The 57,671-nt window shown below is 66.7% G+C and carries 44 protein-coding genes, 2 rRNA genes and 9 pseudogenes (2 of these 55 running past the window's edge); 40 read left to right on the plus strand and 15 right to left on the minus strand.

What is annotated here, in order from left to right; translation table 11 throughout:
- From U5N23_RS03490 to U5N23_RS03500, 3 genes are all read left to right on the plus strand, one after another.
- Positions 1–1,132: ribosomal RNA gene (locus tag U5N23_RS03490) — 23S ribosomal RNA — on the plus strand (it extends 1,747 nt beyond the left edge of the window).
- Positions 1,133–1,270: 138 nt separating this feature from the next.
- Positions 1,271–1,383, plus strand: a 5S ribosomal RNA gene (gene rrf / locus U5N23_RS03495).
- Positions 1,384–1,608: 225 nt separating this feature from the next.
- On the plus strand, positions 1,609–2,049 hold the full coding sequence (locus U5N23_RS03500; protein ID WP_322591452.1) for a YciI family protein: 441 nt from the start codon (positions 1,609–1,611) through the stop codon (positions 2,047–2,049).
- A gap of 103 nt (positions 2,050–2,152) precedes the next feature.
- Here U5N23_RS03500 and U5N23_RS03505 read toward each other — a convergent pair whose 3' ends face one another.
- Complete coding sequence (locus U5N23_RS03505) at positions 2,153–3,268, minus strand: MBL fold metallo-hydrolase (protein ID WP_322591453.1); 1,116 nt, start codon at positions 3,266–3,268, stop codon at positions 2,153–2,155.
- A gap of 116 nt (positions 3,269–3,384) precedes the next feature.
- Here U5N23_RS03505 and U5N23_RS03510 point away from each other — a divergent pair, with 116 nt between their 5' ends.
- From U5N23_RS03510 to U5N23_RS03550, 9 genes are all read left to right on the plus strand, one after another.
- Positions 3,385–3,780, plus strand: coding sequence for a MerR family DNA-binding transcriptional regulator (locus U5N23_RS03510; protein WP_322591454.1), 396 nt, complete (start codon positions 3,385–3,387; stop codon positions 3,778–3,780).
- A 54-nt stretch (positions 3,781–3,834) separates the two neighbouring features.
- A complete protein-coding gene (locus U5N23_RS03515; protein ID WP_322591455.1) occupies positions 3,835–4,290 on the plus strand; it encodes a PaaI family thioesterase in 456 nt (151 codons plus the stop codon).
- Between the two features lie 215 nt (positions 4,291–4,505).
- Positions 4,506–5,696 carry an isovaleryl-CoA dehydrogenase gene (locus U5N23_RS03520; RefSeq protein ID WP_322591456.1) on the plus strand — a complete coding sequence of 397 codons (1,191 nt, stop codon included), beginning with the start codon at positions 4,506–4,508 and terminating at the stop codon, positions 5,694–5,696.
- A 40-nt stretch (positions 5,697–5,736) separates the two neighbouring features.
- The gene (gene can, locus U5N23_RS03525; protein ID WP_322591457.1) at positions 5,737–6,396 is read left to right on the plus strand and encodes a carbonate dehydratase; all 660 of its coding nucleotides are present in this window, start codon (positions 5,737–5,739) and stop codon (positions 6,394–6,396) included.
- A gap of 35 nt (positions 6,397–6,431) precedes the next feature.
- Positions 6,432–8,234 (plus strand): bifunctional isocitrate dehydrogenase kinase/phosphatase, encoded by a 1,803-nt coding sequence (aceK, locus tag U5N23_RS03530; protein WP_322591458.1) that lies wholly within the window; start codon positions 6,432–6,434, stop codon positions 8,232–8,234.
- Between the two features lie 76 nt (positions 8,235–8,310).
- Entirely contained in the window at positions 8,311–9,495 is a 1,185-nt protein-coding gene (locus U5N23_RS03535) for an acetyl-CoA C-acyltransferase (protein ID WP_322591459.1), read from the plus strand.
- Between the two features lie 72 nt (positions 9,496–9,567).
- Positions 9,568–10,608 (plus strand): DUF695 domain-containing protein, encoded by a 1,041-nt coding sequence (locus U5N23_RS03540; RefSeq protein WP_322591460.1) that lies wholly within the window; start codon positions 9,568–9,570, stop codon positions 10,606–10,608.
- 31 nt (positions 10,609–10,639) lie between these two features.
- Positions 10,640–11,308, plus strand: a complete 669-nt coding sequence (locus tag U5N23_RS03545) for an SDR family oxidoreductase (RefSeq protein WP_322591461.1) — start codon at positions 10,640–10,642, stop codon at positions 11,306–11,308.
- Between the two features lie 51 nt (positions 11,309–11,359).
- The gene (locus tag U5N23_RS03550) at positions 11,360–12,490 is read left to right on the plus strand and encodes an acyl-CoA dehydrogenase family protein (protein WP_322591462.1); all 1,131 of its coding nucleotides are present in this window, start codon (positions 11,360–11,362) and stop codon (positions 12,488–12,490) included.
- 13 nt (positions 12,491–12,503) lie between these two features.
- Here U5N23_RS03550 and U5N23_RS03555 read toward each other — a convergent pair whose 3' ends face one another.
- The 4 genes from U5N23_RS03555 to U5N23_RS03570 all read right to left on the minus strand — a co-directional run bounded on the left by U5N23_RS03555 (position 12,504) and on the right by U5N23_RS03570 (position 17,467).
- Positions 12,504–14,279 carry an ATP-binding protein gene (locus tag U5N23_RS03555; protein WP_322591463.1) on the minus strand — a complete coding sequence of 592 codons (1,776 nt, stop codon included), beginning with the start codon at positions 14,277–14,279 and terminating at the stop codon, positions 12,504–12,506.
- A 21-nt stretch (positions 14,280–14,300) separates the two neighbouring features.
- A complete protein-coding gene (locus U5N23_RS03560) occupies positions 14,301–16,127 on the minus strand; it encodes a hybrid sensor histidine kinase/response regulator (protein WP_322591464.1) in 1,827 nt (608 codons plus the stop codon).
- Positions 16,127–16,792: a response regulator transcription factor gene (locus U5N23_RS03565; protein WP_322591465.1), complete on the minus strand. Its 666-nt coding sequence runs from the start codon at positions 16,790–16,792 to the stop codon at positions 16,127–16,129. The genes U5N23_RS03560 and U5N23_RS03565 overlap by 1 nt, the downstream gene beginning before the upstream one ends.
- A 195-nt stretch (positions 16,793–16,987) precedes the next feature.
- Positions 16,988–17,467 (minus strand): DUF421 domain-containing protein, encoded by a 480-nt coding sequence (locus U5N23_RS03570; protein ID WP_322591466.1) that lies wholly within the window; start codon positions 17,465–17,467, stop codon positions 16,988–16,990.
- A 112-nt stretch (positions 17,468–17,579) separates the two neighbouring features.
- On the opposite strand from U5N23_RS03570, the pseudogene U5N23_RS03575 reads away from it, so the two are divergent.
- The 4 genes and pseudogenes from U5N23_RS03575 to U5N23_RS03590 form a co-directional block, all read left to right on the plus strand.
- Positions 17,580–17,789 (plus strand): annotated as a pseudogene (locus tag U5N23_RS03575) (DUF4197 domain-containing protein); the annotation flags it as partial.
- Positions 17,790–17,903: 114 nt separating this feature from the next.
- A complete protein-coding gene (locus U5N23_RS03580; RefSeq protein WP_322591467.1) occupies positions 17,904–18,317 on the plus strand; it encodes a YchJ family protein in 414 nt (137 codons plus the stop codon).
- 33 nt (positions 18,318–18,350) lie between these two features.
- The gene (locus U5N23_RS03585; RefSeq protein WP_322591468.1) at positions 18,351–19,007 is read left to right on the plus strand and encodes an HAD family phosphatase; all 657 of its coding nucleotides are present in this window, start codon (positions 18,351–18,353) and stop codon (positions 19,005–19,007) included.
- Positions 19,008–19,041: 34 nt separating this feature from the next.
- On the plus strand, positions 19,042–20,445 hold the full coding sequence (locus U5N23_RS03590) for a patatin-like phospholipase family protein (RefSeq protein ID WP_322591469.1): 1,404 nt from the start codon (positions 19,042–19,044) through the stop codon (positions 20,443–20,445).
- A gap of 173 nt (positions 20,446–20,618) precedes the next feature.
- On the opposite strand, the gene U5N23_RS03595 is transcribed toward U5N23_RS03590, so the two are convergent.
- The gene (locus U5N23_RS03595; protein WP_322591506.1) at positions 20,619–21,287 is read right to left on the minus strand and encodes a glutathione S-transferase family protein; all 669 of its coding nucleotides are present in this window, start codon (positions 21,285–21,287) and stop codon (positions 20,619–20,621) included.
- A 70-nt stretch (positions 21,288–21,357) separates the two neighbouring features.
- Entirely contained in the window at positions 21,358–22,440 is a 1,083-nt protein-coding gene (locus U5N23_RS03600) for an AraC family transcriptional regulator (RefSeq protein WP_322591470.1), read from the minus strand.
- 142 nt (positions 22,441–22,582) lie between these two features.
- On the opposite strand from U5N23_RS03600, the gene U5N23_RS03605 reads away from it, so the two are divergent.
- From U5N23_RS03605 to U5N23_RS03655, 11 genes are all read left to right on the plus strand, one after another.
- Positions 22,583–24,301 carry an AMP-binding protein gene (locus tag U5N23_RS03605; protein WP_322591471.1) on the plus strand — a complete coding sequence of 573 codons (1,719 nt, stop codon included), beginning with the start codon at positions 22,583–22,585 and terminating at the stop codon, positions 24,299–24,301.
- 31 nt (positions 24,302–24,332) lie between these two features.
- The gene (locus U5N23_RS03610; protein WP_322591472.1) at positions 24,333–25,940 is read left to right on the plus strand and encodes a carboxyl transferase domain-containing protein; all 1,608 of its coding nucleotides are present in this window, start codon (positions 24,333–24,335) and stop codon (positions 25,938–25,940) included.
- 12 nt (positions 25,941–25,952) lie between these two features.
- A complete protein-coding gene (locus U5N23_RS03615; protein ID WP_322591473.1) occupies positions 25,953–26,753 on the plus strand; it encodes an enoyl-CoA hydratase/isomerase family protein in 801 nt (266 codons plus the stop codon).
- 20 nt (positions 26,754–26,773) lie between these two features.
- The gene (locus U5N23_RS03620) at positions 26,774–27,493 is read left to right on the plus strand and encodes a DUF4126 domain-containing protein (protein ID WP_322591474.1); all 720 of its coding nucleotides are present in this window, start codon (positions 26,774–26,776) and stop codon (positions 27,491–27,493) included.
- Between the two features lie 6 nt (positions 27,494–27,499).
- Entirely contained in the window at positions 27,500–29,512 is a 2,013-nt protein-coding gene (locus U5N23_RS03625; protein ID WP_322591475.1) for an acetyl/propionyl/methylcrotonyl-CoA carboxylase subunit alpha, read from the plus strand.
- Between the two features lie 30 nt (positions 29,513–29,542).
- Positions 29,543–30,463 carry a glyoxylate/hydroxypyruvate reductase A gene (locus U5N23_RS03630; RefSeq protein ID WP_322591476.1) on the plus strand — a complete coding sequence of 307 codons (921 nt, stop codon included), beginning with the start codon at positions 29,543–29,545 and terminating at the stop codon, positions 30,461–30,463.
- Positions 30,464–30,499: 36 nt separating this feature from the next.
- Positions 30,500–30,976 carry a DUF3592 domain-containing protein gene (locus U5N23_RS03635; RefSeq protein WP_322591477.1) on the plus strand — a complete coding sequence of 159 codons (477 nt, stop codon included), beginning with the start codon at positions 30,500–30,502 and terminating at the stop codon, positions 30,974–30,976.
- 32 nt (positions 30,977–31,008) lie between these two features.
- Positions 31,009–31,917: a hydroxymethylglutaryl-CoA lyase gene (locus tag U5N23_RS03640; RefSeq protein ID WP_322591478.1), complete on the plus strand. Its 909-nt coding sequence runs from the start codon at positions 31,009–31,011 to the stop codon at positions 31,915–31,917.
- A gap of 85 nt (positions 31,918–32,002) precedes the next feature.
- Entirely contained in the window at positions 32,003–32,527 is a 525-nt protein-coding gene (locus tag U5N23_RS03645) for a YbaK/EbsC family protein (RefSeq protein WP_322591507.1), read from the plus strand.
- A complete protein-coding gene (locus U5N23_RS03650; RefSeq protein ID WP_322591479.1) occupies positions 32,524–32,790 on the plus strand; it encodes a DUF1289 domain-containing protein in 267 nt (88 codons plus the stop codon). The genes U5N23_RS03645 and U5N23_RS03650 overlap by 4 nt, the downstream gene beginning before the upstream one ends.
- The gene (locus tag U5N23_RS03655) at positions 32,787–33,449 is read left to right on the plus strand and encodes a 2-hydroxychromene-2-carboxylate isomerase (RefSeq protein ID WP_322591480.1); all 663 of its coding nucleotides are present in this window, start codon (positions 32,787–32,789) and stop codon (positions 33,447–33,449) included. Before U5N23_RS03650 ends, U5N23_RS03655 begins: the two co-directional genes overlap by 4 nt.
- A gap of 10 nt (positions 33,450–33,459) precedes the next feature.
- Here the strand turns inward: U5N23_RS03655 and U5N23_RS03660 are convergent, their stop codons facing one another.
- From U5N23_RS03660 to U5N23_RS03670, 3 genes and pseudogenes are all read right to left on the minus strand, one after another.
- A complete protein-coding gene (locus tag U5N23_RS03660) occupies positions 33,460–34,065 on the minus strand; it encodes a hypothetical protein (RefSeq protein ID WP_416208565.1) in 606 nt (201 codons plus the stop codon).
- A 79-nt stretch (positions 34,066–34,144) separates the two neighbouring features.
- A complete protein-coding gene (locus U5N23_RS03665) occupies positions 34,145–34,330 on the minus strand; it encodes a putative nucleotidyltransferase substrate binding domain-containing protein (protein WP_322591508.1) in 186 nt (61 codons plus the stop codon).
- Between the two features lie 124 nt (positions 34,331–34,454).
- Positions 34,455–36,065, minus strand: a pseudogene (locus U5N23_RS03670) (DUF294 nucleotidyltransferase-like domain-containing protein); the annotation flags it as partial.
- A 263-nt stretch (positions 36,066–36,328) separates the two neighbouring features.
- On the opposite strand from U5N23_RS03670, the gene U5N23_RS03675 reads away from it, so the two are divergent.
- From U5N23_RS03675 to U5N23_RS03690, 4 genes and pseudogenes are all read left to right on the plus strand, one after another.
- Positions 36,329–36,625 (plus strand): hypothetical protein, encoded by a 297-nt coding sequence (locus U5N23_RS03675; protein ID WP_322591482.1) that lies wholly within the window; start codon positions 36,329–36,331, stop codon positions 36,623–36,625.
- Positions 36,616–37,227, plus strand: coding sequence for a CDC27 family protein (locus U5N23_RS03680; RefSeq protein WP_322591483.1), 612 nt, complete (start codon positions 36,616–36,618; stop codon positions 37,225–37,227). The genes U5N23_RS03675 and U5N23_RS03680 overlap by 10 nt, the downstream gene beginning before the upstream one ends.
- 59 nt (positions 37,228–37,286) lie before the next feature.
- A complete protein-coding gene (locus U5N23_RS03685) occupies positions 37,287–37,547 on the plus strand; it encodes a DUF4212 domain-containing protein (RefSeq protein WP_322591484.1) in 261 nt (86 codons plus the stop codon).
- Positions 37,547–39,675: pseudogene (locus tag U5N23_RS03690) on the plus strand (sodium:solute symporter family protein). The gene U5N23_RS03685 and the pseudogene U5N23_RS03690 overlap by 1 nt, the downstream one beginning before the upstream one ends.
- An 85-nt stretch (positions 39,676–39,760) precedes the next feature.
- Here U5N23_RS03690 and U5N23_RS03695 read toward each other — a convergent pair.
- The gene (locus tag U5N23_RS03695; protein WP_322591485.1) at positions 39,761–40,261 is read right to left on the minus strand and encodes a hypothetical protein; all 501 of its coding nucleotides are present in this window, start codon (positions 40,259–40,261) and stop codon (positions 39,761–39,763) included.
- A 315-nt stretch (positions 40,262–40,576) separates the two neighbouring features.
- Here U5N23_RS03695 and U5N23_RS03700 point away from each other — a divergent pair.
- Positions 40,577–42,243 (plus strand): annotated as a pseudogene (locus U5N23_RS03700) (MFS transporter).
- Positions 42,244–42,438: 195 nt separating this feature from the next.
- Positions 42,439–42,642 (plus strand): hypothetical protein, encoded by a 204-nt coding sequence (locus tag U5N23_RS03705; protein WP_291472404.1) that lies wholly within the window; start codon positions 42,439–42,441, stop codon positions 42,640–42,642.
- 141 nt (positions 42,643–42,783) lie between these two features.
- On the opposite strand, the gene U5N23_RS03710 is transcribed toward U5N23_RS03705, so the two are convergent.
- Entirely contained in the window at positions 42,784–43,902 is a 1,119-nt protein-coding gene (locus U5N23_RS03710) for an ABC transporter substrate-binding protein (RefSeq protein ID WP_322591486.1), read from the minus strand.
- A 194-nt stretch (positions 43,903–44,096) separates the two neighbouring features.
- Entirely contained in the window at positions 44,097–45,212 is a 1,116-nt protein-coding gene (locus U5N23_RS03715; RefSeq protein ID WP_322591487.1) for an ABC transporter substrate-binding protein, read from the minus strand.
- 183 nt (positions 45,213–45,395) lie between these two features.
- On the opposite strand from U5N23_RS03715, the pseudogene uvrA reads away from it, so the two are divergent.
- From uvrA to U5N23_RS03735, 4 genes and pseudogenes are all read left to right on the plus strand, one after another.
- A pseudogene (gene uvrA, locus U5N23_RS03720) lies at positions 45,396–51,229 on the plus strand (excinuclease ABC subunit UvrA).
- A gap of 173 nt (positions 51,230–51,402) precedes the next feature.
- A complete protein-coding gene (locus tag U5N23_RS03725) occupies positions 51,403–51,909 on the plus strand; it encodes a hypothetical protein (RefSeq protein WP_322591488.1) in 507 nt (168 codons plus the stop codon).
- Positions 51,910–52,067: 158 nt separating this feature from the next.
- Entirely contained in the window at positions 52,068–53,921 is a 1,854-nt protein-coding gene (locus tag U5N23_RS03730) for a hypothetical protein (protein ID WP_322591489.1), read from the plus strand.
- Positions 53,922–54,211: 290 nt separating this feature from the next.
- Positions 54,212–54,550, plus strand: a complete 339-nt coding sequence (locus U5N23_RS03735) for a hypothetical protein (protein WP_322591490.1) — start codon at positions 54,212–54,214, stop codon at positions 54,548–54,550.
- A gap of 50 nt (positions 54,551–54,600) precedes the next feature.
- On the opposite strand, the pseudogene U5N23_RS03740 reads toward U5N23_RS03735, so the two are convergent.
- Both U5N23_RS03740 and U5N23_RS03745 read right to left on the minus strand, forming a co-directional pair.
- Positions 54,601–55,176: pseudogene (locus U5N23_RS03740) on the minus strand (arginine deiminase-related protein); the annotation flags it as partial.
- Between the two features lie 266 nt (positions 55,177–55,442).
- A pseudogene (locus U5N23_RS03745) lies at positions 55,443–55,787 on the minus strand (arginine deiminase-related protein); the annotation flags it as partial.
- A gap of 176 nt (positions 55,788–55,963) precedes the next feature.
- Between U5N23_RS03745 and U5N23_RS03750 the strand changes: the two are divergent.
- The 3 genes and pseudogenes from U5N23_RS03750 to U5N23_RS03760 form a co-directional block, all read left to right on the plus strand.
- Positions 55,964–56,395 carry an Lrp/AsnC family transcriptional regulator gene (locus U5N23_RS03750; protein WP_322591491.1) on the plus strand — a complete coding sequence of 144 codons (432 nt, stop codon included), beginning with the start codon at positions 55,964–55,966 and terminating at the stop codon, positions 56,393–56,395.
- A 113-nt stretch (positions 56,396–56,508) separates the two neighbouring features.
- Positions 56,509–57,474 (plus strand): annotated as a pseudogene (locus U5N23_RS03755) (Bug family tripartite tricarboxylate transporter substrate binding protein).
- An 80-nt stretch (positions 57,475–57,554) separates the two neighbouring features.
- Positions 57,555–57,671, plus strand: a pseudogene (locus tag U5N23_RS03760) (NYN domain-containing protein); its annotated part runs 713 nt beyond the window's last position; the annotation flags it as partial.

Raw genomic sequence — 57,671 nt, forward strand, 5'->3', positions numbered from 1 at the left:
GGTGGCTGCGACTGTTTAATAAAAACACAGCACTCTGCAAACACGAAAGTGGACGTATAGGGTGTGACGCCTGCCCGGTGCTGGAAGATTAAATGATGGGGTGCAAGCTCTTGATTGAAGTCCCAGTAAACGGCGGCCGTAACTATAACGGTCCTAAGGTAGCGAAATTCCTTGTCGGGTAAGTTCCGACCTGCACGAATGGCGTAACGATGGCCACACTGTCTCCTCCTGAGACTCAGCGAAGTTGAAATGTTTGTGATGATGCAATCTCCCCGCGGAAAGACGGAAAGACCCCATGAACCTTTACTGTAGCTTTGTATTGGACTTTGAACAGATCTGTGTAGGATAGGTGGGAGGCTTTGAAGTGATGTCGCTAGATGTCATGGAGCCAACGTTGAAATACCACCCTGGTGTGTTTGAGGTTCTAACCTAGGTCCATTATCTGGATCGGGGACAGTGCATGGTAGGCAGTTTGACTGGGGCGGTCTCCTCCCAAAGCGTAACGGAGGAGTTCGAAGGTACGCTAGTTACGGTCGGACATCGTGACGATAGTGCAATGGCATAAGCGTGCTTAACTGCGAGACTGACAAGTCGAGCAGATGCGAAAGCAGGACATAGTGATCCGGTGGTTCTGTATGGAAGGGCCATCGCTCAACGGATAAAAGGTACTCTGGGGATAACAGGCTGATACCGCCCAAGAGTTCATATCGACGGCGGTGTTTGGCACCTCGATGTCGGCTCATCTCATCCTGGGGCTGTAGCCGGTCCCAAGGGTATGGCTGTTCGCCATTTAAAGAGGTACGTGAGCTGGGTTTAAAACGTCGTGAGACAGTTTGGTCCCTATCTTCCGTGGGCGCTGCAGATTTGAGGAAGCCTGCTCCTAGTACGAGAGGACCGGAGTGGACACACCTCTGGTGTATCGGTTGTCACGCCAGTGGCATTGCCGAGTAGCTAAGTGTGGAAGAGATAACCGCTGAAAGCATCTAAGCGGGAAACTCGTTTCAAGATGAGATCTGCCGGGGCCTTGAGCCCCCTGAAGAGTCGTTCAAGACCAGGACGTTGATAGGTCAGGTGTGGAAGCGCAGTAATGCGTTAAGCTAACTGATACTAATTGCTCGTGCGGCTTGACCCTATAACTTTGATAGCGCGTAATGTGCTTCAATGATTGTTATGCCAAGTTGACGCAGTCAAAAATACAAAAATCTAATCTGATTCCATACTCTATGAATTCGTTGTCTTGACCTAAACACCAAGACAACACCCAGTTATGCCTGATGACCATAGCAAGTTGGTACCACTCCTTCCCATCCCGAACAGGACAGTGAAACGACTTTGCGCCGATGATAGTGCGGGTTCCCGTGTGAAAGTAGGTCATCGTCAGGCTCTTACAGCCCCAATCCCCCTCAGTCCCCAAAGGACTGGGGGGTTTTGCGTTTGGGGTCGCCAAAAGTGCAGCCAGGCCCGCCAGAGGCTTCCGCAGCCGCCTGGACACGCCATGCCCATGGCCGCATCATCTTTGCAATTCCTTGTCGAAATCAAAGCCCCTGGCTCGTCGTATGGACAGGGCCTGCAGCTCTGACCCTTCCACAACACCCCAAGGAGATGGCAATGCGATTCATGGTGCTGATCAAGGCCGATGCCAACAGCGAAGCCGGCGTGATGCCCAGCGCGCAATTGCTGGCCGAGATGGGCCAGTTCAACGAGGAACTGGTCAAGGCCGGCGTGATGCAGGCGGGCGAGGGCCTGCACCCGAGTTCCAGGGGCGCCCGCGTGCGCTTCTCGGGCACGGGCCGCGAAGTGATCGACGGGCCCTTTACCGAGACCAAGGAGCTGATTACCGGCTTCTGGATCTGGAAGTGCGCGTCGCTGCAGGAGGCCATCGCCTGGCTCAAGCGCTGCCCCAATCCCATGCTCGGCGAATCGGAGGTCGAGATCCGGCAGGTCTTCGAGGCCGAGGACTTCGGCGCGGAGTTCACGCCCGAACTGCGGGCCCAGGAAGATCGCCTGCGCATTCAGGTCGAAGAGCAGCAGCGGCAGCAGGACGCCTGAACCGGGGGCGTCTGCTCCTATCGAGGTGATTGGCGGTAAATACGGCTATGAATGCCGCAGTTGTCTGCTGATCGGTGCAGATCCGGCCTGGAGCCGGGGTGCCTCAATCGACGAGGCTTGCCGTGGCTTGAAGGGGCACAGCGGCCGGTGCCTGCACAGGCGCGAAGCGGTACACGCCTTCGCTGTCCAGCCACCGGTCCAGCCGCCCATCGAACCACAGCAGATGCAGGTGGGCCAACGCCTCGCCGAGGGCGAAGGTCATCTGGTGCGCGTCCAGGGGGCGCTTGAACATCACGGGCAATACATCGGTGGCCGACAGTGGCGCTGCGCGGCTGGCGTCGATGATCTCCTGCAGGCGTTCCCGGTGGTGCTTCTGCAGTTGCGCGATGCGCACATGCAGGCCCGTGAAGGGCTTGCCGTGGGAGGGCAGGGTCAGCGTACCGGCCGGCAGCTCCAGATAGCGCGTGATCGAGGTGAGGAAAAGCCGCAGCGGATCGGCTTCGGGCTCGGCCGCGTGCACGCTCACATTGGTGGAAATGCGCGGCAGCACCATGTCGCCGCTGACCAGCACCGACAGTTCCGGGCAGTGCAGCGCGATGTGCTCGGGCGCATGGCCATAGCCACCGATGCAATTCCAGGTGCGCCCGCCGATCTCGATGGCATCGCCATCCATCATGCGCCGGTAGGTGGTGGGCAGGTCTGGCACCAGCGAGTGGTAGTAGGAGCCGCGGCCGTGCACATGGCTCAAGAACTCCTCGTCGCGTGCGCCGTGGGAGAGGTAGAAATCGGTTCCGGCCTCGCCACTGAATCCGTCGCGGCTGCCGATGGCGGTGCGCGCGGCATAGTAGTCGGTGGCACTGATCCACAGGCGCGCATCCCAGCGCGCGCACAGCCAGTGCGCCAGGCCGATGTGGTCGGGGTGCATGTGCGTCACGATCACGCGCAGCACGGGCAGGCCATCGAGGCTGGAGGCGAAAACCTCCTCCCACTGCGCGCGCGTGAGCGGGTTGTCGATGCAGCAGTCCACCACCGTCCAGCCGTCCACCAGGGCGTTGCTCACCCTCTGGCGGTCGCGCAGCAGCCACAGGTTGATGTGGTCCAGCGCAAACGGCAGTCCCATGCGGATCCAGCGCACCCCGGGCGCCACATCCATCGCCACCCCGGGCGCTGGAAGGGTGTCGCCCATGGGGTAGGTGATTTGGTGTTCGAGGGGGTTCATGCAGTGCCTGCTTGGGTTAGCATTGACGTTAACGTAAACGTCAGATTCACTGCATTGTAGGGACGGTTCGCAAAGCGACTGTCGCCAGTGCGAAACCTGCATCCCCCGATTGCCCCATGGCCACCTCCTACACCATCAGTGACCTCGCCAAAGAGTTCGACCTCACGACGCGTGCCATGCGCTTCTACGAAGACATGGGGCTGCTGCAGCCCGAGCGCACCGGCCCGGCCGGGCGCAACCGCATCTACAGCGCGCGCGACCGCACGCGGCTGCGCCTGACCCTGCGCGCCAAGCGCCTGGGCCTGTCGCTGACCGAGGCCAAGGAGATCATCGACCTGTACGACAGCCCGCGCGACACGGGTGCCCAGTTGCGCAAATTCCTGGAGGTGCTCGGGGTGCACCGCAAGCAACTGGAGGAGCAACTGGCCGACCTGCAGGCCAACCTGGAGGAGGTCGAAGAGCATGAACAGGAGGCCCGCGCACTCCTGAACAAGGTGAAATCGCAAAAATGATCCATAATTGACGTTTACGTAAACGTCAATTCGTCTGCAACCCAGGAACCTGCCGTGACCAGCCCTGCTTTCGAGGTGAGAACCCCGCACTATGCGGACCGCGTGAGAGACAGCTTTGCCCTGCAAGGGGCCATGCAGACGCTGGGCGCCCGCCTGGCCCGCATCGAGCCCGGCGCGGTGGACATCGAACTGGACTGGGCTGCAGCCCTCACCCAGCAGCACGGCTTCCTGCATGCCGGCATGGTCGCCACGGCGCTGGATTCGGCCTGCGGCTACGCCGGTTTCACGCTGATGGGCGACGATGCCGCCGTGCTCACCATCGAATTCAAGATCAACCTGCTGGCCCCTGCCCAGGGCGAGCGCTTTCGCATGGAAGGCCGGGTGCTCAAGCCCGGCCGCACCATCACCGTGACCGAGGGGCGCGCCTATGCCCTGGGCGCCCAGGGCGACAAGCTGGTAGCCACCATGGGTTGCACATTGATGGCCGTGACCGGCCGCGAGATGAAATGAAACGCCCCCTGAGTCGCTTCGCGCCATCCCCCTCTCTCTACCCGCTGCGCGGGTCGGGAGGGGGACGCCCCCAGTGCGGCGGGGCGGCCCTTGCACGGGGTCACTGGCTTGGCGCGCGCCAGTTTCATGCGATGTGGGCTGTGCGTCGTGCCATGGACAACTGACATCGCTGCACCTCCAATCCTCACCATTTACTTCCTACCAGGAGACAAACCATGAGCATCCCCGCCAACCTGCCAGGCCTGAACTTCCAGCTGGGCGAAGACATCGACGCCCTGCGCGACGCCGTGCGCGATTTCGCGCAGGCCGAGATCGCCCCCCGTGCGGCAGAGATCGACCACAACGACCAGTTCCCCATGGATCTGTGGCGCAAGATGGGCGAGCTCGGGGTGCTGGGCATCACCGTGCCCGAACAGTACGGTGGCGCCGCCATGGGCTACCTGGCGCACATGGTGGCCATGGAGGAGATCTCGCGCGCCAGCGCCTCCGTGGGCCTGTCCTACGGCGCGCACAGCAACCTGTGCGTGAACCAGATCAACCGCAACGGCAGCGAAGCGCAAAAGGCCAAGTACCTGCCCAAGCTGATCAGCGGCGAGCATGTGGGAGCGCTGGCCATGAGCGAGCCGGGCGCCGGCTCCGACGTGATCAGCATGAAGCTCAAGGCCGAGGACAAGGGCGGCTACTACCTGCTCAACGGCAGCAAGATGTGGATCACCAACGGCCCCGACGCCGACACCCTGGTGGTCTATGCCAAGACCGAGCCCGAGCTGGGCGCGCGCGGCGTCACGGCCTTCCTGATCGAAAAGGGCCTGCCCGGCTTCAGCGTGGCGCAAAAGCTCGACAAGCTGGGCATGCGCGGCAGCCACACGGGCGAGCTGGTGTTCAACAACGTCGAGGTGCCGGCCTCGCAGATCCTGGGCGGCCTGAACCAGGGCGCCAAGGTGCTCATGAGCGGGCTGGACTACGAGCGCGCGGTATTGACCGGTGGCCCCCTGGGGATCATGCAATCGGTGATGGACAACGTCATCCCTTACATTCACGACCGCAAGCAGTTCGGCCAGAGCATCGGCGAATTCCAGCTCATCCAGGGCAAGGTGGCCGACATGTACACCGTGCTCCAGGCGGGGCGCTCGTTTGCCTACACCGTGGCCAAGAACCTGGACATGCTGGGGACCGACCATGTGCGCCAGGTCCGCAAGGACTGCGCCAGTGTCATCCTCTGGTGCGCCGAAAAGGCCACCTGGATGGCGGGCGAGGGCGTGCAGATCTTCGGCGGCAATGGCTACATCAACGAGTACCCCCTGGGACGCCTGTGGCGTGACGCCAAGCTGTACGAGATCGGCGCGGGCACGAGCGAGATCCGCCGCATGCTGATCGGCCGGGAGCTGTTTGCCGAGACCTGCTGAACCTGCGGGCCGATTCCACTTTTTTGAGAGCCAGAGACCCATGTCCACATCCATCGAAGAACTTTTTGTCCACAACCGCGCATGGGCGGCCCAGATGGAGCGTGAACGCCCCGGCTTCTTCACCGGCCTGCTGGCACAGCAAAAGCCCAAGTACATGTGGATCGGCTGCTCCGACAGCCGTGTGCCCGCCAACCAGATCACCGGGCTGGAGCCGGGCGAAGTGTTCGTGCACCGCAACGTGGCCAACGTGGTCGTGCCCACCGACCTCAACTGCCTGTCCACCATCCAGTACGCGGTGGACCAGTTGCACATCGAGCACCTCATGGTCGTGGGCCACTACGGCTGCGGCGGCGTGCTGGCCGCGCTGGAGGGCACGCGTGTGGGCCTGGCCGACAACTGGATCCGCCACGTGCAGGACGTGCGCGACCGCCACCGCGACCTGATCGCCGCCACCGCGCCCGAGTGGCGCCACGACGTGCTGTGCGAGCTCAATGCCATCGAGCAGGTGGTCAACATCGCCCAGACCACGGTTATGCTGGACGCCTGGGGCCGCGGCGACAAGGTCACCCTGCACGGCTGGTGCTACGGCCTGAAAGACGGGCTCATCAACGACCTGCACATGACCATCTCCGGCACCGAGGGCCTTGATTCGCTGTACAGGGCGGCCATCGCCGGCGTGGCCGCCACCCGGCGGGGCTGAGTCCACAGGTCCTCTGCAGGATCGGCAGGCAACCCATGTTCCCGCAACGACTCGACTCGCCCCAGGCGTACGACATTGCCAAGGCGATGATGGACGGCTTCAATCGCCACTACCGACTGTTCCGCACCGAGTCCGCGCGGGCCAAGCACCGCTTTGAAACCGCCGACTGGCACGGCCAGCAGCGCGCCCAGCGCGAGCGCATCGAGTTCTACGACCTGCGCGTCAAGGAATGCGTGCGCCGGCTCGAAAAGGAATACGACGCCGGCACCCAGCCCATGGACGTCTGGCACCAGGTCAAGCTGCACTACATCGGCCTCTTGGTCAACCACCACCAGCCCGAACTGGCCGAGACCTTCTTCAATTCGGTCACCTGCAAGATCCTGCACCGCACGCACTTCCACAACGACTTCATCTTCGTGCGGCCCGCGGTCAGCACCGAGTACATCGAGAACGAAGAGCCCGCCGCGCGGCCCACCTACCGCGCCTACTATCCCTCCCGCGAGAGCCTGCACGGCACGCTCACCCGCATCATCGACAACTTCCAGCTGCAGGGCGAATTCGCCGACCTGCCGCGCGATACCAGCCATGTGCTGCGCGCCATGCAAGGCCGCCTGGACAAGGTGCGCCTGCGCGCCAATTTCCAGATCCAGGTGCTGGCCAGCCTGTTCTTTCGCAACAAGGGCGCCTACGTGGTGGGCAAGATCATCAACGGCTTCAACGAAGTGCCGTTCGCCCTGCCCATCCTGCACGACGGCGACGGCCGGCTCACCATCGACGCGGCCCTGTTCGGCGAGGACGACCTGCAGATGCTGTTCAGCTTTGCGCGCGCCTACTTCATGGTGGACATGGAGATCCCGAGCGCCTACGTGCAGTTCCTGCGCAGCCTCATGCCGCGCAAGCCGCGCGCCGAAATCTACAACGCCCTGGGCCTGGCCAAGCAGGGCAAGACCCTGTTCTATCGCGATTTCCTCTACCACCTCAAGCATTCGAGCGACCGCTTTCGCATCGCGCCCGGCATCAAGGGCATGGTCATGCTGGTGTTCGACCTGCCGTCGTTCCCGTTCGTGTTCAAGCTCATCAAGGACTTCTTCCCGCACCAGAAGGAGACCACGCGCGAGCAGATCAAGGCCAAGTACCTGCTGGTCAAGCAGCACGACCGCGTGGGCCGCATGGCCGATACGCTCGAATACAGCGAGGTCGCCTTTCCGCGCGACCGCTTCGACGACGAGCTGATCGCCGAGATCCAGAAGTTCGCGCCCAGCCAGCTGGAGATCAGCGACCGCGATGGCGACGGGCAGACCGAGGTCATCATCAAGCACCTGTACATCGAGCGGCGCATGATTCCGCTCAACATCTACCTGCAGGAGGCCTTCGACACCGGCCTTTCGGACAACCGTGCGCGCCAGCAGATGGAGCACAGCGTCATCGAGTACGGCAACGCCATCAAGGACCTGGTGGCTGCCAACATCTTCCCCGGCGACATGCTGTGGAAGAACTTCGGCGTCACGCGCAACGGCAAGGTCGTGTTCTACGACTACGACGAGATCGAGTACCTCACCGACTGCAACTTCCGCCGTGTGCCCACGCCGCGCAACGAAGAAGAAGAGATGAGCGGCGAGGTCTGGTATGCCGTGGGCCCGCGCGACGTGTTCCCCGAGACCTTCGGCCCGTTCCTGCTGGGCAACGACGCCGTGCGCGCGGTGTTCATGCAGCACCACGCCGATCTGCTGGACGCCGCGTTCTGGCAGTCGCACAAGGAACGCATCCAGGCGGGCCATGTGTACGACGTGTTCCCCTACGACACCGACCGCCGCTTCACCGGGGCGCCGCGGGACTGACGGGCCTGCCCCGGCACCCCAGGCATCCCACCGCAACCCTCTCGATTCACCCCCCCACCTTTCAGGAGACAACACCATGAACCAGGATCCCATCGTCATCGTCGGCGCCGCACGCACCCCCATGGGCTCGCTGCAGGGCGACTTTTCCAGCCTGGCCGCCCATGACCTGGGCGGCGCAGCGATCAAGGCCGCCATGGAGCGTGCCGGTGTCTCGCCCGACGCCGTGGGCGAGGTGCTGTTCGGCAACTGCCTGATGGCCGGCCAGGGCCAGGCGCCTGCGCGCCAGGCGGCCTTCAAGGGCGGCCTGCCCAAGGGCGCGGGCGCGGTCACCTTGTCCAAGATGTGCGGCTCGGGCATGAAGGCGGCGATGATGGCGCACGACATGCTGCTGGCCGGCACGCACGACGTGATGGTGGCCGGCGGCATGGAGAGCATGACCAACGCCCCCTACCTGCTGCAGAAGGGCCGCGGCGGCTATCGCCTGGGCCATGACCGCATCTTCGACCACATGATGCTCGACGGCCTGGAAGACGCCTACGAGGCCGGCCGCTCCATGGGCACCTTTGGCGAAGACTGCGCCGCCAAGTACCAGTTCACGCGCGAACAGCAGGACGCCTTCGCCACCGCCAGCGTGCAGCGCGCCAAGGCCGCCACCGAATCGGGCGCGTTTGCGGCCGAGATCGTGCCCGTCACCGTCAAGACCCGTGCGGGCGAGACCGTGGTGTCGGTCGATGAAGGCCCGGGCAAGGTCAAGCTCGAGAAGATCGCCGGCCTGAAACCCGCCTTCAAGAAGGACGGCACCATCACCGCCGCATCGAGCTCCAGCATCAACGACGGCGCCGCCGCGCTGGTGATGATGCGCGAATCGACGGCCAGGAAGCTGGGCTGCAAGCCCATCGCCCGCGTCGTGAGCCACGCCACGCATGCGCAGGAGCCCGAGTGGTTCGCCACCGCGCCCCTGGGCGCCACGCAGAAGGCGCTGGCCAAGGCCGGCTGGGCCGTGGGCGACGTGCAGCTGTGGGAGATCAACGAGGCCTTCGCCGTCGTGCCCATGGCACTCATGAAAGAGCTCGGCCTGCCGCACGACAAGGTCAACGTGAACGGTGGCGCCTGTGCCCTGGGCCATCCCATCGGCGCCAGCGGTGCGCGCATCATGGTCACGCTGATCCATGCGCTCAAGGCCCGGGGCCTCACCAAAGGCCTGGCCACGCTGTGCATCGGCGGCGGCGAGGCCACGGCCATGGCGCTGGAATTGGTCTGATTTCGGCTGAACCCTGTTCGGCCAACAATAGCGCCTTCACCACCACCATCCTCCGCACCGGAGCCTGCTGCCATGGACGCCACCACCGCCGCCATCACCGCCTTCTGGCGCGAGTTCGCCGGCTCCGAGGGAGCATTGCACGCCCTGCCGCTGCGCGAACGTGTGGAGGAAGGCAATGCCCTGCTGGAGCGGCACCTGGAAGGCCTGGCGCTGGAGATGTCCGGCGGCGACCAGGATGCGGTGGTGGACCTGATCGTCACCGCCCACGGCAGCATCGATTGCTTTCCCCTGCTGGTGCAGATGGTGGCGGCCGCGCCCAGGCTGCAGCACCACGCCCCTCGGGCATTCCGCGAGCGCACGCAGCAGCCGGACTTTCCCATCGGCATGGACGACTTCGAGCTGTCCACCTCCGAGGTGCTGATCGCCTGCAGCCAGGACGACGGCCAGGCCGCGCTGGAGATCCGCTTCGGCCGCGAGATCCCGCAGGATTTTCAGGACCATGTGCGCAACATGGCGTTCATCATGATCGACCATGTGCTGGGCGAGTACGACTTTGCCGTGAAGGTCGGTGCCGTGGACTTCGTGGAAGAGTCGGCGGACCCGGATGCCGAGTGGACCCCCTTGAGCCTGCTGCCCCCCGTGTTCGATCGCTACTGGAGCGAGACCCTGGGGCGGACCGGTGATTTCCCCACGGGCGAGCATGAGTGGGAGGGCTTGACCCTGGCCTTTGCGGGGTCGGATGACCAGGAGGCTGGCGAGTCGCAGGACACGGCCATCGTCATGGTCAACCGCAGCGCCAACCCCGTCGCCATGCGCGCCGACCTGGCCTATGCCCTCACCCTGGACCTGGCCGTGGGCGACCGCGACGAGCTCGAAGCCGTGCAGGACCTGCACGACCAGGCGGCCACGCTGCTCGAGCTGCCGCAACTGGGCATCCTGGCCTACACCATGAGCCGCAACGGGCGTCGCAAGGCCGTGTACTACGTGGGCGACGAGCAACTGGCCAAGCAGACCCTGGCGCCGCTGCTGCTGCGCGACGAAGCCGCATCGCTGGAGCTCTCCACCACCTTCGATCCCGCCTGGTCCGGCTACTTCGAGTTCGCCGTCCACTGACCGATTCTTCACTTCACAAGGACACCCCGAGATGGCCACCATACTCGTCATCGGCGCATCGCGCGGCATCGGCCTGGAGCTGGTACGCCAGTATGCGCAAGCGGGCGAGCGCGTGATCGCCACCGCGCGCGACGGCGCCGGGCGTGAGCGCCTGCAGGCCCTGGGCGCGCAGGCGCTCACGGTGGACGTCGCCAACCCCGCCAGCGTGAGCGGCCTGGCCTGGCTGCTCGACGGCGAGAAGATCGACCTGGCGCTCTACGTGGCGGGCGTGATCCGGCGGCCCAATGCACTGACGCCGCCCACGCAGCAGGACTTCGATGCGGTCATGCACACCAACGTGCTGGGCGCCATGCAGGCCATCCCGCAGGTGGCACCGATGGTGGCCGATGCGCAGGGCGTGTTTGCCTTCGTGTCCTCGTCCATGTCGCAGATCGGCAGCGTGGACGACAGCGACTCCTGGCTGTACCGCACCAGCAAGGCCGCCCTCAACATGGCCGTGGCCTCGGCCCAGCACGACTACCCGGGCGCCACCCTCCTCACCATCGACCCTGGCTGGGTGCAGACCGAGATGGGCGGTGGCGAAGCGCCGCTCACGGTGCAGGAGAGCGTGCGCGGCATGCGTACGACGCTGGCCGGCGTGACTGCGGCCGACAAGGGCCGCCTGCTGCACCACGATGGCCGGCGTGCGGCGCACTGGTAGCCCGCGGCCCCTTTTTCCATTCCTTTCAAAAGACGAGATTCCGGAGACACCATGCTGCTGACCCAAGACCAGGAAATGATCCGCGACGCCGTGCGCGATTTTGCGCAAGAACAGCTGTGGCCCCATGCGGCCCGCTGGGACAGGGAGCACCACTTTCCCCAGGAGGCGCACCAGGGCCTGGCCGCGCTGGGCGCCTACGGCATCTGCGTGCCCGAAGAGCTGGGTGGCGCGAACCTCGACTACGTGACCCTGGCCCTGGTGCTCGAAGAGATCGCCGCCGGCGACGGCGGCACCAGCACGGCGATCAGCGTCACCAACTGCCCCGTCAATGCCATCCTCATGCGCTATGGCAATGCGCAGCAGAAGAAGGACTGGCTCACGCCCCTGGCCCAGGGCCGCATGCTCGGCGCCTTCTGCCTGACCGAGCCGCATGTGGGGTCCGACGCCTCCGCGCTGCGCACCACCGCTGTGCGCCAGGGCGACGAATACGTGATCAACGGCGTCAAGCAGTTCATCACCAGTGGCAAGAATGGCCACGTGGCCATCGTCATCGCCGTGACCGACAAGGGCGCCGGCAAGAAGGGCATGAGCGCCTTCCTCGTGCCCACCGACAACCCCGGCTACGTGGTGGCGCGGCTCGAAGACAAGCTGGGCCAGCACAGCAGCGACACGGCGCAGATCAACTTCGACAACTGCCGCATTCCGGCCGAGAACCTGATCGGCGCCGAGGGCGAAGGCTACAAGATCGCCCTCGGGGCGCTCGAAGGCGGGCGCATCGGCATCGCCGCGCAAAGCGTGGGCATGGCGCGCAGCGCCTTCGATGCCGCGCTGGCCTATTCCAAGGAGCGCGAGAGCTTCGGCACCGCCATCTTCAACCACCAGGCCGTGGGCTTTCGCCTGGCCGAATGCGCCATGCAGATCGAAGCCGCGCGCCAGCTCATCTGGCATGCCGCTGCGCTGCGCGATGCAGGTCGCCCCTGCCTCAAGGAGGCGGCCATGGCCAAGCTCTTCGCCAGCGAGATGGCCGAGCGCGTGTGCAGCGCCGCCATCCAGACCCTGGGCGGCTACGGTGTGGTGAACGACTTCCCGGTCGAGCGCATCTACCGCGACGTGCGTGTCTGCCAGATCTACGAAGGCACGAGCGACGTGCAGAAGATCATCATCCAGCGCGCACTGGCCTGAGCGCCGCACGCCATCAGTTGCCTTGCTGCCGCAGCCACTGCGCGAGCAGGGCGTGCAGCGTGTCGGCATCCACCGGCTTGCGCAGCACCAGATAGCCCTGGGCATCGGCCTCCTGCAATTCCGGGGCGTCAAACTCGCCACTGACCATGGCGCCGTGCGCCTCCGGGCAGCGCTCCAGCAGCGCCAGCAGCACCTCGAAGCCACTCTCGCCCGAGCGCAGCCGCTGGTCGCACAGGATGGCCTGCGGCGCGAACCCGGCTTCGATGTGGGCGAAGGCCTCGCCCGCATTGGAGGCCAGGCGCACCTCCACGTCCCAGGTGCCGAGCAGGGCCGACCAGGCGCCCAGCACATGCGGGTCGTCGTCCAGCACCAGGCAGCGCCCGTGCAGCGGGCCGTAGCGTCCCTGCGCCCCCATTGGCGCCAAGTGCTCGGCCAGCGGCGGTGCGTCTGTGGCCGGCAGCTCGATCCAGAAGCACGATCCCTTGCCGAGATGGGACTGGAGGCCTTGGCGCGCACCCATCAGCGCCACGCAGCGCGCCACCACCGCCAACCCCAGGCCATGGCCGCTGCGGTGGATCTCCCACGCATGGCGCGGGCGGTAGAAGGCCTGGTAGATCTGGCCCTGCTCCTCCAGGGCCACCCCCACCCCGGTGTCCCACACCTCGATGCGCCAGTGCCTGCCGCGCCGGCGCGCGCCCACCAGCACCCCGCCGTGCGGCGTGTAGCGCAGCGCGTTGTGCACCAGGTTGGCCAGCGACTGGCGCACCAGCGCCGGATCGGCCAGCACCGTGGCCTGGTGGGGCGGCCGGTGCAGGCGCAAGGCCAGGCGCCTGGCCCCCGCTTCTGCGGAGAACTGGGTCTGCAGGTCATCGAACAAACCGGCCAACGCCACGGGCGCGGGCCGCAGCTCCACCGCACCCGACTCGATGCGCGACAGGTCCAGCAGGGCATCGAACATGTGGCTCACCGAGCGCATGCTGAGCCGCCACTGCGTGAGCAGCCCTTCGAGCCGCGGGATGTCCTTGCCATGCAGGGCAATGGCCTCGGCCAGCAGGCCCATCGCATGCACGGGCTGGCGCAGGTCGTGCGCGGCGGTGCTCAGAAAGCGGTTCTTCTCCGCCAGCGCCGTCTCCGCAGCGGCACTGGCCTGGCGGTAGCGTTCGGCCAGGTACCGGCTGTGCTCTTCGAGCGCCACCTGGCGCACGAAGAAGCGGTGCGAGTGGATGGCACTGCGGTAGATCACCGCCATCATCACCATGGCGATGGGCAGGGTGAAGTACCAGTGGCTCTCGAAGGCCCAGGGCATCATCACGAGGCTGCCGGTCATGCCGAAGAAGAAGGCGCGGTAGATCTGCCACGAGGCAGACATCTGGGCGGCGTGGACGGCCACCGTGCCCATCAGGGCGGCATACACCAGCAGCATGAAGTCATAGCTGGCACTGCCCATGGGCAATGCCACGGCCGATGCCAGCGCCACGCCATGGGCCAGCGCCAGCCGCTGCACCCGGGGCTGCCAGGTGGCAAGCAGCTCGGCGGGGGGACTTTCGAGCTGCTCGCGCCGGTAGCGGCGCAGCAGATGCCATGCGTACCACAGGGCTGGCAGGTACAGCGCGCCCCCGACGAAAAAGCCCCAGGGGTTGCCGCCCAGCCAGGCCAGCAGCCCTCCGAACAGAAAGCCCATGGCAGGCATGGCGGCCATGCTCAGGCGCAGGCGCGCGAAGGCGGCGCTCAGCAGCCGCAGGCGGCCTTCGTCGCTGGGCATGGGGGCGTCGAGCGGGTGTTCTGGCATGTCCGTGCGCAATGGGCTTCGTCAGTGACTGTAGCGGGGCTCCAGCCACTGGGTCAGTACGGCATGCAGCCGGACCACGTCCAGCGGCTTGGGCAGCACCAGGTAGCCTTCATTTTCGGCCTCCTGCAGCTCGGGCGAATGCAGTTCGCCGCTGACCATGGCGCCGTAGGCATCGGGGCAGTGCGCCATCAGCGCGCGCAGGATGTCGAAGCCGCTCTCGCCCGAGCGCAGGCGCTGGTCGCACAGAATGGCCCGGGGGCGAAAGCCGCCGTCCACCAGGTCCCAGGCCTCGCTGGCACAGCTGGCAAAGCGGGCGTCGATGCCCCAGGCCAGCAGCAGCGCCGACCAGGCGGCGGCCACCTGCGGGTCGTCGTCGATCACGAGGCAGGTGCCTGCCAGCGAACCCAGGTCGGGCCGACCGCTGCCTTCGCCCGTGTCCCACGCCAGGCCCCGGTAGCGGGCAGGAGCGGCGTGGCTCTCGACCGGCGCGGCGCGGGGCAGGTGCAGCCAGAACCTCGATCCCTTGCCCAGGCGCGATGTCAGCCCATAGTCCGCACCCATGAGCTTGGCGCAACGTGCGACGACTGCAAGGCCGAGGCCGTGCCCGTTGTTGTCCACGGTCCAGGCATTCTGCGGGCGGTAGAAGGGCGAGTAGATGCGCAGCTGGTCCTGCAGCGCCACGCCCACGCCGGTGTCCCAGACCTCGATCTGCCAGCCGCCGTGGCGCTGGCGCGCGGTGAGCAGCACGCCGCCGCGCATGGTGTAACGCAGCGCGTTGTGCACCAGGTTCACGACCGACTGGCGCAGCAGGTCCGCGTCGGCCTGCACGGCGGCGTGGGGCCCCGGCGGGCGCACGCGCAGCCGCAGACCCCGCGTGCGCGCCTCCTCGCGAAACAGCGTGAGCACGTCGTCCAAGAGCGCATCCAGCGCCACGGGCCCGGCATGCACGGCCACATGGCCGCCTTCGATGCGCGAAAGGTCCAGCAGCGAGTTGAACATCAGGTTCACCGAGTGCACGCTGCGCTGCAGATCGGCCAGCGGTGCGTTCAGACCCGGGTCGCGGTTGCGCCGCGCAATGGCTTCGGCCAGCAGGCCCATGGCATGCACGGGCTGGCGCAGGTCGTGTGCGGCGGTGCTCAGGAAGCGGTTCTTCTCTTCCAGGGCCGCCTGCGCCTCGTCACGCGCCGCCAGGTAGCGCGCAGCCATCTGCGCGCCGCGCTCCTCCAGCCGGATCTGCTGCACGAAAAAGCGGTGCGTCGTGTGTGCGTGGCGGTAGATGATCAGGCTGTGCAGCAGCGCCAGCGGCAGGATGAAATGCCAATGGTCCGGAAACAACCAGATCAGCAGGGGCAGCGAGGCATTCCAGCCCGCCATGAACAAGCGCATGAACACGCTGAGCACGGGCGTCTGGAGTGTGGCGTTGCCGACGATGATGGCGGCGTTGGTCACCAGCAGCAACAGGGCGAAGTCGTAGCTCGCATGGCCGGCCACGATGGCCATGGGCGCGGTGATGCCTGCGCCGTGCAGCAATGCGCAGTTTTCGAGCCGGGGCTTCCACTTGCGCACCAGGGCATCGGCATCCAGGCGCTCGCGGTCGCGCAGATGGATGCGGCGCTGCACGAACATCACCCCGGCGAACAGGACGTAAAAGCCGCACCACACCCACATCCATCGTGCGTCATGCCCCTGTGCATAGAACAGTGTGAGCGTCAGTGCCAGCAGCGGCAGCACGAAGATGCTGGTGAGCAGGAGGCCAAAGGTCATCTCCAGCAGGCGGGCCCGTCCCTCCATGCTGATGGGGGCGTTGTCGGACCACTCGGCCGAGGGCGTTGCCGCCGGCGATGCCATCAGCCCGCAGGCCCTGCCAGCACCAGCCTGCGCCCGCGCAGCTGGGTGATGGCCTCGATGCGGTTGCGTGCACCCAGGCGCTGCAGGATGGCAGTGACATGCTCCTTGACCGTGCTTTCCGACAGGGCCAGGTCCAGCGCGATGCGTTTGTTGGGCTGGCCCAGCAGTACCAGGGCGAGGATTTCTCCCTGGCGCGTGGACAGGCCCAGTTCGGCCGGGGTCACGGGCAGTTCGCGGCTGCGCAGTCCGCCGGGCTGCACGCGCCCGGCGGGCACGAACCAGGTCAGGCCGCCCAGCAGCGCATGCACGGCCTGGGCAAAGGTGTTCGGGCTTTCCTGCTTGTGCAGGAAGCCGTGCGCCCCCCCCGCGCGGGCGCGCTCGCCCAGGAGCGGGTCGTCATCGCCGCTCATGACTGCAATGGCCGTGCCGGGGCAACTGGCCCGCAGTTGGGCGATCAGGCCGAGCGCTGCGCCTTCGACCAGCCAGAAATCGATGAGGGCCAGCGCCGGCGCGCCGTGCGCCGCCACCTGCTGCAGGCAGTCGGCGGCATCGGCCGCCAGCCGCACCTCCATGTCCGGGCGCAGCGAGCGCAGAAACTCGGCAACCCCGCGTGCCACCAGGGGGTGGTCGTCCAGGATGATGGCGTAGGGGGGCGTGGAAGGCATTCGTTGGTGGGTTACCCGCAGGCAGGGCAAATTCTGCCGAGTGTTCCGCAAGATGGGGGCGGCGCCAACCCTACCGGAGTAGGGTTGGCATATGCGTGCAGCAGGCTACGCACCCGACGACAGCCAGCCTGGAGCCGGCAGCCGGCAGCCGCGATGGCCGGCGGCCAGTGCTGAACCCTCCGCTGACACCGTCAATCAACCGGTGCCGCCTCGCTTGCGCAGCACCACGGTGATCTGTCCATTGGTCTCGATGGTGGCACGCTCCACCTCGTGCAGGTGCAGGCAGCCGCCAGCGCGCAGCGCGGCCTCCAGGTCGTCGTTGGACAGCAGCTCCTTGTGCATCAGCTCGGCGTGGACCTTGCCGTGCTCCACCAGCACCCGGGGGGTACCATCGATCAGGCGCTCCAGCCAGGCGAAGCGGAAGGTCAGGTTGGCCAGCACCACATGGCAGCCCATGAGGGTGCTGGCCGAGATCAGCCCGCCCACCAGCGAATTGTCGCCCGCGTTCATCGAGTTCTGCACGGCGTTGGACAGGATCAGCAGCAGCACCAGGTCGAACGGGGCGTACTGCCCCGTCTGGCGCTTGCCCGTGAGCCGCAGGAAGACCAGCAGGAACACATAGACCAACACCCCGCGCAGCACAAATTCCCACCAGGGCACGCTCATTTCCCACATGGCTCGTCTCCTCGGACATGGATATCCATGCGTGCCAGTCTACGGCGTGCGCGCGTCGGCGAAAATCGGTCCTTGCCGTTCCTTGTGTCTGACCAGAGAGAAACACCACGCCATGCTGCGTCGCGAATTCCACCACCACGCCAGCGCGGGCGCCCTGGGCGCCTGGCTGCTGGCCCTTGCCGGCCGGGCGCAGGCAGCCGTCGCCTCGCTGGGCCGGCCCGATGGCTTCCTGGGCAACCCCTGGGTGGGCATCGATGAGCTGGTCACGTCCATCAACCGCGCCGCCGAAGCCGCCGTGCCCCTGGGCAAGGACCTGCTGGTGCAGTGGAGGGGGACGCCCCCGGTGCGGTGGGGCGGTCCTTGCACGGGGGCACTGGCCTTCGCTGCGCCCGTTTCGCGCAACGCGACCGATCGTTGATATGGCAGTCTAGAGCCCATGGCATCCCCTGAATCCACCGCTGCCTGCCCCTGCGGCCAGGTCAATGCGCGCCAGAAGCCCCTGGCCTATGCCGATTGCTGCGGCCGCTATGTGGCGCATTTCGACACCACGCCCGCACCCGACGCGCCCAGCCTCATGCGCTCGCGCTACAGCGCCTTCGTGCTGGAGCGTGCCGACTACCTGCAGGCCACCTGGCATGCGCGCACCCGGCCAGCGCAGCTCGATTTCGACCCCGGCGCCCGCTGGCTGGGCCTTTCGGTGCGCAGCCAGCGCAGCACGGGCGCGGACACGGCCGAGGTCGAGTTCGTCGCGCGCTACCGTGTGGGCGGCCGCGCCGTGCGCCTGCACGAGACCAGCCGCTTCGTGCGCGAGGACGGGCGCTGGTTCTATGTCGATGGCGACCAGCAATGACCACCCTCTCTCCTTTTTTGCGAGCCTTGACCCATGACCTTTGACGCCATCCTGTTCGACTGCGACGGCGTGCTCGTCGACAGCGAGCACATCACCAACGGCGTGCTGCGCACCATGCTCAACGAGGCGGGCTGGGCCATCACGCACGCAGAGTGCATGGACTATTTCATCGGCCGCACGGTGCGCAGCGCCACGGCCCGCATCGAGGCCGAGACCGGCAAGCCGCTGACCGACGAGTGGATGGCCAGCTTCTATGCCCGGCGCAATGCCGAGCTGGACCAGCACCTGGTCGCCATAGCGCACATCCACCCGACCATCGAGCGCGTGCATGCCCACCACGGCGGGCGCATCGCCTGCGCCTCGGGGGCCGACCGCTTCAAGGTGGAGATGCAACTGGTCAAGGTGGGGCTCATGCCGTACTTCGAGGGCCGCATCTTCAGCGGCCACGAGGTGCCCCACACCAAGCCGGCACCCGACGTGTACCTGGCTGCTGCCGCCGCCTTGCAGGCCGATCCGGCGCGCTGCGCCGTGGTGGAAGACACGACCATCGGTGTGACGGCCGGCGTGGCTGCGGGCGCCACCGTGTTCGCTTATTCTCCCCTGGGCGTTGGGGACGAGGCACTGCGTGCGGCGGGGGCGTCGCAGGTGTTCCGCAGCATGGCCGAGCTGCCGGTCCTGCTGGGCTGCTGAAGCTCCGTTACGATCCGGGAAAAAGGGAGAACGCATGCGCGCAGCAAGCCTGGGAGCGAGAACACAACGCTGGATGCGGCGCGCCGCGCTGCTGGCCGCCATGGGTGTGCTGTCGGCCTGCTCAACGGTGCGTCCCTGGATCAACGAGCCCATGCCCCTGGAGGAGCAATCGGTCACGCAGCGGCCTTCGCAGCGCGATCCGACCATCCTGGTGGCCGTCACCCTCTCGGGCGGTGGGGCGCGCGCGGCGGCCTTCGGCTTCGGCGTGCTCACCGAGATGCAGAACACGGTGTTCGAGTGGAACGGCCGGCGCACCACGCTGCTCGATGCCACCGACGTGGTCAGCGGCGTCTCGGGCGGCAGCATCGTGGCGGCCTACTATGCGGCGCATGGCATCGATGGGCTGCCGCGCTTCGAGCACGAGTTCCTGCGCCAGAACTTCCAGAACAGCCTGATCACCCAGGCCCTGCGCCCGGGCAACCTGGTGGACCTGACCTCGCCCTGGCTGGGCCGCACCCACCTGCTGGCGCGGCGGCTCGATGAGCTCTATGCCGGCAAGACCTTTGGCGACGTGGAGCGGCGCCCGCGCCACCCGCAGCTGTTCATCACCGCGACCGACATGTCGCTGGGCACGGGCTTCGAGTTCACCTGGGACCAGTTCGCGCTGATCTGCTCGGACCTGCGCTCGGTGCCGCTGTCCTTCGCCGTGGCGGCCTCGTCGGCCGTGCCGCTGCTGCTCAGCCCGATGACGCTGAAGAACCATGCGGACCAGTGTGCCACCCGCCCCGCAGGGAGCCACCTGGCGCGCGCCAATGCAGGGGACTATCGTTCGCGGCTGTACCGGGTCAACGAGCAGAGCTACCTCGATGCCAGGCGCAAGCCCTACATCCACCTGGTGGATGGTGGGTTGTCTGACAATCTCGGCGTGCAGCGCCTGCTCGACCGGGCGCTGGCCGGCGGCGGCTTGCGCGAGAGCTTCAGCGAGGTGGGCATTCCGCCCGGCAGCATTCGCAAGCTGGTGCTGATCACGGTGAACGCCGAGCGCGACCCCTCGTTCAACATCGACACCAGTGACAAGGTGCCCGACATGCTGCAGGTGGTGGATTCCCTTCTGTTCGGCACCGGCGCGCGCGCCACGCGCGAGACGCAGGAATACCTGCGCGACATCACCGAGCAGTGGCGCAAGACGCTGGCGGTCAGTCCGCACAGCGGCGGCGATGTGTTTGCGCCCAACGCCGAGATCCATGTGGTGCCGGTCAACCTGCGCGACTCGCCCGACGATGTGGCGCGCCCGCGTTTGCTGCAGATCCCCACGGCCTTCTCCATCGAGCAGCACGAGGTCACGGACCTGATCGAAGCCGGTGGCAGCGTGCTCCGGCACTCGCCCGAGTTCCGGGCGCTGGTGAAATCGCTGCCTGTATATAAAGGACCACGGTAGGCGAGCACTGTCCATTGCGCTGCGCATCACCCGCAACGCATGAAGCTGGCGCGGCCCAAGCCAGTGCCCCCGCGCAAGGGCCGCCCCGCCGCGCTGGGGGCGTCCCCCTCCCGACTCGCGCAGCGAGTCGGGAGAGGGGTGAAGGCGCGAAGCGACTCAGGGGGTGTTTAATTTCAGGGTCGGGTATCCGGTGCCGGCGTGGTCGGCACATCCTGCTCCTCGGCGGCTTCGATCTGCGCGGCCATGGCGCGCTGGTAGCCGGGGCGCTGCTGCAGGCGGTGCCAGTACATCAGCGTGCGCTCGCCGAACTCGGGCGACAGGCCCAGGTGCTCGGCCAGCAGCAGGGCATAGCCCACGGAGACATCGGCCGCGGTGAAGCGGCCGGCGCACAGGTGCTCGCCATGGGCGAGGGCGGTTTCCACCGCGCGCAGGCGCGCCAGGAACCAGCGGCGGTAGTCCTCGACCACCTGGGGCTGCTGGCGGGCCTTGGGTTCGAAGCGGCCATAGCGCAGCACCAGGGTCTGCGGAAAGGTCAGCGTCGCCTCGCCCATGTGCAGCCAGTTGAGGTAGGCACCGTAGGCCGGGTCCACGGCACGCACGTCCAGCCCGGCATCGGGGTGGGCGGCAGCCAGGTACTGGCAGATGGCGGCCGATTCGGTCATGCGCACGGTGTCCTGCACGAACAGGGGCACGGTGCCCAGGGGGTTGAGCTCCAGGAAGCTGCGCGCCTTCAGCCGGGGCGGAAAGGGCAGCATGTGCAGCGAGTACGGCAGCTGCAGCTCTTCGAGCATCCACAGGGGACGGAACGAGCGCGCGCTGACGCAGTGGTACAGGTGGATCATCGGCATCGGGGACCAGTGTAGTGTGCGGCCATGGCAGCGGGGTTCCCCACGCTGCCAGTGCGGTTGCAGATCACGCCGCCATGCGGGCCAGGCGGCGGTATTCGGCCGGCGAATGCCCGGTCCAGCCCTTGAAGGCGCGGATGAAGCTCTTTTCGTTGACGAAGCCTGCCGCCTCGGCCACCTGCTTGATGGGGCGGTCGCTGCGGTGCAGCAACTCCATGGCGCGGTTCTGGCGCACTTCGTCCTTGAGGCCCTGCAGGGTGGCGCCTTCCTCCTTGAGCTGGCGGTGCAGGGTGCGCGGTGACACGTGCAGCAGGTGGGCCAGCGACTCGGCGCTGTGCGCTGCCAGCGCCTGGGCCGGGTGGCCCTGCACGGGCGCGCCCAGCAACTGGCGCACGCGCGCCACCAGCAGCCGGTCGCGCCGGTACTGCAGCACCGTGAGCGGCAGCGCATGCTGCAGCATCTGGCGCAGCGCGGCCTCGTCGCGCCGCAGGGGCAGGCTGAGGTAGCGCGCGTCGAAGTGGATGGCGGTCTGCGGGGCGTTGAAGCGCACCGATCCCCCGGGGAACAGCACGCCATAGGCTTCGGCATGCGGCGGCGCGGCAAAGGCGAACTCGGCCGCCAGCAGGGGAACGCGCGAGTCCACCATCCAGCAGCCCAGGCCCAGGGCATTGCGCAGTACCGAGACCAGGCAGAACTCGCGCAGGGAGCCCAGGTCGCGGTTCTCCGCGATGGAGAGTGTGGCTGTGGTGTCGGCTTGCGTGAGGTACAGGGTGATGTCGTCGGCCAGCAGGCCATGGTGGCGGCACCAGCGCTTGAGCGCCACGCCCAGGTCGGGTGCGCTGATGGAGGCGCGTGCCAGCATGCCGTAGCTGCCCCAGGGCAGGCGGCGGCCGAACCAGCCCAGGGCCTCGTCGTCGAGCTCGCGCATGGCCGCGCCCGAGATCTCCTCCATTTGCCAGGCGGTGATGCGCGCACCGTCGTCGAACAGCAGGCCGGGCGCAATCTGTGCCTGGGCCAGGGCCCAGGCAGGGCTCATGCCGCGGCGCCTGTAAGCGAGTGCAATCGCCTGCACGAAGGCAATCGGGGTGGCCGCAGGGGCGGCCTTGGGGGCGGGGAGCCCGCTGGATGCGACGGGGGCAGGGGATTTCACGGGGTACAGTGTGCATGAGCCGTGGCACGATTTGCAACCTTTGTGTCCACCACGGGCCGCGGTGGGCTTCTATGCTTGGGGTGACATTGCCCATGCCGCGCGGGCAAGCGATACGCAAGGAGACAAGACAATGGGTGCAGCCATGCCTTCCGCCACCACCCCACTGGTCACCAGCCTGGCCCGTGGCGCCACCGATGTGCCGCTGATCGAGCAGACGCTGGGCGATTTCTTCGATGCCATGGTGGCGCGCCAGCCCGAGCGCGAGGCGCTGGTCAGCGTACATCAGCAGCTGCGCTACACCTACCGCAGCCTGCAGGCCGAGGCCCGCCGCCTGGCCAGCGCCCTGCTGGGCCTGGGCCTGGTGCCTGGCGACCGCGTGGGCATCTGGTCGCACAACAATGCCGAATGGGTGCTGATGCAGCTGGCCACGGCGCAGGTGGGCCTGGTGCTGGTCAACATCAACCCGGCCTACCGCACCTCCGAGGTGGAGTACGCGCTCAACAAGGTCGGCTGCCGGTTGCTGGTGAGCATGGCGCGCTTCAAGACCAGCGACTACCTGGGCATGCTGCGCGAACTGGCGCCCGAGTGGCAGCGCCAGGAGCCGGGTCGCCTGGGCGCGGTGAAGCTGCCGCACCTGAACACCGTGGTGTGGATCGACGAGGCCGGGCAGGGGGCCGACGAGCCCGGCCTGCTGCGCTTTTCGGACCTGCTGGCGCGCGGTGATGCGGCCGATGCGCGCCTGGCCGAGGTCGCGGCGGGGCTCAAGGCCACGGACCCCATCAACATCCAGTTCACCAGCGGCACCACGGGTTTCCCCAAGGGCGCCACGCTCACGCACCGCAACATCCTGAACAACGGTTTCTTCATCGGCGAGTGCATGCGCCTCACTCCTGAAGACCGGTTGTGCATCCCCGTGCCGCTGTACCACTGCTTCGGCATGGTGCTGGGCAACCTGGCCTGCATCACGCACGGCGCGACCATCGTCTACCCCAACGACGGCTTTGATCCACTCACGGTGCTGCAGACGGTGCAGGACGAGCGCTGCACCGGCCTGCACGGCGTGCCCACCATGTTCATCGCCGAACTGGACCACCCGCGCTTTGCCGAGTTCGACCTGTCCACCCTGCGCACCGGCATCATGGCCGGCTCGCCCTGCCCGACCGAGGTGATGAAGCGCGTGGTCGAGCAGATGCACCTGTCCGAGATCACCATCGCCTATGGCATGACCGAGACCAGCCCCGTGAGCTGCCAGAGCAGCACCGAGACGCCGCTGGAAAAGCGCGTTTCCACCGTGGGCCAGGTGCAGCCGCACCTCACGGTGAAGATCGTGAACCCCGACACCGGCCAGACCGTGCCCGTGGGCCAGCGCGGCGAGTTCTGCACGCGCGGCTACTCGGTCATGCACGGCTACTGGGGCGATGAGGCCAAGACCCGCGAGGCCATCGACGCCGAGGGCTGGATGCACACCGGCGACCTGGCCACCATGGATGCCGAGGGCTACGTGAACATCGTCGGCCGCATCAAGGACATGGTGATCCGCGGCGGCGAGAACATCTACCCGCGCGAGATCGAGGAGTTCCTCTACCGCCACCCGCAGGTGCAGGACGTGCAGGTGGTGGGGGTGCCCGACGCAAAGTACGGCGAGGAGCTGTGCGCCTGGATCGTGGTCAAGCCCGGCCAGCAACTGACCGAGGAGGCCGTGCGCGCCTTCTGCAAGGGCCAGATCGCCCACTACAAGGTGCCGCGCTACATCCGCTTCGTCACCGGCTTCCCGATGACGGTGACGGGAAAGATCCAGAAGTTCAGGATCCGCGACGAAATGAAGGACCAGCTGGGGCTGGCCGAAGAAAAGACGGCCTGAGCCAAGAAAACACACGCAAGAGATTCGCTGCATGACCATCCTAGACACCCAACTGAACGCCCGCTCGGCCGACTTCCTGGCCAACGCGGCCGCCATGCGCACCCTGGTCGATGACCTGCGCAGCCACCTCGACAAGGTGGCCCAGGGCGGCGGCGAGGCCGCCCGCGCCAAGCACACGGCGCGCGGCAAGCTGCTGCCACGCGAGCGCGTGCAGATGCTGCTGGACCCGGGCACGCCCTTCCTGGAGCTGGCGCCGCTGGCCGCGCTCAACATGTACAACAACGATGCGCCGAGCGCCGGCCTGATCGCCGGCATCGGCCGCGTGAGCGGCGTGGACTGCATGGTCGTGTGCAACGACGCCACGGTGAAGGGCGGCACCTACTATCCGCTCACGGTGAAGAAGCACCTGCGCGCGCAGGAAGTGGCGCAGCAGAACCACCTGACCTGCATCTACCTGGTGGACTCGGGCGGCGCCAACCTGCCCAACCAGGACGAGGTCTTCCCTGACCGCGACCACTTTGGCCGCATCTTCTTCAACCAGGCCAACATGAGCGCCCAGGGCATCTCGCAGATCGCCGTGGTCATGGGCAGCTGCACGGCCGGCGGCGCCTACGTGCCGGCGATGAGCGATGAGTCCATCATCGTGAAGAACCAGGGCACCATCTTCCTGGGCGGCCCGCCGCTGGTGAAAGCCGCCACGGGCGAGGTCGTCACGGCCGAGGACCTGGGCGGCGGCGACGTGCACACGCGCCTGTCGGGCGTGGCCGACCACCTGGCGCAGAACGACCTGCATGCGCTGCAATTGGCGCGCAATGCGGTGCGCAACCTCAACAAGGCCAAGACCGCAGCGCCGGCCGACAGCGCGCCGCTGCCGCCGAAGTTTGCGGGCGAAGAGCTCTACGGCGTGATCCCGGTGGACACGCGCAAGCCCTTCGACGTGCGCGAGATCATCGCCCGCATCGTCGACGGCAGCGAGTTCGACGAGTTCAAGGCGCGCTACGGCACGACGCTGGTCACGGGCTTTGCGCGCATCGAGGGCATGGCCGTGGGCATCATCGCCAACAACGGCATCCTGTTCAGCGAATCGGCCCTGAAGGGCGCGCACTTCATCGAGCTGTGCTGCCAGCGCAAGATCCCGCTGGTGTTCCTGCAGAACATCACCGGCTTCATGGTCGGGCGCAAGTACGAGAACGAGGGCATCGCGCGCAACGGCGCCAAGATGGTCACGGCCGTGGCCACGGCCGCCGTGCCCAAGTTCACCATCATCATCGGCGGCAGCTTCGGCGCCGGCAACTACGGCATGTGCGGCCGCGCCTACAGCCCGCGCTTTCTGTGGATGTGGCCCAACGCGCGCATCAGCGTGATGGGCGGCGACCAGGCCGCCGGCGTGCTGGCCACCGTCAAGCGCGACGGCATCGAAGCCAAGGGCGGCCAGTGGAGCGCCGAGGAGGAAGAGGCCTTCAAGGCCCCCATCCGCCGCCAGTACGAAGACCAGGGCCACCCCTACTACGCCACTGCCCGCCTGTGGGACGACGGCGTGATCGACCCGGCCGACACGCGCCGCGTCTTGGCGCTGGGCCTGGCTGCGACACGCAACGCACCGATCGAAGACACGAAGTTCGGTTTGTTCCGCATGTAAGGACGGACCACCATGAGCAATCCCAACCTGACCATCACCTACGAAGGCGCCGTGGCGCGCATCACGCTCACGCAGCCCGAGATCCGCAACGCCTTCAGCGACGAAGTGATCGCCGAGATCACCGCGGCCTTCACCGAGGTCGGCGCGCGCGCCGAGGTGCGCGCCGTGGTCCTGGCGGCAGAAGGCCCGGCGTTCTGCGCGGGCGCCAACCTCCACTGGATGCGCCGCATGGCCGACTACACGCGCGACGAGAACGTGGCCGATGCCGGCAAGCTGGCCGAGATGCTGCGCGTGATCTACGAGTGCCCCAAACCCACCATCGCGCGCGTGCAGGGCGATGTGTACGCGGGCGGTGTGGGCCTGGTGGCCGCCTGCGACATGGCGGTGGCGGTGGACACGGCGGGTTTTTGCCTGAGCGAGGTGAAGCTGGGTCTGATCCCCGCGACCATCAGCCCCTACGTGATCCGCGCCATGGGCGCGCGCGCAGCGCACCGCTACTTTCTCACGGCCGAGCGCTTCAGCGCAGCCGAGGCGCTTCGCATCGGCTTCGTGCACGAGGTGGTGGCGGCCGACCCGGGCATGGAGGCGCTGGACGCCAAGGTCAACGAACTGCTCAAGGCGCTCACCAGCGCCAGCCCTGCGGCCGTGCGCGCCTGCAAGATGCTGGTGATCGATGTGGCCGAGCGCGAAATCAACGCGCAGCTGATCGACGCCACGGTGCAGGGCATCGCCGACATCCGCGCCAGCGAGGAAGGCCGGGAGGGCGTGCAGTCCTTCCTGCAAAAGCGCAAGCCCGCCTGGCTGGCCGTTTGATCTTCTGACTGGAAATCCCCATGGACGCACTCTGGCTCAGCATCGTTCAGTGGCTGCACACCATCGGCCTGCACGTGGACGCAGGCACCGCACGCGACGTGGCCGGCGGGGTGGCCCGCGCCACCCAGCAGCTCGACATGCCCGGCCTGCTGGCGCTGGCGGCGGCTTTGGGCTGGGCCAGCGGCGTGCGCCTGTACGCCGTGGTGTTCATGGTCGGCGCCATGGGCTGGGCCGGCTGGCTGCCGCTGCCGCCGGGCCTGGCGGTGCTGCAAAGCCCGATGGTGCTGGCGGTCAGCGGTTGCATGCTGGTGGTGGAGTTCTTCGCCGACAAGGTGCCCTGGTTCGACAGCCTGTGGGATGCCGTGCACGCCTTCATCCGGGTGCCTGCCGGGGCGCTGCTGGCGGCCGGCGTGTTCGGGGCCGACAGCGCCACCATGGGGCTGGTGGGTGGACTCATGGGCGGCTCGCTCGCCGCCACTTCGCTGGCCACCAAGATGACGGCGCGCGCCGCGGTCAACACCTCGCCCGAACCGTTTTCCAACTGGGGCCTGTCCTTTCTGGAGGACGGGCTGGTCGTGGGCATGGTCTGGCTGGCCACCCAGTACCCGGTGGCCTTCGGCATCACCCTGGCGGTGGTGTTGCTGGTCTCCGTGCTGCTGCTGGTGGTGCTCTTCAAGTTTCTGCGCGCCGTGCTGCGGCGCTTGTCTTCTCTTTTCTCTGGCCCCGCGAAGGCGGTTTGAAGTCCTATGTTCACAAAAATCCTGATTGCCAATCGCGGTGAGATCGCCTGCCGAGTTGCTGCCACTGCCCGCCGCATGGGTGTGAAGACTGTGGCGGTGTACTCGGACGCCGATGCGGGCGCCAAGCATGTGGCCGTGTGCGACGAGGCTGTGTACATCGGCGGCAGCGCACCCAAGGAAAGCTACCTGCAGTGGCAGCGCATCATAGACGCCGCCAAGGCCACGGGCGCGCAGGCCGTGCATCCGGGCTACGGCTTTCTGAGCGAGAACGAGGAATTCGCCCAGGCCTGCGCCGACGCGGGCCTGGTGTTCATCGGTCCGCCACCCTCAGCGATCCAGGCCATGGGGCTCAAGGCCGAGTCCAAGCAGCTCATGGAGAAGGCCGGCGTGCCGCTGGTGCCCGGCTACCATGGTGCCGACCAGGACCCAGCCCTGCTGCAGCGCGAGGCCGACCGCATCGGCTACCCGGTGCTCATCAAGGCCAGCGCAGGCGGCGGCGGCAAGGGCATGCGCGCCGTGGATTCGGCGGCCGAGTTCGCCGATGCCCTGGCCTCGTGTCAGCGCGAGGCGATCAACAGCTTCGGCGACGATGCGGTGCTGATCGAAAAGTACGTGCAGCGCCCGCGCCACATCGAAATCCAGGTGTTCGGCGATACCCAGGGCAACTACGTCTACCTGTTCGAGCGCGACTGCTCGGTGCAGCGCCGCCACCAGAAGGTGCTGGAGGAAGCCCCGGCCCCGGGCATGACCGAGGCCATGCGCCAGGAAATGGGCAACGCCGCCGTGGCCGCCGCCCGCGCCGTGAACTACGTCGGCGCCGGCACGGTGGAATTCATTGTCGAGCAGCGCGCCGACGGCAGCATGAACTTCTTCTTCATGGAGATGAACACCCGCCTGCAGGTGGAGCACCCCGTGACCGAGGCCATCACCGGCCAGGACCTGGTGGAGTGGCAGCTGCGCGTGGCCTCGGGCGAGCCCCTGCCGCTGGCGCAGGACCAGCTGCGCATCACCGGCCATGCCATCGAGGCGCGCATCTGCGCAGAGAACCCCGACAACAACTTCCTGCCCGCCACGGGCACGCTGCACGTGTACGGCCTGCCCGTCCATGTGGCCTTCGAGCGCGGCACGGTACGCGTGGACTCGGGCGTGCGCCAGGGCGATGCCATCAGCCCCTTCTACGATTCCATGGTGGCCAAGCTCATCGTGCATGGCGACACGCGCGAGCAGGCCCTGGCCCGCCTGGACGAAGCCCTGGCCCAGACCCACATCGTGGGGCTGGCCACCAATGTGCAGTTCCTGCGCCGCGTGGCGCGCACCGATTCGTTCGCCCAGGCCCAGCTCGACACCGCGCTGATCCCGCGCGAGCAGGCCGTGCTGTTCAAGAGGGAAGACGTGGGCCTGCCGCTGGCGGCCGCCAGCGCCGTGGCGCAGGCCCTGCTGCACGAACGCGCGGCCGAGGGCGTGGACCCGTTCAGCCGCCGCGATGGCTTCCATACGCATGGCGTGGTGCAGCGCCGCTTCGAGTTCGAGTTTGACGGAGAACATGCCAAGGCCTGGCTCACCTACGAGCGCGGCGGCAGCCTGCACCTGGCGGTGGGCGAGGGCGCTGTTCGGGTGGCCGGGCCGCTGGTGTTTGCCACCACGGGCGATGCCATCGACCTGCAGTTCGCCGGCCAGCGCACGCGCGCCGCCGTGTACGCCCAGGGCGAGGTGGACCATGTGTTCACGCCCCAAGGGGCCACACAGATCGTGGCCATCGACCTGCTTGCCCATTCCGGTGAAGCGGCGGCCGAGGGCGGGCGCCTGACGGCCCCCATGCCCGGCAAGGTGGTGTCGTTCGCCGTCAAGGCGGGTGACAAGGTCGCCAAGGGCCAGGCACTGGCCGTGATGGAGGCAATGAAGATGGAGCACACCATTGCCGCCCCGGTGGATGGTGTGGTGCAGGAGCTGCTCTATGCGCCCGGCGACCAGGTGGCCGAAGGGGCCGAACTGCTCAAGCTGGCGGCAGTGGCTGCCTGACCCCCTGCAGGCGCGGTACGCTTACGGCCCATGAACATCACCTTTTGCTGTACCGATACCAAAGCCGAGCCCTGGCTCCAGGGGCTGCAGGCAGCCCTGCCCCCGGCCTCCATTTCCATCTGGCAACCGGGCGCGCCCCAGGCCGACTACGCCGTGGTCTGGGCGCCGCCCCAGCAGTTCGTGGACGAGCAGCCGGCCCTCAAGGCGCTGTTCAACATCGGCGCGGGCGTCGATGCGCTGCTCAAGCTGCGCCTGCCGCCCGCCATGCGCGTGGTGCGCCTCGACGATGCCGGCATGGCCGTGCAGATGGCCGAGTACGTGTGCCACGCCGTCATCCGCCACTTCCGCGAGTTCGATGCCTACGAGGCCGACATGCAGGCCGGCCGCTGGGGCTACCGCAAGCCGCGCCTGCGCAGCGAGTTCCCGGTCGGCGTGATGGGCCTGGGCGTGCTCGGCGAGCGCGTGGCCCGGGCGCTGGCGCAGTTCGACTTTCCGGTCAACGGCTGGAGCCGCTCGCCCAAGGCCATCGAGGGCGTGCGCGGGTTCAGCGGGGCCGATGGGTTCAGCGATTTCCTCGCAGCCAGCCGCGTGCTGGTGAACCTGCTTCCCCTGACGCCTGATACCCAGGACATCATGGACCGCGAAACCCTTTCGCGCCTGCAGCCGGGCGCCTATGTGGTCAACGTGGCGCGCGGGGCGCACCTGGTGGAAGAGGACCTGCTGGCCCTGATCGACAGCGGCCAGGTGGCCGGAGCCACGCTGGACGTGTTCCGCAAGGAGCCCCTGCCTGCGGGTCACCCGTTCTGGAACCACCCGCGCATCGTGGCCACGCCGCACACCTCGGCGCGCACACTGCGCGAGGAGAGCATCGCGCAGATCGCCGGCAAGATCGCGGCGTTGCAGCGCGGTGAGCCGGTGGCCGGGATCGTGGATCCGGGGCGCGGATACTGAGGTTCGCAGAAACAACGACGCACGGGACATCACGCCATGGCCAATTCCTATCTACGCCCGTTCCTGGGCCTGCTCGGCTGGTTCCTGCTGGTGCCCGGTGCGCTGGCGGCGCTGGGCGCGTTCTGGCTGCTGGCCTCCGGCCTGAACCTGGTGGGCGACACGCGCTCTGCGCAGGGGCGGGTGGTGGCCCATGAGGTGGTCATCCTGCAAGCAAGGGGGGGCCGCCAGGTGCATGGCAAGAAAAGCGTGGTGGAATTCACCACCCATGATGGGCGCGCGATGCGCGTGACCGATTCTCTGGTGCGGCGCCAGCAGGCGGTGCACACCCTGGGCGAGGCCGTCACGGTCCGCTACCCCACCAGCGACCCGCTGCAGGCCGAGATCGGCAGCTCCAGCTGGATCAAGGGCTTCATCGGCATCGGCATGCTGCTGGCGGGTCTGGTCGCCGCGGCGGTGGGCGGGCTGCTGCTGCGCCTTCGACCGAAGCCCGCCGTGACCGCCCCCTTGGCCTGAACACCTACCCATCCCCATCGGAGACCGTTCCCATGAGCATCCCCAGCAAAGTCAAACTCGTCGACGTCGGCCCGCGCGACGGCCTGCAGAACGAAAAGTCCCCCGTGCCTGCCGAGGTCAAGATCGGGCTGGTGCACCGCCTTCAGGAGGCGGGCCTCAAGAACATCGAGGTCACGAGCTTTGTCTCGCCCAAGTGGGTGCCGCAGATGGCGGACAACCACGAGGTCATGCAAGGCATTGCGCGCCAGGCGGGCACCGTCTATTCGGTGCTCACGCCCAACCTCCAGGGCTACGAGGCTGCGCTGATCGACCGGCCCGACGAGATCGTGGTCTTCGGTTCGGCCAGCGAGGCCTTCAGCCAGAAAAACATCAACTGCTCGATTGCCGAAAGCATCGAGCGCTTTGCGCCCGTGGTCGAGGCCGCGCGCGCGGCCGGCATCCACGTGCGCGGCGCCATGAGCTGCACGGTGGGCTGTCCCTACGAGGGCGAGATCGCGCCCGAGCGCGTGGCCTACCTGGCCGGCCTCATGAAGGGCATCGGCGTGCAGCATGTGGGCGTGGCCGACACCATCGGCGTGGGCACGCCGCGCAAGGTGCAGCGCGCCATGGAGGCCACCTTGCAGCACTATGGCATCGACGACGTCTCGGGCCATTTCCACGACACCTACGGCCAGGCGCTGGCCAACACCCTGGCCACGCTGGAGATGGGCGTCTGGCAGTACGACACCTCGGTGGCAGGCCTGGGCGGCTGCCCCTATGCCAAGGGCGCCACCGGCAACGTGGCCACCGAAGACGTGGTCTACATGCTGCACGGCATGGGCATCGACACCGGTATCGACCTCGACAGGCTGATCGACGCCGGCGCCTACATCAGCGGCTTTTTGAACCGCAAGCCCAACTCGCGCGCGGCCAATGCCTTGCTGACCAAGCGGGCAGGCTGAACACCAGGACCCGGAAGGCCCGACAATCGCAGGCGAAGGGGTGGCACCGTGCCGCCCCACCATGACCAGTGCGGGAACCTTGGATATGTGCGGAGCGGAACTGAAGAACTTGCCGGAAGGCGTGCAACGGGTGGCGGCAGCGCTGCAGGCGCAGGGCCATCCGCACATGCCGCAGATGCTCGACGACGCGGCGCGCACGGCGCAGCAGGCGGCCGATGCCCTGGGCATCCTCGTCGGCCAGGTGGCCAAGAGCATCATCTTCCGGCGCAAGAGCGACGATGTGGCGGTGCTGGTGGTGACCTCGGGCGACCGGCGCGTGGACGAAAAAAAGGTCGAGGCCCATGTGGGCAAGGTCGGCCGGGCCGATGCCGAGTTCGTCAAGGCGCGCACCGGCTTCTCCATCGGTGGCGTGTCGCCGCTGGCGCATGCCACGCCGCCGGTCACGCTGATCGACCGCGACCTGCTGCGCTTCGACGTGGTGTGGGCCGCGGCTGGGCACCCGCACAGCGTGTTCCCGCTGCACCCGAACGACCTCACGCGCCTGACCGGCGCGCCCGTGGTGGACGTGGTGCAGGAGCCCGCACCACCCGCACCACCCGCCGCTGCATGACCCCGGTCGAGCTGCTGGCCAACCACGCCCGCCGGATCGGCGCGGCCGGACATTTCGACGCCGGCAGCAGCGAACCCGTGCCCTCGCCCTGCATCTCGGTGTGCCGCATGTCGTCCGACCGCAGCCACTGCGAGGGCTGCTTTCGCACGCTGGACGAGATCCGCATCTGGGGTGGCGCCGACAGCGCCATGCGCCGTGCGGTATGGGGGCAGTTGTTGCTGCGCGCGGGCATTCCATCGGGCGCCAAGGAGACTTCGCCATGAAACGCATCACCTTCTACCTGGACTTCATTTCGCCCTATGCCTGGCTGGCTTTCGAGCGCCTGCCCGAGGTGCTGGAGGGCCTGAGCTACAGCGTGGCCTACAAACCCGTGCTGCTCGGTGCCCTGCTGGCGCAGCACGCCAACCCGGGCCCGGCCGGCATCGCGCCCAAGCGCGACTGGACCTACCGGCACGTGACCTGGCTCGGCCATGCCCACGGCATCGGCCTGCAGATGCCGGCGCGCCACCCCTTCAACCCGCTGCCGCTGCTGCGCCAGGCCCTGGCCTGCAGCGACGACGGCACCATCAACCGCTACGTGGCCGGCACCGTGCTGCGCCATGTCTGGCAGGGCGGGCAGGACGCGCTCGATGCTGGGCGCATGGTCACACTGGCCGCGGCCCTGGCCGAGCAGCTTCGCCCCGGGCAGGACATCGCCAGCGAGGCGCCCAAGGCGCTGCTGCGCGCCAACACCGAGGCCGCGCAGGCGGCAGGCGTGTTCGGTGTGCCCGCCTTCGAGGTGGATGGCAAGGTGTTTTGGGGCCTGGATGGCCTGCCCATGCTGCGCGCCTACTTGGAAGGGGACGACTGGTTTTCCGGGGCGGAGGGCGAGGCGCGCTGGGCCGCGCCCGCGCTGCATCCGTCAGGCATCAAGCAGGCCTGAGCTCAGGCCCTCAAGCGCCGCTGTGTCCGGGTGGCGCGGCAGCCACCGGTGCTGGGCGGCCAGGCGCTGCACATCGGCCCAGCTGCTGCACTGCGCAGCCACGCGGGGCCAGATGCGCTGCAGCAGGTCGCATTCCACCAGGGTGTCGGCGGCCGCCTGGTGCCGCACCGCGCAGCGGATGCCGAAGTGCGCCATCCAGTCGTCCAGCGCGCGGGCGCGCACCTGCTCGTGGGTGACGGCGCACAGGTGGTCCACGTCCACCCAGGGGTTGGGCAGGGCATGGCCCAGGTTCAGGCGTGCATGGCGGTCGATCATGGCCTCGGTCGAAGGCGGCGTGGAAGGCCAGCAAAGCGGGCTGTTGCCGGCATAGTTCTTCAAACGCGCTGCAGCGCCAGGGCGGCGGTCCATGGCCGTTGCGCTGCATCTGCGCGCCAATGCCGTGCAGCAGGATGTTGTCCTTGCTCGATGCCTCGTCCTGCTGCAGCACCACTTCAAAGCTGTCGCCCAGTGCCACGCCCAGCGTGCGGCGCTGCCAGTCCACCCGCAGCGCAATGGCTGCAATCGCCAGCAGGCGGTCACGGCGCATGTCCAGGCCGCTGGTCTCCACGTCCAGCATCACCCAGCGGCTGCCTGTGTCCAGCGGGGCACCGCGTGTTCAAGCGCGGCCTTGTAAACGGGTCCAGCCAGCGCATGATTCAACGGTGGTAGTCCAGCTGCAGCCGCTGCTGCAGCTGCCGCGCCACGCGAAAGGATTCGCGCAGGATGCGCCGGTCGATGTCGTTGAGCCCGGCCACCCCAATGCGGTTCGGCGCATCTTCGGCATCTCCCGCTTCCAGCTGCACCCGCAGGCGCAGGATCTGCAAGAACTCGAAGCCGCCCACCCAGGCGCCGGTCTCTGTGTCGGGCGAGTTTCCAGGAGCGGGCCTGTGGCCTCCAGGCGCCGCGCGCGGTGTTGGTCTCGTGCACGCCCAGCGCCAGGCTGTAGATGCGCGCAGCGTCCACAAACAGCGCCGTGCCCTGCAGCTTCAGGTCCAGCGCGCCATGCTCGTCGGTATCGATGGCGCCGCGCCAGTTCAGTGGCACGCTGCGGCTCAGGGCGTTGTGGGCCAGCATCTTGAGAAAGCGCGGGCTGTTGCGCGCGGCCAGCGTCACGTCGGCGCGCAGCGCCTGGGCCAGCGATGCGTCGCCAGCCAGGGGCCGAAAGTCAAAGTAGATGGAGGCGTTGAGCAGGTCCTGCGGCGAACCCTGCGCCACCCAGTGCCCGAAGCGCTCGCGCCACTCGTCGAGCTTGAGGCAGCACCCGCTTTCGCCCGCCATGATGCCGCCCCGGCACAGCGGGTAGCCGCAGGCGTCCAGCGCCAGGTTGACGGCATGTGCAAAGTGGCGAATCGCTTCGCGCGACTCGTCGGACACGTCGTTGTTCAGGATGATGGCGTTGTCCTGGTCGGTGGCGATGGTCTGCTCGGCCCTCCCTTCGGAGCCCAGGCACAGCCAGCACAGCCATTTCAGGTCGATGCCCAATTCTTCGGCCTTGAGCTGCACCAGACGTTCGGTCAGTACATCGTTGAGGTGGCTGATCATTGAGGTGAGCTGCCGCGCATGCACGCCCTGCGCGAGCAGGCTGCGTGCCAGGCGCCGGATGTCCTGGGCCGAGGCCTGCAGGGCTTCCACATCGGTGGCCGAGCGCAGCGCGGTGCTCACGCTTTTGAGGCTTTGCCGCTGCATGGCGAACAGGTCGCGCTCCGACACCATGCCAATCGCCACCCCGTCGCGCGTGATGGGCACATGGCGGATGCCGTGGCGCGACATCAGCAGCGCCGCGTCGTGCGCCGAATGTTCGCTGGTGAGCGTGCGCACCGGTCGCACCATGACCTCCGCAATGGGCGTGTGCAGCGGCAGCTGGGCCAGCGCCACGCGGCCCAGCACGTCATAGCGCGTGAGGATGCCCACAGGGTGCTGCGCCGCATCCACCACCAGCATCGAGCCCAGGCGCTGCTGGTGCATGGTCTGCAGTGCGGTGTGCAGCGGGGTGCTGGGCTCGCAGCTCACCAGCTTTTTGCCGACGAGCGCGCCCAGGGGGGTTTCGAGCGACTGCTCTGCAGCGGCATGGGTGGCATAGGCGGCCTGCAACGCCTGGCGCGAGAGTGCGAGGAATTGCGCGGTGCGCTGCCCCAGGTACTGCGCAAACGCCGGGCTGCGGCCCGCCAGCCGGTGCATGTGGGCCACGCTCAGCACCAGCACAAAGGTATCGGTGTTGGCGCGGTAGGTGGCCGTGACGGCGCGCCCGGCCCAGGCGGCGCTCACGGGAAAGAGATCGCCCGCCTCGTACTCGAAAGCGCCCACCGTGTCGGCCAGGCCCCGGGTGCCCGTGACCGCGCCCTGGCGCACGTAGTACAGCGACTGCACGTTGCCGCTCTCCGGGCCAATCACCAGCTCGCCGGGGGTGAAATACTGCTGCTCACAATGCGACAGGAAATCGTCCACCTCGGCATCCAGCATCTGGGCAAAAGGGGCGTGCTGCCGGAGGTCCTGGCGGAAGTTGGCCAGCAGGTGGTGCGAGGGCTGCAATGGCGCCTGCGTGCTGGCATCGGGGAGCAGACTGGGCGGCTTTTCCATGGCGGCAGTCTATGCCCGCTCCCGCAGCGCGGGAAGTCCTTCCATGTGCCCCGCCTTGACCTCGATCAAGGGTTTTGGAGCCCTTGGTGTTTTCCCGCAAGAGCATCTCAGATCCCCTGATTTACCGCATCACAAAAAAGCAATGCAAGGGTTTGTGCTGACTTTGCAAGTTAGCGATAAGCCCTGTGTCAGCCAGCGGTCAGACACCCTGCGCAGAGTGCGTCCACCTTTCCTTTTCCTTACAGCGAGGCACCGAGTTCACCATGCTCCTGACCGTTGTCATTCTGAAAAGCCTGATCGAGTTGTCCCTGATGTTCATCGTGGGACGGTTTCTGCTGGGACTGCTGGCCGGAGCCAAGCGGCACACCAATGTGTTCTGGCAGATGCTGGACGTGGCCGCCAAGCCCTGCCTGTGGCTGACGCGCAAGGTCAGCCCGCGCCAGGTGCTGGACCAGCACATTCCGCTGGCCACCGCCAGCTGGCTGGTCATGGCCTGGGTGCTGGTCGTCAAGCTCAAGATCGACCTCTGCCTGGAGCTGGGAGCACAAGCATGCCAGTGACCCAGATCCTTGCCCTTCCCCCGGCCCCCTGGTCGCAGCGGCTGGAGCGCCAGGCGCTGGTCTGGCGTGCCAAGGCCCTGCTGTTTGTAGGCCGCAAGGCCGCCGCCCGGGCAGTGTTTGCGCGGATGCTGGAGCGCTGGCCGCAGGACCTGCTGGCGATCAACAGCCTGGCGTACGACGCACTGCTGAGCGACCACAAGGCACAGGCGCTGCAGTTCTATGCCCAGGCGCTTGCCCTTCAGCCCGAGGTCTGCAACGCCCACTTCAACCATGCTTTTGTGGCCGAGCAGCTGGACCAGCTGGCTGTGGCCGAAGAGGGCTTCCGTGCGGCCCTGCAGATCGACGAAAAGATGGACCGGGCCTGGTACGGGCTGGGCCTGGTGCTGGTGCGCCAGGGGCGCCTGCAGGAAGCCCTGCAGGCCCTGGAGCACAACACCCGCCTGCAGCCCATGAGCCCTTTTGGCTGGTACCAGATGGCGCGGGTGCATGTGGACCTGCAGCAGCCCGAGGAGGCCCGTGCCGTCATACGGCATTTGAAAGGATTCGAGCCCAAGGTGGCGGCGCAGCTGGAGCGGGAAACCGGGTTGCGCGCAGGTTTTTAGTGCTGAAGTCGTGAGTGAGTGTTCGTGAGTGTTCTTTTTACAAGATGGAGGAGCAAGCAATGAAACTGACAGCCAAGCACCAGGAGTACTGGCGCAAAAACCTGCAAATAACCGGCCTGCTTTTAGGCATCTGGTTCTTTGTCACCTTTGTCGTGGTGTTCTTCGCCCGCGACCTGACGTTCAGCTTCTTTGGCTGGCCGTTCTCGTTCTGGGTGGCCGCCCAGGGCGCCCTGGTGGTGTACTGCCTGATCATCTGGTACTACGCCCGCCACATGAACAAGCTTGACATCGAATACGGCGTTGCCGAAGGAGAAGAATGATGGGACTCTTCGGCGGAGACGGACAGTCGCAAGGCGACTTCAAGAAGGGCCTGAACAAGGTCTACACCTGGTACACCGGCGGCTTCCTCGGCTTTGTGGTGACGCTGGCGATCCTCGAACAAATGGGCCTGCCCAAGAACTGGATCGGCTACCTGTTCCTGGCGGCCACGGTGCTGCTGTATGCCGGTATCGGCATCATGAGCCGCACCAACGACGCGGCGGAATACTACGTGGCCGGGCGCCGCGTTCCCGCCATCTACAACGGCATGGCCACGGGGGCCGACTGGATGTCGGCAGCCTCCTTCATCGGCATGGCGGGCACCTTGTACCTGTCGGGCTACGGCGGGCTGGCGTTCATCCTGGGGTGGACGGGGGGCTATTGCCTGGTGGCGCTGTTTCTTGCGCCCTACCTGCGCAAGTTCGGCCAGTTCACCATTCCCGACTTTCTGGGCGCACGGTTTGAGGGCAACCTGCCCCGCCTGATCGGGGTGGGGGCGGCCATCCTGTGCTCGTTCACCTATGTGGTGGCGCAGATCTACGGCGTGGGCCTGATCACGTCGCGCCTGACGGGGCTGGCTTTCGAGATCGGCATTTTTGCCGGGCTCGCCGGCATCCTGGTCTGCTCGTTCCTGGGCGGCATGCGTGCCGTGACCTGGACGCAGGTGGCGCAGTACATCATCCTGATCATTGCCTACATGCTGCCCGTGGTCTGGCTGTCGGTCAAGCACACCGGCGTGCCGATTCCTCAGGCGGTTTATGGCTACACCCTGGAGAAGGTCACGGCCAAGGAAGAGGCGCTGATCAAGGACCCCAAGGAAATCGAAGTCCGTGGCATCTTCAAGGCGCGCTCGGAGGAGGCGGTTGCAAAACTCAAGGATGTGCCCGCTTCGATGGCTGCCGACAAGGCCGCTGCGCAGAAGAAGGTGGACGACCTGAAGGCGGCCAACGGTCCGGTGGCCGAGATCAAGGCCGCCACGGCGGCCGCTGGCCGCACTGCCCAAGGATGAGACAGCGGCTCGCGCCGCCTACACGGCAGCGAGGGGTCGGCCAATGCGCACGGTCCAACCCGCCGATTCGCCATGCCGAGCCTTTCCCGGGGCAAGGACGAAGCGGCCAGCAACGATGCGCGCGCAAGAACTTCCTGGCGCTGGTGTTCTGCCTGATGATCGGCACGGCCGCGCTGCCGCACATCCTCATGCGCTACTACACCGTGCCCTCGGTGCGTGAAGCGCGTGAGTCGGTGAGCTGGTCGCTGTTCTTCATCTTCCTGCTCTACTTCACGGCCCCGGCGCTGGCGGTGCTGGCCAAGTTCGAGGTCTATACACATTCTGGTGGGCGACGCCGTTCGACCAACCTGCCGGGCTGGATTGCGGCGGTGGAGCAGCGGTGGACCCGGGCCTGCTGTCGGTGGTGGACATCAACAACGACGGCATCCTGCAGCTGGCCGAAATCGCCATCGGCGGCGACATCATCGTGCTGGCCACGCCAGAAATTGCTGGCCTGCCGTACGTGGTGTCGGGCATGGTGGCGGCGGGTGGTCTGGCGGCGGCGCTGTCTACCGCCGATGGCCTGCTGCTGACCATTGCCAATGCGCTGTCGCACGACCTGTACTACAAGGTCCTCGATCCGAATGCCTCCACCGCTCGCCGTGTGATGGTGTCCAAGCTGCTGCTGCTGCTGGTGGCCCTGGCGGCGGCCTATGTGGCGGCACAGAAACCGGCGGATATTCTGTTCCTGGTGTCGGCGGCGTTCTCGTTTGCTGCTGCGGCGTTCTTCCCGGCGCTGACGCTGGGCATCTTCTGGAAGCGCGCCAACAAGTGGGGCGCGTCGCTGGGCATGCTGGCTGGCCTGGGCATCACCTTCTACTACATGGTGACCACCCAGCCCTGGCTGTACAAGCTCACGCACGGCGGTGTTGCCTTGACCCCGGAAGTGCCTGAAGGCCAACACCTGGTGGGACATTGCCCCGATCTCGGCCGGCCTGTTTGGTGTGCCCCTGGGCTTTGCGGTGATCATCATCGTCTCGCTGCTCACCAAGGCCCCAGGCAAAGAGATTCAGGAACTGGTGGAGCATGTGCGCTACCCCAGCCTGGATGGCAAGACCTCGGCCGCCAGCGCTGCGCATTGAGCGCAAGGGTGCCTGCGGGCGCCCTGGCGACCTACAGGCAAGCAAAGCCCCGCCACGCAAGTGGCAGGGCTTTTGTTTAGGGGGGTCAGCGGCCCAGCGCGGTAGCCACGAATTCCTCGGCCTTTTTCTCCGAGCGCATGGAGGCCACCACGGTACGCAGCTCCAGGATCTTGGCCTGTAGCTCGGCCATCGACTTGCACTTTTCGAGCTGCAGGGCCAAGGGCTCGCATGCGGGGCCCAGCAGGTCTTCGAGTGCCTTGGTGGCGCGCCGGGTGCTGCTGCGCAGGTCCTGGGGCGGCGCAGCGGCGGTGGCCGCAGCCGGGGCATCGCTTGCTGCGGCGGTGGTGGGGGAGGGAGGGGCTGCGCCACCGGGCTTGCCACCAATGCCAGTCCCCAGATCGACCAGCGCCTGGCCAATGCGCAGGGCCTCGTCGAGGCTGCCACAGGCCTGGGCCAGGTCCTGCAGGCGCTTGCTGCCGTCCACCAGGATCAGGATGGTGCGCTCCCGGGGCGCAAGCGCGCGGTCGCGGTGCTTGATGGCCTCGATCCCTTGGTCTGTCTTCTTGAGGACGGTGAGGGCTTGCATGGGTCCCCTGTATTGGTTGGCAGATGCTGTCCATAAGCGGGCGATGGGCGAGCACCCTGGCGCATGGATGGTGTGCGTGGGGCCCGAAGGGCCGCCGGGGCGCACATATCCTGCTCGTGGTTTTCCCTGCTCATGGTTCGGTGAATCCGGCGCTTTGGGCACCCGTTCCCAAGGGCGCCTAGCGCTTTGTAAGTATCGGTTCAGTTTAGCGCAAGCCTTTGTTGGTTTGGCGTCAGAGGAGAGTCAGTGCCTTCCCGAAGAATGACCTTGCCCGCCACTGCGCGGACTCACAAATCACCAGGAGACACAGACACCATGGCAACCATCCATCCCGCACCGCGGCCGATGTCGCCCGAAGAGCGCAAGGTCATCTTCGCGTCATCGCTCGGCACCGTTTTCGAGTGGTACGACTTTTATCTTTACGGCTCGCTCGCGGCCATCATCGCCAAGCAGTTCTTCAGTCGGGCGTCAATGAAACCGCTGCCTTCATCTTTGCCTTGATGGCGTTTGCCGCGGGCTTCGCGGTGCGCCCGTTTGGCGCGATCGTGTTCGGCCGCCTGGGCGACCTGGTCGGCCGCAAGTACACCTTCCTCATCACCATCCTGATCATGGGTGCGTCGACCTTCTTCGTCGGCTGCCTGCCCAACTACGAAAGCATCGGCATCACCGCCCCGGTGATCCTGATCGTGCTGCGCCTGCTGCAGGGCCTGGCGCTGGGCGGCGAGTACGGCGGCGCTGCCACCTACGTGGCCGAGCACGCGCCGCACGGCCGGCGCGGTGCCTACACCGCCTGGATCCAGACCACCGCCACGCTGGGCCTGTTCCTGTCGCTGATGGTGATCCTGGGCACCCGCACCATCGTGGGCGAGGAAGCCTTCGCCGACTGGGGCTGGCGCATACCGTTCCTGGTGTCCATCGTGCTGCTGGGCATCTCGGTGTGGATCCGCCTGTCGATGAGCGAATCGCCTGCCTTCCAGAAGATGAAGGCCGAGGGCAAGACCTCCAAGGCGCCGCTGAAGGAATCCTTCGGTGAGTGGAAGAACCTGAAGATCGTGCTGCTGGCGCTGGCGGGCCTCACGGCCGGCCAGGCGGTGGTCTGGTACACCGGCCAGTTCTACGCCCTGTTTTTCCTGACGCAGAGCGCTGAAGGTCGACGGCGCCACGGCCAACCTGCTGATCGCCGCCGCGCTGCTGCTCGGCACGCCGTTCTTCATCGTGTTCGGCGCGCTGTCGGACAAGATCGGCCGCAAGAAGATCATCATGGCCGGCTGCCTGCTGGCCGTGACCTACTTCCCGATCTTCAAGTCGATCACGCACTACGCCAACCCGGCGCTGGCGAAGCGCGCAAGCCAAGCTCGCCGGTCGCCGTGGTGGCCGACCCCACCGACTGCTCGTTCCAGTTCAACCCCGTGGGCACCGTCAAGTTCACCAGCTCGTGCGACATCGCCAAGCAGGTGCTGGCCGGCGCTTCGGTGAGCTACGAGAACGCCCCTGCCGCAGCAGGCACGCCCGCTGTGATCAAGATCGGCGAAACCTCCATCACCGGTTACAGCAGCAAGGGCCTGCCCGCTGACGAAGCCAAGAAGAAGGGCGGCGAGTTCAAGAAGGCCGTGGCCGAGGCCCTGAAGGCCGCTGGCTACCCCACCAAGGCGGACCCCGCCCGCATCGACAAGGTCATGGTCATCGCGATCCTGCTGTCGTTCCTGGTGCTGCTGGTGACCATGGTCTACGGCCCGATCGCCGCCATGCTGGTGGAAATGTTCCCCACCCGCATCCGCTACACCTCCATGTCCCTGCCGTACCACATCGGTAACGGCTGGTTCGGCGGCCTGCTGCCCACCACGGCATTCGCCATCGTGGCCCAGACCGGCAACATGTACAACGGCCTGTGGTACCCCATCATCATCGCCGCTGCCACGGTGGTGATCGGCGGCCTGTTCATCAAGGAAACCAAGGACGTGGACATCTACGCCAACGACTGATCCGTGATGCCTGACCGGTGACCCTGCGGGGTTGCCGATCGGCACCGACCGGTGTGCAGGGCCCAACCCGCAAGGGGCGGGCCCTGTGTTCCATCAAGGGGCTTGGGCCGCGCACCCAGTACAACCGATAACCCTGCGCGCCAGCAGGCCCCTTGATTGAACAAACCCATTCCCAAGGACCCAAGGAGATTTTTTATGTGGAAGATTGTTGTTGGCTTCGTGCTGTTCGCAGCGCTGTCGATGTACGTGATCATCGTGGCGGGCGACAAGGCCGACATGGGCGGTGAAAAACACGGCGCTGATGCCGTGCACGTGCCAGAAGCCCCCGCCAGTGCCGCCGCACCAGCGCCTGTGGCGGCCCCTGCTGCGGCACCTGCCGCTCCGGCCAGCGCCCAGTAAGCGTTCCGCCGCGTGGCCTGCAGGCGCCACTGGGGCGCCCACCACCCGCGATGGCGCACAATCCAAAAAGCCCGGGGCGTTGGCCCCGGGCTTTTTTTTTGCCGCTGCCGCGTCCAGCGTCAGCGTTCAGTGCCTCAGGCCTCAGCGTTTGAAGCGGCCGTCACTGCCAATGATGGAAAGATCGGCAAACACCAGGCCACTGTGGTCGGTGGGGCTATAACTCAGTTCCACCCCGCCCAGGTCCCATTTCTTGATGCTCTCCAGCCCGGCGTGCAGCTTGGCGCGGTCAGGCTTGGGCCCCGCGCGCTTGAGACCCTCCACCAAGACCTTGGCGCTCACAAAGCCCTCCACCATGGCGGGAGTGAGGTCGGAAATATTCTTGGCCCGTGCCAGCTCCATCGCCTCCTTGACGACGGGGTAGTTGAGCGAGCGCTCGGATGGGAACACCTGCGTGACCACCACGCCCCGGGCCTGGTCGCCCAGCAGTTTCACAAAGCCGCCCGAAGCGTTGTTGGACAGCGTGACGATCTGGCCATTGACGCCTGCAGCGCGCAGGGCCTTGATGCCGTCCACCACCGCCGCGCCCGTGCCAATGAAGACCACGGCCTGCGGCTGCTTTTGCGCCACACGCGGCGCAATCGCGCTGTAGTCGGGCTTGGCGCGGTCAAATTTCTCGATAAAAAGCGCGTCCAGCTGATTGGCCTTGAAGCCGGACTGCGCACCTGCGAGGCCATCGGCGCCAAAGGTGTCGTCCACATGCACCACACCAATCCGCTTGATGCCCAGGGTGTTGAGGTGGGTGATGGCCTTTTCCACCTCGCGCTGGTAGGGGGCGCGCACGTTGAAGATGTACTTGGGCACGGGCTGGTGGAGCACCATGGCGCCGGTGGACGGGCCCACCAGCGGCACGCCGTGCTGCTCCAGCAGCGGCATGATGCCCTGGGTGTGGGGTGTGCCGCGTGTCATGAACAGGCCGATCACGCCCTTTTCCTCGATCAGCGTCTTGGTGTTCTGCAGCGTGAGCTTGGGGTCGAACTTGTCGTCCAGCGAGATCACCTCGACCTTCTGGCCGCCCACGCCACCCTTGGCATTGATGTGGTCGATGTAGAGGGCCGCGCCCTGCATGGATTCGGCGACCGTGGCGGCCGCCGAGCCGGTGATGCCCACCGTCTGGCCGATGAGCAGCTGGGCGTGTGCGGCGCCGATCCCGAGGGCGGCCAACAAGGTGCAGAGCCTGCGGGCCCGGTCAATCTTCTTCATGGGTTGTCTCCTGCGTATGGAGCGCCCGAGTGTAGGCACGGCCAGCAGCCGGACAACTGTAGAAACGCGTAGTACCGGGCCTAGCCAGGCCCGTACCCGGGCCAACTTACAAGGGCGGCGATGCCGCTCCGCTTGCGCTTCTTCCTGTGAGCCGCGTGAGAGGAGGGAGAGCGACGGAGTCGCTCAGGGGGATGTCACCGCCGGAACCGGCCGTCCGTGCCGATGATGGACAGGTCGGCAAAGTCCAGGCCCGTGTGGTCGTCCGGGCCGTAGCTCACCTCCAGCCCGCCCAGGTCGAATTTCTTGATGCTTTCCAGCGCCGCATGGATCTTTTCGCGGCTGGGCTTGGGGCCTGCACGCTTGAGGCCTTCCACCAGCACCTTGGCGGCGGCATAGCCCTCCAGCATCGCCGGGCTGATTTCCGTCAGGCCCTTGGCCTTGGCCAGTTCCTGGGCCTCCTTGACCATGGGGTAGGTCACGGCCCGCTCGTTGGGGTAGACCTGCGTCACGATCACACCGCGCGCGTTGGCGCCCAGGCTCTTGATGAAGCCGCCCGAGGCGTTGTTGGACAGGGTCACGATCTGCGCCGTAGAGCCTGCTGAGCGCAAGGCATTGTTGCCATCGACCACGGCAGAACCCGAGGCGACCATCAGCACCGCCTGGGCATCGGCCTTGGTGATCTTGGCGGCAATGGGCGGGAAGTCGGGCTTGGCACGATCGAATTTCTCCACCACCACCGGTGTGAGCTTGGCGGCTGCCAGGCCCTTCTGGGCGCCAGCAATGCCATCGGCGCCAAAGCTGTCGTCGGCATATACCAACGCAATGCGCGTGATGCCCATGGAGGCCAGGTGGGTCATGGCCTTCTCGGCCTCGCGCTGGTAGGTGGCGCGCACGTTGAAGATGTATTTGCGAACGGGCTGGTGCAGCACCATGGCGCCCGTGGAAGGACCGACCAGCGCCACGCCGTGTTTTTCCAGCAAGGGAATGATGGCCTCGGTGTGGGGCGTGCCGCGTGTGAGGAACAGCGCTGACACATTGTTTTCTTCGATCAGCTTGCGCGCGTTTTCTGCGGCCAGCTTGGGGTCGAACTTGTCATCGAGCGAGGTCAGTTCGATCTTCTGGCCGTTGACGCCGCCCTTGGCGTTGACTGCATCGATGTAGAGCAGGGCGCCGTCGGTGGTTTCTTTCACGCCTGCGGCCACCTGGCCGGAGAAGCCTGCGGTCTGGCCGATCAGGATCTGGGCCTGGCCCGGGCTGCACAGGGCGGCGGCCAGGGCCGCTGCGGCCCCCCATTGTGTCCATTTATACATGGTCGTCTCCTTGGATTTGTCGGGCTACTCTAGACAAATGTGCCGTGTTTGCGAACCGGCATAACCCGATGTCGTGACAGGGCTTGTCAGTAGGCGTGCAACCGAGGGGGTATTGCGGCAAGCCCGGACGGGCGCCACTGCGGTGCCTAGAATGTTTCGCCTCACCCTCGAAAGACCGCCTCCATGACCCAGGGACAGATCCGCATCCGTGGTGCGCGCCAGCACAACCTCAAGAACCTGGACCTGGACATCCGCACCGGCGAGCTCACGGTGGTGACCGGCCCCAGCGGCTCGGGCAAGTCCAGCCTGGTGTTCGACACGCTGTTTGCCGAGGGCCAGCGCCGCTATGTGGAGACCTTCAGCGCCTACGCGCGCCAGTTCCTGGACCGCATGGACAAACCGGCGGTGGACCGGGTCGACGGCGTGCCGCCCGGCCATTGCCATCGACCAGACCAACCCGGTGCGCTCCTCGCGCTCCACGGTGGGCACGATGACCGAGCTGAACGACCACCTGAAGCTGCTGTTTGCGCGCGGCGCCGAGCTGTTCGACCGCGAGACCGCGCTGCCGGTGCGGCACGATTCGCCGGAGACCATTTATGCCGAGCTGCAGCAGCGCAGCGCGGCGGCTGGCGATCCGCGCATCGTGCTGACTTTCCCGGTCGAGCTGCCTGCCAACACCAGCGCTGAGCAGGTCGAACAATGGCTGTCCGCCAGTGGCTTCACCGCGGGTGCAGGCCGAGCGCGTGGCAGGTGGCCCGACGCCGGCAGCCAAGAGGCCAAGCCGCCAAAAAAAAGCAGTGCTGCGACGTGGTGGCCGACCGCTTCCGCATCGGCACGGCCGAGCAGGCCCGCGTGATGGAGGCCATCGAGGCCGGCGCTCGAAGCGCGGCGGCGGCCAGCTGAATGGTCTACCGTGCTGGCGGAAGACGAGGCGCCGAGCCCGAGATCTGGCGGTTTTCCACCGGCCTGCACTGCCCCGAAAGCGACCTGCGCTACGCCGACCCCACCCCGTCGATGTTCTCGTTCAACTCGGCCGTGGGTGCCTGCGAGGCCTGCCGGGGCTTTGGCCGGGTGATCGGGGTGGACTACGGCCTCGTCATCCCCAACGACAAGCTCACGCTGCGCGCCGGCGCCATCAAGCCCATCCAGACCCCCGCCTGGAAAGAGGCGCAGGACGACCTGATGCGCCACGCCGAGGCCGCCGGCATCCCGCGCGACACGCCCTGGTACAAGCTCACGCCCGAGCAGCAGCACTGGGTGAAGGGCGGCTCGCCGAACTGGAACGGCAAGTGGAACCAGCAGTGGTACGGCATCGAGCGCTTCTTCGAGTACCTGGAGAGCAAGGCCTACAAGATGCACATCCGGGTGCTGCTGTCCAAGTACCGCAGCTACACGCCGAGTGCCCGAGCTGCGGCGGCGCGCGCCTCAAGACCGAGAGCCTGCTCTGGCGCATGGGCACGCAAGGCCCAGGCCGATGCGGTGCTGCCGCCCGCGCAAGCGCTTCCTGCCGCAGGGCGTGCAGTGGACGCGCGAGCAACTGGAAGCCTTGCCGGGCCTGTGCCTGCACGACCTGATGCTGCTGCCGATGGACCGGCTGCGCCGGTTCTTTGACCGCTGACGAGCCTGGCCGGTGGGTCGACGCCGCCAAGCGCCGGCCAGGCCCAGGCGCTGCAAGCCTGCTGTTCGAAGAAATCACCACGCGCCTGCAGTACCTGTGCGATGTGGGCATTGGCTACCTCACGCTGGACCGGCAGAGCCGCACGCTCAGCGGCGGCGAGGTGCAGCGCATCAACCTCACCACGGCGCTGGGCACCTCGCTGGTCAACACCCTGTTCGTGCTGGACGAGCCCAGCATCGGCCTGCACCCGCGCGACATGCACCGCATCACCGAGGCCATGCTGCGCCTGCGCGATGCCGGCAACACCCTGGTGGTGGTGGAGCACGACCCGGCGGTGATGCTCGCGGCCGACCGCCTGATCGACATGGGCCCGGGCCCCGGCGAGCGCGGCGGGCAGATCGTGTTCGACGGCACGCCCGAGCCGATTTGCGCAGCGCCGACACGCTCACCGGCGCCTACCTCGGCGGGCGCAAGCACGTGGGCATGGGCTTCAAGCGCATGGTGACCGACATCCACGCCGCGCCTCATTCTGGAAGGCGCGCGCGAGCACAACCTGCAGAACGTGACGGTCGAGTTCCCGCTGCAGCGGCTGGTGGTGGTCACCGGCGTGTCGGGCTCGGGCAAGTCCAGCCTGATCCAGGATGTGCTGGCACCCGCGCTGCTGCGCCACTTCGGCAAGGCCACCGACACGCCCGGCGCGCACGACCGCCTGCTGGGCGCCGACCACCTGTCCGATGTGGTGTTCGTCGACCAGTCGCCCATCGGCAAGACCGCGCGCTCCAACCCGGTGAGCTACGTGGGCGCCTGGGACGCCATCCGCGAGCTGTTCGCCGAAGCGCCGCTGTCGCGCCAGCGCAGCTACACCGCCAGCAAGTTCAGCTTCAACAGCGGCGACGGCCGCTGCCCGACCTGCGGCGGCTCGGGCTTCGAACATGTGGAGATGCAGTTCCTGAGCGACGTGTACCTGCGCTGCCCGGACTGCGACGGCAAGCGCTACCGCCCCGAGATTCTGGAGGTCGAACCATGCGAGCGCGGCGGCGCGCGACGCTGAACGTGGCCGACGTGCTGGACCTCACGGTGAGCGAGGCGGCGGCGCGGTTCGCCAACGACCGCGAGGTCATCCGCGCGCTGCAGCCCATCGTGGACGTGGGGCTGGAATACGTGAAGCTGGGCCAGCCGGTGCCCACGCTTGTCGGGCGGTGAGGCGCAGCGCCTCAAGCTGGCTGGCTTCCTGGCCGAGGCGGCCGAAGCGCCAGCGCCAGTCGCGCCAGGCCGTGGCGCGCAAGGGCACGCTGTTCCTGTTCGACGAGCCCACCACCGGCCTGCACTTCGACGACATCGCCAAGCTGATGCGCAGCCTGCGCAAGCTGCTCGACGCGGGGCATTCGCTGATCGTGATCGAGCACAACCTGGACGTGATCCGCGCGGCCGACTGGCTGATCGACCTGGGCCCCGAGGGCGGCGAGGCGCGGCGGGCCTGAGTCGTGGCCGAAGGCACGCCCGAAGATGTGCGGGCGCATGCCACTTCGCACACCGGGCAGGCGCTGCGCGACTATGAGCTGGCGCTGGGCGTGGGCGGCCATTCGGTGCACGAGAAAGCCGCTGTGCTACGAAAAAAAGAGCTGCTTGGGCAAGAGGGAAGCGCGCAGGAGGCCAAAAACGCCATCGAGATCGTCAACGCCAAGGAGCACAACCTGAAGAACCTGAGCGTGGACATTCCGCGCGGCAAGTTCAACGTGGTGACGGGCGTGAGCGGTTCGGGCAAATCCACGCTGGCGTTCGACATCCTGTTCAACGAAGGCCAGCGGCGCTACCTGGAATCGCTCAACGCCTACGCCCGCAGCATCGTGCAGCCTGCAGGCCGGCCCGAGGTGGATGCGGTGTACGGCATCCCGCCCACCGTCGCCATCGAGCAGCGCCTGTCGCGCGGCGGGCGCAAGTCCACCGTGGGCACCACCACCGAGGTGTGGCACTTCTTGCGCCTGCTGTACGTCAAGCTCGGCACGCAGCATTGCATCAAAGACGGCGCTGCCGTGCAGCCGCAGACTCCCGAGAGCATTGCCGCGCAGTTGCTCACCCAGTTCCGCGGCCAGCACATCGGCCTGCTCGCGCCGCTGGTGATGAACCGCAAGGGCGTCTACACCGAGCTGGCCGACTGGGCCCGCCCGCGTGGCTACACGCACCTGCGCGTGGACGGCAACTTCCTGCCCACCACCAACTTCCCGCGCATCGACCGCTTCAAGGAACACACCATCGAGCTGCCCGTGGCCAGCCTCGACGTGACGCCCGAGAACGAGGCCGCACTGCGCTCCGCGCTGGCCGATGCGCTCACGCACGGAAAGGGCGTGGTGCATGTGCTCAGTGGCATCACAGGCCTGCGCGAGGCCATGGAGGACGGGCAGCCCACAGCCGGTATTGGCGCGCTGCAGGCGTTCTCCACCAAGCGCGCCTGCCCCGTGTGCGCGACGAGTTATGCCGAGCTGGACCCGCGCCTGTTCAGCTACAACAGCAAGCACGGCTGGTGCCCCGACTGCGTGGGCACGGGCGTGGAGCTCACCAAAGACCAGCGCAAGGTGTTTGACGACTCGGTGCAGCGACGACAAGGAAAAGGGCCGCGAGCAGACCTTTGCCGAGCCCGAGGTGGAAGACCTGGCCGACACGGCCTGCCCGACCTGCAGCGGCACCCGCCTGAACGCCACGGCCCGTGCCGTGCGTTTTGCAGGCGTGGGCATCACCGACATCGCCGCGCTGTCCGTCACCGACGTGCGCCGCTGGGTGGAGAACTTGCGCGTGGAAGGCGGCATGACGGCCCGCGAGGCCGACATTGCCCGCGACCTGGTGCCCGAGATCCAGAGTCGCCTCGAATTCCTCGAAGAAGTGGGCCTGGGCTACCTCACGCTGGACCGGGGCGCGCCCACGCTCAGCGGCGGCGAGGCGCAGCGCATCCGCCTGGCCGCGCAGCTGGGCAGCAACCTGCAGGGCGTGTGCTACGTGCTCGACGAGCCCACCATCGGCCTGCATGCGCGCGACAACCAGATCTTGCTCAACGCCCTGCACAAGCTGGGCGACAAGGGCAACACCCTGGTGGTGGTGGAGCATGACGAAGACACCATCCGCCGTGCCGACCATATCATCGACATTGGCCCCAGCGCGGGCAAACGCGGCGGGCGCCTGGTGGCGCAGGGCAGCGTGGCCGACATTACCGGTGCGGAAGATTCGCATAACCGGCCGCTACCTGCTGCATGCGATGAAGCACCCGCTGCAACGCGCGCCGCAGCACGGTCGGGCCAGCGAGGAACGCGCCGCAGCGCTGCAGCTAGCAGCCCCCGCAAGCAAACGGCGGGAGCGCGGTGCACGGCGCGCAGTTGCACAACCTGCAGAACGTGACGGCCACGGTGCCGCTGCACCGGCTGGTGGCGGTGACGGGCGTGTCAGCGGCTCGGGCAAGTCCACCCTGGCGCGTGATGTGCTGCTGGCCAACGTGCAGGCCATGGTGCAGCAGCGCAGCACCAAGGCCGGGCGCGACGCGATGGACGCGGCAAGGCGCCGCCGCTGGTCGGTTGCGACGGGCCTGTCGGGCTTCGAGAGCATCGACCGCGTGCTCGAAGTGGACCAGACGCCCATCGGCAAAACGCCGCGTTCCTGCCCCGCCACCTACATCGGCTTCTGGGACACCATCCGCAAGCTGTTCGCTGAAACGCTGGAGGCCAAGGCGCGTGGCTATGCGGCGGGCCGCTTCAGCTTCAACACCGGCGAAGGCCGCTGCCCCAGCTGCGAAGGCGCGGGCGTGCGCACCATCGAGATGAGCTTCCTGCCCGACGTGAAGGTGCCCTGCGAGACCTGCCACGGCGCGCGCTTCAACCCCGAAACGCTGGCCGTGACCTGGCGCGGCAAGAGCATCGGCGACGTGCTGCAGATGGAGGTGGACGAGGCGGTGGAGTTCTTCGCCACCATGCCCAGCATTGCGCACCCGCTGCAACTGCTGAAGGACGTGGGCCTGGGCTACCTCACGCTGGGCCAGCCGTCACCCACGCTGAGCGGTGGCGAGGCGCAGCGCATCAAGCTCGTGACCGAGCTCAGCAAGGTGCGCGACGAGGTCGGCCGCCGGGGCCAGAAGGCGCCGCACACGCTGTACGTGCTGGACGAGCCCACGGTGGGCCTGCACATGGCCGACGTGGACAAGCTCATCCGCGTGCTGCACCGTCTGGTCGACGGCGGCCACAGCGTGGTCGTGATCGAGCACGACCTCGACGTGATCGCCGAGGCCGACTGGATCCTGGACCTGGGGCCGGAAGGCGGCAACGCCGGTGGCCGCATCGTGGCCGCCGCGACGCCTGAAGAGGTGGTGGCTGCGGGCACGCACACGGGCAAGGCGCTGGCGCCGGTGCTGGCACGCTGAGCTGCGCGGGGGAACGGGTGCTGAGGGTGGGGGGAGGGCGCACAGCCCCGTCGGCCCCTGTCCTACGCGCGGCGCGGAACATGGCGCACGTGGTGTGCGGTGTGGGCTTCCTACGATGGGCGGCAGGGGATTCGCTCCCCACCTTCCATCCACATCCAAGGACGCCCATCGCCATGAATACGCTCCATTTCCTCAAGACCTGTACCGCTCTCGCGGCCACCTCCGTGTTGCTGGTTGCCTGTGGCGGCGGCAATGACGACGACCCGACACCCAGCAATGAGCCCGGTGTGCTCACGGTGAGCAACGCCACCGTCGATGGCCTCAATGGCATCTACGGCAACGGTGCGCTCAACCTCACCGAGGTGGACAAGAAGAACCCCATCGGCTCCACGCCGGAGCTGTGCACCTTCCGCTTTGACGGCGCCAACAAGGTGGGCTCGTCCGCCACGGCCTTTGGCGATATCCGTTACCGCCCCGATGCCACCAGCCTGCACCAGGTGTTCCTGACCTTTGACGGCAAGGAATACGGCAGCGGCGAAGCGACGGACACCGCCGTGGTGCGCGAGAGCGACCAGGTGCGGTTCACCGGCAAGACGCTGACGGCCAGCGATGGCTCCAGCGCCACGCTGCGCGTGAGTGGCATCGTGCCGATGCGCCCCAACCGCCCCCTGGGCTGCTGAGTCCGCACTTCAACTCTCCCATTGCGTGCCTCCCTCCCCGGCCCTTCGGCCGGTTCAGCCCCTGCTGCAATAGCGCTAGGCGTTATATAAAAGTGTTGATGCCTTTGGCATAATTCCTTAGACTCCCTCTGAGCGGTTTTGCTCAGAGGGATTTTTTCATGGCAAAGCTCACGGCGGCGGGGTACAGGTTCCCTGCCCCTGCTGACGGGGTACAGGTCAACTTCTGCAAGAACGTCAGCTGCGAGGCGTTCGGCGTCCCTGAAACGCTGCACCGCGTCAGACGGTCCAAGTTCTCTCTCCCGGCCGCGGGGGACTACATCCGAGGGGGTGAGGCCGACAGGGTTCGGATGGTTTGCGCCTTGTGCGGCAGCAAGAATCCGTTGAGAAGCAACGCCGCCATCGTCGAAGAGCGGCGACGCCTGAACCAAAGCTCGTTTGACACCGAGGCTCCGGGCTGCCCTAACGAAACCTGTGACAACCATGGCTTCCTTGTGTCTGAAGCTGGTCGGTACGCCAGGTTCGGCAAAACCAAGTCGGGCACTGCGCGTTGGCGTTGCAACGGCTGCAAGAAAACCTTCTCAGAGAAAGGTAAACCCTTGCTGCGTCAACGCATGCCACACAAAAACCGGGACGTCTTCGCGCTCCTGGTGAACAAAATGCCGTTGCGCCGGATTTGCGAGGTAACAGGGCTCGGGGCGCCGGCGGTCTACGGAAAAATCGATTTCATTGGCCGGCAGTGCCAGGCGTTTGTCGCTGACAGGGAAAAGAAGCTCTACGAGGGCATGTCCTTGCCCAAGATGTACTTGGCTGTGGACCGCCAGGTTCACAACGTGAATTGGTCCAGTCGGCGCGACCGACGCAACGTCCAGCTTAGTGCCATTGGCAGTGCGGACCTCGACAGCGGCTACATCTTCGGGTTCCACCTGAACTTCGACCCGGCACTCGACCCCGTTGAGGTTGAGCGCGACGCCTCACGCCTGGGGGACCTTGGCACGTACGAGCCTTATCGCCATTACGCGAGGGTTTGGCTGAGCGCTGATTACGAAGCCGCGGTGCTCCGTGCGGCCGCCACGCCAAAGCGGAATCGACGCCGGTTGTCTGGGAGCGAAGACGCCAAGCTGCGCGTAGATATCGCGAACGACTATGACGAAACCGGGGCGCGGGCGGACGTAGAAGTAGCCGAATCGACCACCCGGGATACTGCGCTCCCTCAGCTGGGGATGCTCATCAAGGAGCAGTACACCATGCACGGCCACTTCCAGGCGCTGGCACGCATGTTGGCTGGTGCCGAAAAGGTTCGGTTCTATCTGGACCAAGACAGTGGCATGCGGGCCGCGTTCCTTGGAGCATTCGCAGCGCGCGTCACGGACCGTAGCGCGGACGCCTGGTACGTAAGAATTCTCAAGGACGCCACTATCCATGAAAAGGAGCGGGCCGTTCAAGAAGCAAAGATGCGTCTCGCAGAGGCCAAGCGCAGGTTCCCTACCCTCACCCAAGCACACCTTCTCCGTGAGTTGATGAAAGAGGAGATGGGGCGAGTGCGGGCCGTGGGTCCCTTCCACGACCTGTGGTTATCGCACCCACTTCCAAACATGAGCGAGCCAGTCAAGGAGGTGTGCTGGCTGACCGACATGGGCGATTACGACACAGAGCACGCTGCGAACTTGTACTTGAAGGCGAGCCTTCACGCGATTGACCGCTTCTTCATGCAGACGCGCCGCCTGCTGTCGCTGGCTGAGCGCTCAATCGTTACTGCGAGCGCCGAACGAAGGGTTTGGTATGGTTACTCCGCCTACAAGCCCGAGAATCTCGCGCGGGTTCTGCAAATCTTCCGGGTCTATTACAACTATTGCAAGGTAGGCAAGGACAAAAAGACGCCGGCGATGCGCCTGGGATTGGCACGGGCGCCAATCGCGATAGAGCAAGTGCTGTATTACGACCGCCCTGACACGGGCGGCGATAGGGAGGGTCGGGAAGCGAACCGCAAAGCCGGCTCCATTGCCGACCCCTGAACCGCTGAAGAAATCTTCGGCAGAAAAACGCCCTCTGAAACATGATGTCTCAGAGGGCGAATCAAGTGCTCCCGATTAGAGCGTCAACACTTTTATGTAACGCCTAGGCAATAGCGGCAGGGGCTTTTTTACTGGTCACGAGAAAGGTGCAGCCTGCTGTCCTGCGGGTGGTTCCGCATGCCTGACGGGCGCGTGGCCCATGCGCTTTCGGAGCGTGGCGGGTGCGCTGGCGGCACAATGCAGCGGTGCTTTTGCGGCGCCGTGGCCGCGTTGCACACCACTCGTCGCCCATGCCAAAACAACCCTCTGCCCCACCCACCGTGGTGTGGCTGCACCCCGATGCACCGCCCAAGCCTGCCGAAGGTGCGCCCTGCAACGGCTGCGGCCTGTGTTGCCTGGCCGAGCCCTGCCCGCTGGGGGTACTGGTCTCGCGGCGCCGCAAGGGCGCCTGTGTGGCCCTGCGCTGGAGCGATGCGGACCAGCGCTACTGGTGTGGCATGGTGGCCGACCCGGGCGGCGTGACGGGGCTCACCCAGCCCTGGGCGGTGCGTGCGATGTCGGCGCTGGCGCGGCGCTGGATCGCGTCGGGCATCGGCTGCGATGCGCGGATGGATGTGGAGCAACCATAGACAGGGTTGGCTAGTTTGCTATTAAAAATATAGCTATAAAGGTATATCCATCAGGCGGCAACGGCCACTTTTGCTTGAAAAATTTCACGCCGTGCCAGGTGGATGCCTGCCAGCATGCAGCGCACCGACCCGCCTGCTAGCTCGATGGTGGGCACGGCCAGCGGCAGCAGCGTGGCGCTGCGTTCGATCACCGCCTTCTGTGCGGGCGACAGGCTGGCGGCCGCGCGTGTTGACAGTGCCAGCACCCGGCCTTGTGTGCCCTGCAGCTCCAGCGCATTGCCTGCAAATTCGCCGATCTGCCAGGGGCTCAGCGCGACCAGTTCCCGCCCCGTCTCGCGCAGCCGCGCGCACACGGTGTGGCGCCGCGCGGGGTCGGTGATCAGGCCAAAACCGCCCAGCGCAAAGTCGGTGCCCACGCACAGCATCACATTCGTGTGATAACAAGGGCGGCTCTGGGCATCGGCCGTGGCAAAGGCCATGGGCTCGTAGTTGAAGTGGGTGCAAAAGCGCTCCAGCGCCACCGGGTCGGCGCGGTTGGATTGCGCGGTGTAGGCAATGCGGTGGATGTGGTCGAGCACCATGGCGCCCGTGCCTTCGAGGAACATGCCGTCGGCCTCCAGGCCCGAAGGGCCTGCTCCCCCTATTTTTCGGGGATCGCGTTGCCCGGCATGGGGCTGGATGCAAGGCGCTCGTGCGCTGCAAGGCTAACGCCTTGCGAGAGCGAGCAACGCTGCAGACGGCCCCATGCCGGGCAACCCGAAGGGAAGGTCATTCCCCGCGTGCCACTCGGCGTTGCACTCCTGGCGTGTGCGTCCGCACACGCTGCGTTGTGCGCCTTGATTGGCAAGCGGGGAATGGCCTTCGCGACCCCGAAAAATAGGGGCAGGCCCTTGTCGATCACACCCTGCACGCGGTATTCGGCCTTGAGCAGCTCGATCACGTCGCTGCGCCGCTCGCGGCGGCGGCTCTGCGCGTACATCGGATAGATGGCCACATGCCCGCCCGCGTGGGTGGAAAACCAGTTGTTGGGGAACACCGCATCGGGCGTGTGGCGCTCGCCCCGGTCGTCGAACAGATGCACGCGCACGCCGGCAGTCTCCAGCGCCGCAGCGGCGGCCGTGACTTCGGCGAAGGCGCGGCGCGCCGTGTCCTCGGCGTCCAGGCCGTTGGTGCGCGCCTGGAAGCTGTTGTCACCGGCGGTTTCGGGGTTGGGGCGAAAGTGGTGGGGGCGCACCATCACGACGGCGCTGGGGGCTTGGGTGGAGGGGGGGCATGGTGGTGGGCGGTCGCGGCGAGCACGGGACGGTTGAGGCAAAGAAGCTCCAATTTTCTGAACAGCCCATGCTATTCAATAGCGTCAGGATTGTTCAAAATGCGCTGAAAATTGCCGATCTGCCAATAGCAAGACCCACTATGACCAAGCTCGACGACACAGACCGCGAAATCATCAGCATCCTGCGCGCCGATGCGCGCACCCCCGTGGCCACGCTGGCGCAAAAGCTGCGCGTGTCGCGCGGCACGGTGCAGAACCGCCTGCACAAGATGGAGGAGGGCGGCGTCATCGCCGGCTACACCGTGCGCCTGCGGCCCGACTCCGAGCCGCAGCGCATCCGCGCGTGGATGAGCATTGCCGTGGAAGGCAATGCCGCCCCCGCCGTGATCCGCGCGCTGCGCGGCGAGCCCACCGTGGGCACGCTGCACACCACCAACGGTCGCTGGGACATCGTGGCCGAGGTGCGGGCAGAGAGCCTGGAGGCGTTTGACGCAGCGTTGGGCCGCATCCGCCTCACGCCGGGCATTGCCAATACCGAGACCAGCATCCTGCTGTCTACCTACAAGGCGTGATGTTGCGCCCCTGGCGCCTTGGCGACATGGGCTAGGGGGTTTCCGCATGCCCGCGCGGTGCGGGCTGCAGTCCAATGGCGAAGTCTTTGTTTTGCTTTTTCAGGAGCCCTGCCATGCAACGTCGCCAGATCATCCAATGGGGAGCCGCCAGCCTCGCTGCCCCCGCATTTTTGGCGCAGGCCCAGAGCTTTCCCCGACAAGCCCATCAAGCTGGTCATCGCCTTCCCGGCCGGCGGCCCCACCGACATCACCATGCGTGCGCTGGCCGACAACGCCAGCAAGATCCTTGGCCAGACGGTCATTGTCGAGAACAAGCCCGGCGCCGGCGGCACCTTGCCCGCTCAGGCCCTACAAACCGTGCCGGCCCGACGGCTACACCGTGGCGCAGATCCCGCTGGGCGTGTTCCGCCTGCCCTACACCACCAAGATCAACTGGGACCCGATCAAGGACATCAGCTACGTGCTCAACGTCACCGGCTACGCGTTCGGCCTGGTGGTGCCCGCCGACTCGCCGCTCAAGACCTGGACACACTTCGTGGCCTGGGCCAAGGCCAACCCCGGCAAGCTGAGCTACGGCTCCACCGGCACCATGACCAGCCCGCACCTGACGATGGAACTGATCGCGCAGCAACTGGGCCTGGAGCTGCTGCACGTGCCCTACAAGGGCAGCGCTGACCTGATGCAGTCCATACTGGGCGGGCAGATCATGGCGGCGGCCGACTCCACCGGCTTTGCGCCGCAGGTGGAAGCGGGCAAGCTGCGCGTGCTCAACACCTGGGGTGCCGAGCGCCTGGCCAAGTTCCCCGATGCGCCCACGCTCAAGGAATTGGGCCTGAACCTGGTGCAGAACTCGCCCTTTGGCATCGGCGCGCCCAAGGGTACGCCGGACGCAGTGGTCAAGCGCCTGCACGATGCCTTCAAGCAGGCGATGGAGCAGGACGGCTACAAGCACCGCGCTGGCCCGCTACGACATGGTGCCCATGTACATGAGCACGTCGGCGTACAAGAAGTTTGCGCAGGACACGTTTACGCGCGAGAAGGCGCTGGTAGAGAAATTGGGCTTGGCCAAACCTACCTGAGGCCACGCCCTTCGGAGGGGGCAATGCGTTCCGTGTGATGATCCGTCCCAACATTGAACGGAACACCGCGAGCATCTTTTATGGCATCCCCCTCCGACAGCATGAACATGGCCCTGTTCTGCGACTTTGAAAACGTCGCCCTGGGCGTGCGCGATGCGCGCTACGACGAAGTTCGACATCAACGGTGCTCGAGCGGC

The organism is Acidovorax sp. (assembly GCF_034519795.1).
Lineage (GTDB): Bacteria > Pseudomonadota > Gammaproteobacteria > Burkholderiales > Burkholderiaceae_C > Acidovorax.

Coding starts and splice junctions, on each gene's coding strand:
- U5N23_RS03565 (WP_322591465.1), bottom strand. CDS start 16,792: ATGCCTTCCACGCCCCCCTACGCCATCATCCTGGACGACCACCCCCTG.
- U5N23_RS03610 (WP_322591472.1), top strand. CDS start 24,333: ATGACCATCCTAGACACCCAACTGAACGCCCGCTCGGCCGACTTCCTG.
- U5N23_RS03510 (WP_322591454.1), top strand. CDS start 3,385: ATGGCCACCTCCTACACCATCAGTGACCTCGCCAAAGAGTTCGACCTC.
- U5N23_RS03625 (WP_322591475.1), top strand. CDS start 27,500: ATGTTCACAAAAATCCTGATTGCCAATCGCGGTGAGATCGCCTGCCGA.
- U5N23_RS03630 (WP_322591476.1), top strand. CDS start 29,543: ATGAACATCACCTTTTGCTGTACCGATACCAAAGCCGAGCCCTGGCTC.
- U5N23_RS03545 (WP_322591461.1), top strand. CDS start 10,640: ATGGCCACCATACTCGTCATCGGCGCATCGCGCGGCATCGGCCTGGAG.
- U5N23_RS03615 (WP_322591473.1), top strand. CDS start 25,953: ATGAGCAATCCCAACCTGACCATCACCTACGAAGGCGCCGTGGCGCGC.
- U5N23_RS03535 (WP_322591459.1), top strand. CDS start 8,311: ATGAACCAGGATCCCATCGTCATCGTCGGCGCCGCACGCACCCCCATG.
- U5N23_RS03735 (WP_322591490.1), top strand. CDS start 54,212: ATGCCAAAACAACCCTCTGCCCCACCCACCGTGGTGTGGCTGCACCCC.
- U5N23_RS03555 (WP_322591463.1), bottom strand. CDS start 14,279: ATGCCAGAACACCCGCTCGACGCCCCCATGCCCAGCGACGAAGGCCGC.
- U5N23_RS03500 (WP_322591452.1), top strand. CDS start 1,609: ATGCGATTCATGGTGCTGATCAAGGCCGATGCCAACAGCGAAGCCGGC.
- U5N23_RS03605 (WP_322591471.1), top strand. CDS start 22,583: ATGCCTTCCGCCACCACCCCACTGGTCACCAGCCTGGCCCGTGGCGCC.
- U5N23_RS03505 (WP_322591453.1), bottom strand. CDS start 3,268: ATGAACCCCCTCGAACACCAAATCACCTACCCCATGGGCGACACCCTT.
- U5N23_RS03730 (WP_322591489.1), top strand. CDS start 52,068: ATGGCAAAGCTCACGGCGGCGGGGTACAGGTTCCCTGCCCCTGCTGAC.
- U5N23_RS03685 (WP_322591484.1), top strand. CDS start 37,287: ATGAAACTGACAGCCAAGCACCAGGAGTACTGGCGCAAAAACCTGCAA.
- U5N23_RS03645 (WP_322591507.1), top strand. CDS start 32,003: ATGTGCGGAGCGGAACTGAAGAACTTGCCGGAAGGCGTGCAACGGGTG.
- U5N23_RS03560 (WP_322591464.1), bottom strand. CDS start 16,127: ATGGCATCGCCGGCGGCAACGCCCTCGGCCGAGTGGTCCGACAACGCC.
- U5N23_RS03640 (WP_322591478.1), top strand. CDS start 31,009: ATGAGCATCCCCAGCAAAGTCAAACTCGTCGACGTCGGCCCGCGCGAC.
- U5N23_RS03635 (WP_322591477.1), top strand. CDS start 30,500: ATGGCCAATTCCTATCTACGCCCGTTCCTGGGCCTGCTCGGCTGGTTC.
- aceK (WP_322591458.1), top strand. CDS start 6,432: ATGTTCCCGCAACGACTCGACTCGCCCCAGGCGTACGACATTGCCAAG.
- U5N23_RS03520 (WP_322591456.1), top strand. CDS start 4,506: ATGAGCATCCCCGCCAACCTGCCAGGCCTGAACTTCCAGCTGGGCGAA.
- U5N23_RS03585 (WP_322591468.1), top strand. CDS start 18,351: ATGACCTTTGACGCCATCCTGTTCGACTGCGACGGCGTGCTCGTCGAC.
- U5N23_RS03725 (WP_322591488.1), top strand. CDS start 51,403: ATGAATACGCTCCATTTCCTCAAGACCTGTACCGCTCTCGCGGCCACC.
- U5N23_RS03750 (WP_322591491.1), top strand. CDS start 55,964: ATGACCAAGCTCGACGACACAGACCGCGAAATCATCAGCATCCTGCGC.
- U5N23_RS03550 (WP_322591462.1), top strand. CDS start 11,360: ATGCTGCTGACCCAAGACCAGGAAATGATCCGCGACGCCGTGCGCGAT.
- U5N23_RS03680 (WP_322591483.1), top strand. CDS start 36,616: ATGCCAGTGACCCAGATCCTTGCCCTTCCCCCGGCCCCCTGGTCGCAG.
- U5N23_RS03705 (WP_291472404.1), top strand. CDS start 42,439: ATGTGGAAGATTGTTGTTGGCTTCGTGCTGTTCGCAGCGCTGTCGATG.
- U5N23_RS03715 (WP_322591487.1), bottom strand. CDS start 45,212: ATGTATAAATGGACACAATGGGGGGCCGCAGCGGCCCTGGCCGCCGCC.
- U5N23_RS03660 (WP_416208565.1), bottom strand. CDS start 34,065: ATGCTGGACGTGGAGACCAGCGGCCTGGACATGCGCCGTGACCGCCTG.
- U5N23_RS03710 (WP_322591486.1), bottom strand. CDS start 43,902: ATGAAGAAGATTGACCGGGCCCGCAGGCTCTGCACCTTGTTGGCCGCC.
- U5N23_RS03650 (WP_322591479.1), top strand. CDS start 32,524: ATGACCCCGGTCGAGCTGCTGGCCAACCACGCCCGCCGGATCGGCGCG.
- U5N23_RS03590 (WP_322591469.1), top strand. CDS start 19,042: ATGCGCGCAGCAAGCCTGGGAGCGAGAACACAACGCTGGATGCGGCGC.
- U5N23_RS03540 (WP_322591460.1), top strand. CDS start 9,568: ATGGACGCCACCACCGCCGCCATCACCGCCTTCTGGCGCGAGTTCGCC.
- U5N23_RS03695 (WP_322591485.1), bottom strand. CDS start 40,261: ATGCAAGCCCTCACCGTCCTCAAGAAGACAGACCAAGGGATCGAGGCC.
- U5N23_RS03620 (WP_322591474.1), top strand. CDS start 26,774: ATGGACGCACTCTGGCTCAGCATCGTTCAGTGGCTGCACACCATCGGC.
- U5N23_RS03570 (WP_322591466.1), bottom strand. CDS start 17,467: ATGTGGGAAATGAGCGTGCCCTGGTGGGAATTTGTGCTGCGCGGGGTG.
- U5N23_RS03655 (WP_322591480.1), top strand. CDS start 32,787: ATGAAACGCATCACCTTCTACCTGGACTTCATTTCGCCCTATGCCTGG.
- U5N23_RS03580 (WP_322591467.1), top strand. CDS start 17,904: ATGGCATCCCCTGAATCCACCGCTGCCTGCCCCTGCGGCCAGGTCAAT.
- U5N23_RS03595 (WP_322591506.1), bottom strand. CDS start 21,287: ATGATCCACCTGTACCACTGCGTCAGCGCGCGCTCGTTCCGTCCCCTG.
- can (WP_322591457.1), top strand. CDS start 5,737: ATGTCCACATCCATCGAAGAACTTTTTGTCCACAACCGCGCATGGGCG.
- U5N23_RS03675 (WP_322591482.1), top strand. CDS start 36,329: ATGCTCCTGACCGTTGTCATTCTGAAAAGCCTGATCGAGTTGTCCCTG.